50 protein-coding genes and 1 riboswitch (2 of these 51 cut by a window edge) are annotated in these 57,503 nt (G+C 72.1%); of the genes, 32 read left to right on the top strand and 18 right to left on the bottom strand.

Going from position 1 to position 57,503, the window contains the following annotated elements:
- Window positions 1–250, top strand: partial view of a tyrosine--tRNA ligase gene (gene tyrS / locus ACH4S9_RS07875; RefSeq protein WP_398370430.1) — the end only. Its footprint begins 1,169 nt before the window's first position; only the last 250 of its 1,419 coding nucleotides appear in the window; the start codon falls outside the window, past its left edge; its stop codon occupies window positions 248–250.
- 38 nt (window positions 251–288) lie between these two features.
- On the opposite strand, the gene ACH4S9_RS07870 is transcribed toward tyrS, so the two are convergent.
- Entirely contained in the window at window positions 289–573 is a 285-nt protein-coding gene (locus ACH4S9_RS07870; RefSeq protein ID WP_311725033.1) for a GlsB/YeaQ/YmgE family stress response membrane protein, read from the bottom strand.
- A gap of 191 nt (window positions 574–764) precedes the next feature.
- On the opposite strand from ACH4S9_RS07870, the gene ACH4S9_RS07865 reads away from it, so the two are divergent.
- Complete coding sequence (locus ACH4S9_RS07865) at window positions 765–1,154, top strand: DUF3099 domain-containing protein (RefSeq protein WP_311725064.1); 390 nt, start codon at window positions 765–767, stop codon at window positions 1,152–1,154.
- A 193-nt stretch (window positions 1,155–1,347) separates the two neighbouring features.
- Window positions 1,348–1,587 carry a hypothetical protein gene (locus tag ACH4S9_RS07860; RefSeq protein ID WP_361183762.1) on the top strand — a complete coding sequence of 80 codons (240 nt, stop codon included), beginning with the start codon at window positions 1,348–1,350 and terminating at the stop codon, window positions 1,585–1,587.
- On the opposite strand, the gene moaA is transcribed toward ACH4S9_RS07860, so the two are convergent.
- The 3 genes from moaA to ACH4S9_RS07845 all read right to left on the bottom strand — a co-directional run bounded on the left by moaA (window position 1,570) and on the right by ACH4S9_RS07845 (window position 4,671).
- Window positions 1,570–2,559, bottom strand: coding sequence for a GTP 3',8-cyclase MoaA (gene moaA, locus ACH4S9_RS07855; protein ID WP_358848494.1), 990 nt, complete (start codon window positions 2,557–2,559; stop codon window positions 1,570–1,572). The genes ACH4S9_RS07860 and moaA overlap by 18 nt on opposite strands.
- Before the next feature lie 160 nt (window positions 2,560–2,719).
- Entirely contained in the window at window positions 2,720–4,318 is a 1,599-nt protein-coding gene (locus ACH4S9_RS07850) for a cation acetate symporter (protein ID WP_311725030.1), read from the bottom strand.
- A complete protein-coding gene (locus ACH4S9_RS07845) occupies window positions 4,315–4,671 on the bottom strand; it encodes a DUF485 domain-containing protein (RefSeq protein WP_311725029.1) in 357 nt (118 codons plus the stop codon). The genes ACH4S9_RS07850 and ACH4S9_RS07845 overlap by 4 nt, the downstream gene beginning before the upstream one ends.
- 273 nt (window positions 4,672–4,944) lie before the next feature.
- Here ACH4S9_RS07845 and ACH4S9_RS07840 point away from each other — a divergent pair, with 273 nt between their 5' ends.
- The 3 genes from ACH4S9_RS07840 to ACH4S9_RS07830 all read left to right on the top strand — a co-directional run bounded on the left by ACH4S9_RS07840 (window position 4,945) and on the right by ACH4S9_RS07830 (window position 8,709).
- The gene (locus ACH4S9_RS07840; protein WP_398370426.1) at window positions 4,945–6,501 is read left to right on the top strand and encodes a S8 family serine peptidase; all 1,557 of its coding nucleotides are present in this window, start codon (window positions 4,945–4,947) and stop codon (window positions 6,499–6,501) included.
- Between the two features lie 59 nt (window positions 6,502–6,560).
- Window positions 6,561–8,105 (top strand): S8 family peptidase, encoded by a 1,545-nt coding sequence (locus ACH4S9_RS07835; RefSeq protein ID WP_398370424.1) that lies wholly within the window; start codon window positions 6,561–6,563, stop codon window positions 8,103–8,105.
- 67 nt (window positions 8,106–8,172) lie between these two features.
- Window positions 8,173–8,709 carry a hypothetical protein gene (locus ACH4S9_RS07830; RefSeq protein WP_311725026.1) on the top strand — a complete coding sequence of 179 codons (537 nt, stop codon included), beginning with the start codon at window positions 8,173–8,175 and terminating at the stop codon, window positions 8,707–8,709.
- Window positions 8,710–8,718: 9 nt separating this feature from the next.
- Here the strand turns inward: ACH4S9_RS07830 and ACH4S9_RS07825 are convergent, their stop codons facing one another.
- Both ACH4S9_RS07825 and ACH4S9_RS07820 read right to left on the bottom strand, forming a co-directional pair.
- Window positions 8,719–12,051, bottom strand: coding sequence for an alginate lyase family protein (locus ACH4S9_RS07825; protein ID WP_398370422.1), 3,333 nt, complete (start codon window positions 12,049–12,051; stop codon window positions 8,719–8,721).
- On the bottom strand, window positions 12,048–13,577 hold the full coding sequence (locus ACH4S9_RS07820) for a glycosyl hydrolase family 28 protein (protein WP_398370420.1): 1,530 nt from the start codon (window positions 13,575–13,577) through the stop codon (window positions 12,048–12,050). Before ACH4S9_RS07820 ends, ACH4S9_RS07825 begins: the two co-directional genes overlap by 4 nt.
- 351 nt (window positions 13,578–13,928) lie before the next feature.
- Between ACH4S9_RS07820 and ACH4S9_RS07815 the strand changes: the two genes are divergently transcribed.
- From ACH4S9_RS07815 to ACH4S9_RS07775, 9 genes are all read left to right on the top strand, one after another.
- The gene (locus ACH4S9_RS07815; RefSeq protein ID WP_398370418.1) at window positions 13,929–14,942 is read left to right on the top strand and encodes a hydroxyacid dehydrogenase; all 1,014 of its coding nucleotides are present in this window, start codon (window positions 13,929–13,931) and stop codon (window positions 14,940–14,942) included.
- A 108-nt stretch (window positions 14,943–15,050) separates the two neighbouring features.
- Window positions 15,051–16,139: a LacI family DNA-binding transcriptional regulator gene (locus ACH4S9_RS07810; protein ID WP_398370416.1), complete on the top strand. Its 1,089-nt coding sequence runs from the start codon at window positions 15,051–15,053 to the stop codon at window positions 16,137–16,139.
- Between the two features lie 379 nt (window positions 16,140–16,518).
- The gene (locus tag ACH4S9_RS07805; protein WP_398370414.1) at window positions 16,519–17,853 is read left to right on the top strand and encodes an ABC transporter substrate-binding protein; all 1,335 of its coding nucleotides are present in this window, start codon (window positions 16,519–16,521) and stop codon (window positions 17,851–17,853) included.
- 10 nt (window positions 17,854–17,863) lie between these two features.
- Entirely contained in the window at window positions 17,864–18,751 is an 888-nt protein-coding gene (locus ACH4S9_RS07800) for a sugar ABC transporter permease (protein WP_311725020.1), read from the top strand.
- A gap of 5 nt (window positions 18,752–18,756) precedes the next feature.
- Window positions 18,757–19,662, top strand: coding sequence for a carbohydrate ABC transporter permease (locus ACH4S9_RS07795; protein WP_398370553.1), 906 nt, complete (start codon window positions 18,757–18,759; stop codon window positions 19,660–19,662).
- 130 nt (window positions 19,663–19,792) lie between these two features.
- Window positions 19,793–20,785: a DEDDh family exonuclease gene (locus ACH4S9_RS07790; protein WP_398370412.1), complete on the top strand. Its 993-nt coding sequence runs from the start codon at window positions 19,793–19,795 to the stop codon at window positions 20,783–20,785.
- A gap of 64 nt (window positions 20,786–20,849) precedes the next feature.
- Window positions 20,850–21,083, top strand: a complete 234-nt coding sequence (locus ACH4S9_RS07785; protein ID WP_076971072.1) for a hypothetical protein — start codon at window positions 20,850–20,852, stop codon at window positions 21,081–21,083.
- Window positions 21,084–21,165: 82 nt separating this feature from the next.
- Window positions 21,166–21,969 (top strand): SURF1 family protein, encoded by an 804-nt coding sequence (locus ACH4S9_RS07780; protein WP_311725017.1) that lies wholly within the window; start codon window positions 21,166–21,168, stop codon window positions 21,967–21,969.
- 66 nt (window positions 21,970–22,035) lie between these two features.
- A complete protein-coding gene (locus ACH4S9_RS07775; protein WP_311725016.1) occupies window positions 22,036–22,791 on the top strand; it encodes an SDR family oxidoreductase in 756 nt (251 codons plus the stop codon).
- A 24-nt stretch (window positions 22,792–22,815) separates the two neighbouring features.
- On the opposite strand, the gene ACH4S9_RS07770 is transcribed toward ACH4S9_RS07775, so the two are convergent.
- Window positions 22,816–23,286, bottom strand: a complete 471-nt coding sequence (locus ACH4S9_RS07770) for a response regulator (RefSeq protein ID WP_311725015.1) — start codon at window positions 23,284–23,286, stop codon at window positions 22,816–22,818.
- The gene (locus ACH4S9_RS07765) at window positions 23,283–27,518 is read right to left on the bottom strand and encodes a HAMP domain-containing protein (protein WP_398370408.1); all 4,236 of its coding nucleotides are present in this window, start codon (window positions 27,516–27,518) and stop codon (window positions 23,283–23,285) included. Before ACH4S9_RS07765 ends, ACH4S9_RS07770 begins: the two co-directional genes overlap by 4 nt.
- Window positions 27,519–27,611: 93 nt before the next feature.
- On the opposite strand from ACH4S9_RS07765, the gene ACH4S9_RS07760 reads away from it, so the two are divergent.
- On the top strand, window positions 27,612–29,417 hold the full coding sequence (locus ACH4S9_RS07760) for a SpoIIE family protein phosphatase (RefSeq protein WP_398370406.1): 1,806 nt from the start codon (window positions 27,612–27,614) through the stop codon (window positions 29,415–29,417).
- A gap of 33 nt (window positions 29,418–29,450) precedes the next feature.
- Here ACH4S9_RS07760 and ACH4S9_RS07755 read toward each other — a convergent pair whose 3' ends face one another.
- From ACH4S9_RS07755 to ACH4S9_RS07730, 6 genes are all read right to left on the bottom strand, one after another.
- Window positions 29,451–30,230, bottom strand: a complete 780-nt coding sequence (locus tag ACH4S9_RS07755) for an enoyl-CoA hydratase/isomerase family protein (protein WP_361183738.1) — start codon at window positions 30,228–30,230, stop codon at window positions 29,451–29,453.
- Window positions 30,231–30,347: 117 nt separating this feature from the next.
- Window positions 30,348–30,572, bottom strand: a complete 225-nt coding sequence (locus ACH4S9_RS07750) for a helix-turn-helix domain-containing protein (protein WP_179285460.1) — start codon at window positions 30,570–30,572, stop codon at window positions 30,348–30,350.
- Window positions 30,573–30,979: 407 nt separating this feature from the next.
- On the bottom strand, window positions 30,980–32,578 hold the full coding sequence (gene abc-f, locus ACH4S9_RS07745; protein ID WP_311725010.1) for a ribosomal protection-like ABC-F family protein: 1,599 nt from the start codon (window positions 32,576–32,578) through the stop codon (window positions 30,980–30,982).
- A gap of 192 nt (window positions 32,579–32,770) precedes the next feature.
- Complete coding sequence (locus ACH4S9_RS07740; protein ID WP_398370403.1) at window positions 32,771–34,234, bottom strand: hypothetical protein; 1,464 nt, start codon at window positions 34,232–34,234, stop codon at window positions 32,771–32,773.
- A gap of 108 nt (window positions 34,235–34,342) precedes the next feature.
- Window positions 34,343–35,482 carry an alpha/beta hydrolase gene (locus ACH4S9_RS07735; RefSeq protein WP_398370401.1) on the bottom strand — a complete coding sequence of 380 codons (1,140 nt, stop codon included), beginning with the start codon at window positions 35,480–35,482 and terminating at the stop codon, window positions 34,343–34,345.
- A 177-nt stretch (window positions 35,483–35,659) separates the two neighbouring features.
- Complete coding sequence (locus ACH4S9_RS07730; RefSeq protein WP_394816764.1) at window positions 35,660–36,373, bottom strand: class II aldolase/adducin family protein; 714 nt, start codon at window positions 36,371–36,373, stop codon at window positions 35,660–35,662.
- Between the two features lie 339 nt (window positions 36,374–36,712).
- On the opposite strand from ACH4S9_RS07730, the gene ACH4S9_RS07725 reads away from it, so the two are divergent.
- The 10 genes from ACH4S9_RS07725 to cobC all read left to right on the top strand — a co-directional run bounded on the left by ACH4S9_RS07725 (window position 36,713) and on the right by cobC (window position 48,393).
- Window positions 36,713–37,972 carry an anion permease gene (locus ACH4S9_RS07725; protein ID WP_398370399.1) on the top strand — a complete coding sequence of 420 codons (1,260 nt, stop codon included), beginning with the start codon at window positions 36,713–36,715 and terminating at the stop codon, window positions 37,970–37,972.
- A 12-nt stretch (window positions 37,973–37,984) separates the two neighbouring features.
- A complete protein-coding gene (locus ACH4S9_RS07720) occupies window positions 37,985–38,239 on the top strand; it encodes a hypothetical protein (RefSeq protein WP_352135365.1) in 255 nt (84 codons plus the stop codon).
- Window positions 38,240–38,442: 203 nt separating this feature from the next.
- A riboswitch (cobalamin riboswitch) is annotated at window positions 38,443–38,578 on the top strand.
- 143 nt (window positions 38,579–38,721) lie between these two features.
- Entirely contained in the window at window positions 38,722–39,804 is a 1,083-nt protein-coding gene (locus ACH4S9_RS07715; RefSeq protein ID WP_398370397.1) for a cobalamin biosynthesis protein, read from the top strand.
- The gene (locus ACH4S9_RS07710) at window positions 39,801–41,393 is read left to right on the top strand and encodes a cobyric acid synthase (RefSeq protein ID WP_398370395.1); all 1,593 of its coding nucleotides are present in this window, start codon (window positions 39,801–39,803) and stop codon (window positions 41,391–41,393) included. The genes ACH4S9_RS07715 and ACH4S9_RS07710 overlap by 4 nt, the downstream gene beginning before the upstream one ends.
- Before the next feature lie 238 nt (window positions 41,394–41,631).
- Window positions 41,632–43,761, top strand: a complete 2,130-nt coding sequence (locus tag ACH4S9_RS07705; RefSeq protein ID WP_398370393.1) for a putative cobaltochelatase — start codon at window positions 41,632–41,634, stop codon at window positions 43,759–43,761.
- Entirely contained in the window at window positions 43,761–44,366 is a 606-nt protein-coding gene (gene cobO / locus ACH4S9_RS07700) for a cob(I)yrinic acid a,c-diamide adenosyltransferase (RefSeq protein WP_311725000.1), read from the top strand. The genes ACH4S9_RS07705 and cobO overlap by 1 nt, the downstream gene beginning before the upstream one ends.
- A 36-nt stretch (window positions 44,367–44,402) precedes the next feature.
- Window positions 44,403–45,815, top strand: a complete 1,413-nt coding sequence (locus tag ACH4S9_RS07695) for a cobyrinate a,c-diamide synthase (protein WP_398370391.1) — start codon at window positions 44,403–44,405, stop codon at window positions 45,813–45,815.
- Between the two features lie 32 nt (window positions 45,816–45,847).
- Window positions 45,848–46,321, top strand: a complete 474-nt coding sequence (locus tag ACH4S9_RS07690) for a cobalamin biosynthesis protein (RefSeq protein WP_398370389.1) — start codon at window positions 45,848–45,850, stop codon at window positions 46,319–46,321.
- 109 nt (window positions 46,322–46,430) lie between these two features.
- A complete protein-coding gene (locus ACH4S9_RS07685; protein ID WP_398370387.1) occupies window positions 46,431–47,327 on the top strand; it encodes a sirohydrochlorin chelatase in 897 nt (298 codons plus the stop codon).
- On the top strand, window positions 47,317–48,393 hold the full coding sequence (cobC, locus tag ACH4S9_RS07680) for an Rv2231c family pyridoxal phosphate-dependent protein CobC (protein WP_398370385.1): 1,077 nt from the start codon (window positions 47,317–47,319) through the stop codon (window positions 48,391–48,393). Before ACH4S9_RS07685 ends, cobC begins: the two co-directional genes overlap by 11 nt.
- A gap of 92 nt (window positions 48,394–48,485) precedes the next feature.
- Here the strand turns inward: cobC and ACH4S9_RS07675 are convergent, their stop codons facing one another.
- Both ACH4S9_RS07675 and ACH4S9_RS07670 read right to left on the bottom strand, forming a co-directional pair.
- Entirely contained in the window at window positions 48,486–49,403 is a 918-nt protein-coding gene (locus tag ACH4S9_RS07675) for an SCO1860 family LAETG-anchored protein (RefSeq protein ID WP_311725062.1), read from the bottom strand.
- A gap of 268 nt (window positions 49,404–49,671) precedes the next feature.
- Entirely contained in the window at window positions 49,672–50,787 is a 1,116-nt protein-coding gene (locus tag ACH4S9_RS07670) for an amidohydrolase family protein (protein WP_398370383.1), read from the bottom strand.
- Between the two features lie 376 nt (window positions 50,788–51,163).
- Between ACH4S9_RS07670 and ACH4S9_RS07665 the strand changes: the two genes are divergently transcribed.
- The 6 genes from ACH4S9_RS07665 to thpD all read left to right on the top strand — a co-directional run bounded on the left by ACH4S9_RS07665 (window position 51,164) and on the right by thpD (window position 56,110).
- Window positions 51,164–51,748: a SigE family RNA polymerase sigma factor gene (locus ACH4S9_RS07665; RefSeq protein WP_311724995.1), complete on the top strand. Its 585-nt coding sequence runs from the start codon at window positions 51,164–51,166 to the stop codon at window positions 51,746–51,748.
- Window positions 51,745–52,530 (top strand): hypothetical protein, encoded by a 786-nt coding sequence (locus ACH4S9_RS07660; protein WP_358849308.1) that lies wholly within the window; start codon window positions 51,745–51,747, stop codon window positions 52,528–52,530. Before ACH4S9_RS07665 ends, ACH4S9_RS07660 begins: the two co-directional genes overlap by 4 nt.
- Window positions 52,531–52,882: 352 nt before the next feature.
- Window positions 52,883–53,428, top strand: a complete 546-nt coding sequence (ectA, locus tag ACH4S9_RS07655) for a diaminobutyrate acetyltransferase (RefSeq protein ID WP_352131184.1) — start codon at window positions 52,883–52,885, stop codon at window positions 53,426–53,428.
- 67 nt (window positions 53,429–53,495) lie between these two features.
- Window positions 53,496–54,764: a diaminobutyrate--2-oxoglutarate transaminase gene (gene ectB / locus ACH4S9_RS07650; RefSeq protein ID WP_385346545.1), complete on the top strand. Its 1,269-nt coding sequence runs from the start codon at window positions 53,496–53,498 to the stop codon at window positions 54,762–54,764.
- Window positions 54,765–54,812: 48 nt separating this feature from the next.
- A complete protein-coding gene (locus ACH4S9_RS07645) occupies window positions 54,813–55,217 on the top strand; it encodes an ectoine synthase (RefSeq protein WP_311724991.1) in 405 nt (134 codons plus the stop codon).
- Window positions 55,218–55,222: 5 nt separating this feature from the next.
- On the top strand, window positions 55,223–56,110 hold the full coding sequence (gene thpD / locus ACH4S9_RS07640; protein WP_358849311.1) for an ectoine hydroxylase: 888 nt from the start codon (window positions 55,223–55,225) through the stop codon (window positions 56,108–56,110).
- A 169-nt stretch (window positions 56,111–56,279) separates the two neighbouring features.
- Here the strand turns inward: thpD and ACH4S9_RS07635 are convergent, their stop codons facing one another.
- Together ACH4S9_RS07635 and ACH4S9_RS07630 are read right to left on the bottom strand one after the other, a co-directional pair.
- On the bottom strand, window positions 56,280–57,341 hold the full coding sequence (locus ACH4S9_RS07635) for an aminotransferase class V-fold PLP-dependent enzyme (protein ID WP_361183722.1): 1,062 nt from the start codon (window positions 57,339–57,341) through the stop codon (window positions 56,280–56,282).
- 71 nt (window positions 57,342–57,412) lie between these two features.
- Window positions 57,413–57,503, bottom strand: the 3' portion of a protein-coding gene (locus ACH4S9_RS07630) for a DsbA family oxidoreductase (RefSeq protein ID WP_361183720.1). 563 nt of this gene lie beyond the right edge of the window; the window shows 91 of its 654 coding nt (coding positions 564–654); its start codon lies beyond the right edge, outside the window; the stop codon is at window positions 57,413–57,415.

Below are 57,503 nucleotides of genomic sequence, written 5' to 3'. Positions count from 1 at the left end.
CGTGCTGAGCAAGGTGCTCGGGTTCCAGCCGAGCGCCTCGGCGGCCCGGCGGGTCGCCAAGCAGAACGGGCTGCGCCTGGTCGTCGAGACCGAGGGCGGGCAGGAGTCCGCGGTGCTCACCGAGGCGCAGGCGGTGCGGCCGCTGGCCGAGGTGGCGGCGGAGGTCCTGGCGGGCGCCGGGCTCACGGCCGATTCGGGCAGCGTGTACCTCAAGGCGGGGCGGAAGATCGCCCGGCTGCGGGGGCTGTAGCGCGCCACGGGCCTGAGCTGCGGGTCTGAGGTATGGCCTCAGGCCCGTTCCCGCCGTCTCCGGTCGCCGCGGATCGCGGCGTACATCGGCGTGCCCAGCGCGACGATCAGCACCGCTCCGGCGAGCTGGAGGATGTGCCGTACCCAGTCGACGCCCGAGGTGTGCCGGACCCCCAGCCAGCCGGCCACCGCGTTGCCCAGGATGGCGCCCCCGATGCCGTAGATCGTCGTCAGCCAGAGCGGGATGTGCTGTCTGCCGGGCAGGATGGCCCTGGCGAGTACCCCGAGCACCAGGCCTACGATGATCGCCCACAGCCAGTTCATGGTCGCCTCCTCTTGTCAGCTTGCGGGAGATGAAGCTGCGACGCATTTCGTAGTCCGCCATACGCGGTACGGCGTAGCGATATCACCCCTCACGAGGGTGCCCCGCTCGCGTACCCCCTGGGCGCCGGGCGTAACGTTGGGTACGTCCGGAAGCGGGGAGTTCCGGTGTGGCGATCGGGTGGTGGAACGTGATGCGGAAGCACAGCGAAACCGAGGTCTTCCGGATCACCGGGGCCCGGCAGGGGCTGGCCGAGGATGTGCGGGGCCGGCAGCGGCGCTACATCATCTCGATGTCGGTACGGACTCTGTCCGTCGTGCTGGCCGCGGTGCTGTGGAACGTGGAGCGGCATGTGGCCATCGTGGCCCTGGTGCTCGGTGCGGTGCTGCCGTACATCGCCGTGGTGATAGCGAACGCGGGCCGGGAGAACGCCCCGTCGCTCCCCGGGACCTTCATCCCCGTGCCACAGCGCCCGATGCTCATCTCCGGCCAGGAGAACGGGCGTTCCAAGTCGGGCCAGGCGGAAGCCTCGGCGGAAGACGGTGGAGCGCCCTCCGAAGATGGACGCTCCGAACGCGGCTGACCTGGACTGTTTCCGTAAGCTCAGGATTTCCTCAGATCAATTGCGCGGTTCCGGTGCACTGTGCCCCGCCGCTCGTGACATACTTCGTACGCGCTCCGCATCCCCCGTCGGAGCGATGGACCGACGCCGGGCGGCTCCCCCCGTGGCTGCCCGGCGTCGCCATGTCCAGCGCGGCTTCCGTAGAGTTTGCGGTGTGAACACTCCCGAGTCCGCCTCCGAGCCCGACGTCGTCATCTGCTCCGCGAAGGGTTGCCGCGCCCCCGCCGTGTGGGTGCTGGCCTGGAACAACCCGAAGATCCACACGCCGGAGCGCCGCAAGACCTGGCTGGCCTGCGAGGAGCACCGCGGCTATCTGTCCGACTTCCTCGGGGTGCGCGGCTTCCTCAAGGACGTGGTGCCCCTGGAGGAGTGGGCGTCAGCCGCCGATCGCTGACATCGGGCGGTCGGGCTGGAGGAACGAGGGGTCGTCCAGGCCGGATCCGGCCTTCTTGCCCCACATGGCCAGCCGCCAGAGCCGGGCGATCTCCTCATCCGGCGCGCCGGAGCGCAGCGCGCCGCGCAGGTCGGACTCCTCGCGGGCGAACAGGCAGGTGCGCACCTGTCCGTCGGCGGTGAGCCGGGTGCGGTCGCAGGCTCGGCAGAAGGGGCGGGTGACCGAGGCGATGACCCCGACGCGGGCCGGGCCGCCGTCGACCAGCCAGCGCTCGGCGGGGGCGGAGCCGCGCTCCCCGTCGCCTTCGGAGGTGAGTTCGAAGCGCGTGCGCAGACTCGCCAGGATGTCCCCGGCGGTGATCATGCCGTCGCGCTTCCAGCCGTGCTGGGCGTCCAGCGGCATCTGCTCGATGAAGCGCAGCTCGTAGCCGTGTCCGATGGCCCAGGCGAGCAGGTCGGGGGCCTCGTCGTCATTGAGCCCGGGCATCAGCACGGCGTTGACCTTGACCGGGGTGAGCCCGGCGGCGTGGGCGGCCTCCAGGCCGCGCAGGACGTCGGCGTGGCGCTTGCGCCGGGTCATGGTCTGGAAGACCTCGGGGCGCAGGGTGTCCAGCGAGACATTGACCCGGTCCAGGCCGGCGCCGCGCAGGGCGGCCGCGGTGCGCTCCAGGCCGATGCCGTTGGTGGTGAGCGACATCCGGGGGCGCGGGTCGAGGGCGGCGCAGCGCTCGACGATGGAGACCAGCCCGGGGCGCAGCAGCGGCTCGCCGCCGGTGAAGCGGACCTCGGTGACCCCGAGGTCCGCGACGGCTATCCGGATCAGCCGGACGATCTCGTCGTCGGTGAGCAGGTCCGGCTTGGCGAGCCACTGAAGGCCCTCTTCCGGCATGCAATAGGTGCAGCGCAGATTGCACCGGTCGGTGAGCGATACGCGCAGGTCCGTGGCGATACGACCGTACGTGTCGATCAGCATGGCGGCCCCTCCGCGGACTGGACTGGTGCCCGATGTCGCGCCTTCTCTACGCTTCGGTCAGTTATCCCGCAGCGTACGCGACGCCTGTGACATTCAGGGTTTCGTGAATCTCACCGCGCCATCGGGCCGGTCCGCGGCGGGGCCGCAGCCGGGTGGGGTGTCAGTGCGCGCCGTGGCCGGTGAGCGAGCGCACCTCCAGCTCGGCGTACTTGGCCTTGTCCGGCTCCTCCTTGGACAGCAGGGACCCCACCCAGCCGAGCAGGAAGCCCAGCGGGATGGAGATCAGTCCCGGGTTCTCCAGCGGGAACCAGTAGAAGTCGGCGTGCTTGAACATGGAGGTCTCCTTGCCGGAGACGACCGGCGAGAAGAGCACCAGGACGACCGAGGAGACCAGCCCGCCGTAGATGGACCACAGCGCGCCCTGGGTGGTGAACCGCTTCCAGAACAGGCTGTAGAGGATCGTCGGCAGGTTGGCGGACGCGGCGACCGCGAAGGCCAGTGCGACGAGTCCGGCGACGTTGAGGTCGCGGGCGAAGACCCCGAGCACGACGGCGACGATGCCGATGCCGACGGTCGCCCAGCGCGCGGCCCTGACCTCCTCCGCTTGCGTGGCCTGGCCCTTGCGGATGACGTTGGCGTACAGGTCGTGCGCGAAGGAGGACGAGGAGGCGAGGGTGAGCCCGGCGACGACGGCGAGGATCGTCGCGAACGCCACCGCGGAGATCACGGCGAGCAGCACCGGGCCGCCGAGTTCCTCGGCGAGCAGCGGCGCGGCGGTGTTCCCGGCCTTGTTCGATGTCGTGATGTCGTTCCGGTCCAGCAGCGCGGCGGCGCCGAAACCCAGCGCGATGGTCATCAGATAGAACGCGCCGATGATGCCGATCGCCCAGTTCACCGACGTACGGGCGGCCTTGGCCGTGGGGACGGTGTAGAAGCGGATGAGGATGTGCGGCAGGCCCGCGGTGCCCAGCACCAGGGCGATGCCGAGCGAGATGAAGTCGAGCTTGGTGGTGGGGGTGAGCCCGTACTTGAGGCCGGGCTCCAGGAACGCGTGACCGATGCCGCTGTTCTTCGCCGCCTCGCCCAGCAGGTCGGACACGTTGAAGTCGAACTTGAGCAGCACCAGGAAGGTCATCAGCAGGGCGCCCGCGATCAGCATGACGGCCTTGACCATCTGCACCCAGGTGGTGCCCTTCATACCGCCGATGGTCACATAGAGGATCATCACCACGCCGACCAGGACGACGATGAGGACCTTCCCCGCCTCGTTGGTGATGCCCAGCAGCAGGGAGACCAGCACGCCCGCGCCCGCCATCTGGGCCAGCAGATAGAAGATCGACACGACGATGGTGGAGACGCCCGCGGCGGTGCGGACCGGGCGCTGGCGCATCCGGTAGGCGAGCACATCGCCCATCGTGTAGCGGCCGGTGTTGCGCAGCGGCTCGGCGACCAGCAGGAGGGCGACCAGCCAGGCGACGAGGAAGCCGATCGAGTACAGGAATCCGTCGTAGCCGGCCAGCGCGATGGCACCGGCGATGCCGAGGAAGGATGCGGCGGACATGTAGTCGCCGGAGATGGCCAGGCCGTTCTGGAAGCCGCTGAAGGAGCGGCCGCCGGCGTAGAAGTCGTTGGCGTCCTTGGTCTGGCGGCCGGCCCACACGGTGATGCCGAGGGTCGCGAGGACGAAGACCGAGAACAGTGTGATGATCAGCGGCCGGTTGTCGGACGCGCTGTCGACCGCGAGCTGATGGATACTCATGCGCCACCGTCCAGAGTTGACTTGATCGCCGCCGACTGCGGGTCGAGCTTGGCGGCGGCGTGCCGGGAGTACCACCAGGCGATGAGGAAGGTGGTCAGGAACTGAGCGAGGCCGAACACCAGAGCGACGTTGACGTTGCCGGCCACCTTGGTGTCCATGAAGCCGTCCGCGTAGTTGGACAGCAGCACGTACAGCAGGTACCAGCTGACGAACGCGATGGTGAGCGGAAAGGCGAACGAGCGGTGGGTGCGGCGCAGTTCGCCGAACTCCGCACTCGCTTGCACCTCGACGTACGGGGAATCTTCTTGCTGTCGCTGATCGTCAGGGCGATCGCTGGCCGGCGCGGTGTCCACGGTCTCTCCCGGTGACTGGCGTTCTGACGGGACGTAAGTACGGTGGTTCTCGTGATCCAGATCACGCATGGTAGGGGGAGGCCGGGCCGTTCGACAGAGGCTGGTAGTTGAAAGGGAGGAATAAGCCGATGGAGTGTTTGACTCCGGGTACTGTGGCGCGATTTCCTCCGGAATGCCTTGATGAGGCCCTTGATCAACGATAGTTTCGCTCGTCATGTACCCGCCTACGCGCGACTCGCGCCGGGCGGTCTGTACGGATGATGTGGAGACCCCATGGCTCATCGCAGACCGGCACATCCGGGCATCAGACGACGGCGCGCCCTGGCGGCGGTGCCGGCCGGGCTGGCGCTCACCGCGTCCCTCGTCCTGCTCCCCCAGGCGGCCTCGGCCATCCCCCGGGGCGCGCCCACCTCTTCGGCCACGGCCGACGGCCCGTCGCTGTCGTACGTGGTCAACACCGCCACCGACCAGGGCACCGTCGGCAAGGTGGAGAAGGCGATCACCGCCGCTCACGGCTCGGTGGTGGCCACCTATGACCGAATAGGAGTCATCGTCGCCCGTTCGGCTGACCCCGATTTCGCCAAGACGATCCGTCAGGTGCGCGGCGTCCAGTCCGCGGGTGCGTCCCGCACCGCGCCGCTGACCGCCGCCGCCACCACCGAGGTCGGCCAACCCGAGAAGGTGGCGGCGCCCCGTACCTCGGAGACCGCCGCGGCGAAGGCGCGGGCCGCCGGGCAGGAGCCGCTGGAGTCCCTCCAGTGGGACATCCCCGCCATCAAGGCCGACCAGGCCGCCAAGGTCAACCCGGGCAGCCGCAAGGTCACCGTCGCGGTCATCGACACCGGCGTGGACGACACCCACCCCGACCTGGCCCCCAACTTCTCGCGCGCCCAGTCGGCCAGCTGCGTCGGCGGCGTGGCCGACACCAGCCCCGGTGCCTGGCGCCCGTGGGACCCGGCCGAGGACTACCACGGCACGCATGTGGCCGGGGAGATCGCCGCCGCGCGCAACGGCGTGGGCGTGGCCGGGGTCGCGCCCGGGGTGAAGGTCTCCGCCATCAAGGTCAGCGAGCCGACGACGAGCCTGTTCTACGCGGAGAGCGTGGTGTGCGCCTTCGTCTTCGCCGCCGACCACGGCGTCGAGGTGACGAACAACAGCTACTACGTGGACCCGTGGAAGTACAACTGCGTGGCCGACCCGGACCAGAAGGCGATCGTCGACGCCGTCGGCAGGGCCACGGCGTACGCGCAGCGCAAGGGCGTGGTCAACGTCGCCTCGGCGGGCAACTCCAGCCAGGACCTCGCGGCCGGCTCGCTCACGGACACCAGCAGCCCCAACGACACCACCCCCGTCGAGCGCACCGTCGACCCGTCGGCCTGCCCGGACGTGCCCACCCAGCTGCCCGGCGTGGTCACGGTCGCCGCGACCGGCGTGACCTCCCTGAAGTCGTACTACTCCAACTACGGCCTGGGGCAGATCGATGTGGCGGGCCCCGGCGGCGACAAGTACCAGGTGCCCGAGCTGCCCGCCAAGGACGGCCGCATCCTGTCCACCATGCCCGGCGGCGACTACGCCTATCTCCAGGGCACCTCGATGGCCTCGCCGCATGTGGCGGGGGTCGCGGCGCTCCTGAAGAGCACGCACCCCAAGGCGAGCCCGCAGGAGATCCAGTGGCTGCTGAAGGCCCAGGCGGACAACCCGGGCTGCCCCACCGGCCCGTACGACCCGGACGGCGACGGTGACATAGACGCCGCCTGCGCCGGCACCAAGCACATCAACAGCTTCTACGGCTACGGCATCGTCGACGCGCTGGACGCGGTCACCAAGTGAGCGGCCGCAGCGTCACGCCCCACGCCCCAGCCCGCCCAACCATCAGAACCGGAGTACCCATGACGTCACGCTCCTCCGCCCTGCCGCCGCGCACCGCCGCCATACCGGCCGCCCTGGCGCTGACGGCCGCCCTGGCCTTCCTGCCCACGACCGCCACCGCCGCCGGCGGCTCCGGCGACGGCCCGGCCACGGCCTCGGGCGCCACGGCCGACGGCCCGTCGCTGAGCTATGTCGTCAACACCCGGCCCGGCCACGGGAACGCGGCCCGGGTGAAGAAGGCCATCGCCGAGGCCGGCGGCAGCGTGGTCATCTCGTACGACCGGATCGGCGTCATCGTCGTCCACTCCGCCAACCCCGACTTCGCCAAGACCATCCGCACCGTGCGCGGCGTGGCCTCCGCGGGCTCCACCCGCACCGCCCCGCTGTCGGCCCAGTCCACCACCGACATGGGCGCGCCGCAGATGCTGACCGAGAAGCAGCAGAAGGCCGTCGCCGCGCGGGCCGCCGCCGGGCAGGACCCGCTGGAGCCGCTCCAGTGGGACCTGCCCGCCATAAAGGCGGACAAGGCCCACGAGAAGAGCCTGGGCAGCCGGGACGTCACCGTGGGCGTGATCGACACCGGCGTGGACGACACCCACCCCGACCTCGCCCCCAACTTCGACCGCAAGGCGTCGGTCAACTGCGTCGGCGGCAAGCCGAACACCGCCGACGGCGCCTGGCGGCCCTCGGCCTCCGAGAGCCCGCACGGCACCCATGTCGCCGGGGAGATCGCCGCCGCGAAGAACGGCATCGGCGTCACCGGGGTGGCCCCGGGCGTCAAGGTCTCCGGCATCAAGGTGTCCACGACCGACGGCTTCTTCTACACCGAGGCCGTGGTGTGCGGCTTCGTCTGGGCCGCCGAGCACGGCGTGGACGTCACCAACAACAGCTATTACACCGACCCCTGGTACTTCAACTGCACCACCGACCCGGACCAGAAGGCCCTCGTCGACGCCGTCACCCGCGCCACGCGCTACGCGGAGCGCAAGGGCGTGGTCAATGTGGCCGCGGCGGGCAACGAGAGCTACGACCTGGCCGCCGACTCCATCACCGACCCCTCCAGCCCCAACGACACCACCCCGGGCGACCGCGAGATCGACCCGCGCACCTGCCTGGACATCCCCACCCAGCTGCCGGGCGTGGTCACCGTGGCCTCGACCGGGGCCAAGGGGCTCAAGTCCTCCTTCTCCAACTACGGTCTCGGTGTGATCGACATCGCCGCCCCCGGCGGCGACAGCACCGTGTACCAGAAGCCGGCGCCCCCGGCGGAGAGCGGGCTCATCTACAACACCCTCCCGGGCGGCAAGTACGGCTACATGGCGGGCACCTCCATGGCCTCCCCGCATGTGGCCGGTGTGGCGGCGCTCATCAAGAGCACCCACCCGCACGCCTCCGCCGGGCAGGTCAAGGCGCTGCTCAAGGCCCAGGCCGACGACACCGCCTGCCCCGACCCGTACGACATCAACGGTGACGGCAAGGTCGACGCGGTGTGCGAGGGCAGCCCCGCGTACAACGGCTTCTACGGGGCCGGCATCGCGGACGCCCTGGACGCGGTCGCCAAGTAGGAGACTGACACAATGCACGGGCCGTCGGGCGGGTTCCGCCCGGCGGCCCGTACGTATGCCCGATGCCGTGAGAGGACCGTCCGTGGAGCGCGACGACGCCTGGGGGCCGCTCCCCGCCCGTCCCCTGGCCCTGCTGGTGCCCGTGTTCCTGCTCACCGTGCTGGTCCTGCCGGTGTGGTGGGTGCTGCTGGTGGCCGGCTTCCTGGTCCTCCTCGCGGTCGCGGTCGTCGGGGAGGTGCTCGCGCTGATACCCGGGTTCGAGAAGGGCTTCTTCTCACTGATCGACTGGGCCGGGGACCGCGTGGCGGTGTGGCCGCGCTGGTGTGTGACGCTCCCCGAGCTGCTGCACGAGGGCGACGCGGATTTCTACCGGGCGCGCGTCGACAAGAAGCTCGCCGAGTGGACCCGCAAGGAAGCGGACGCCCGTGCCGCCAAGAAGCCCCCGCCGCCCGGCCCGTACGACGTCGAGCTGCGCTGCTTCCGCGGCGTCGGCGCCGAGTACGTCGTCCGGGCGGCCCGCGAGCTGGGCTGGGAGCTGAGCCACGACCGGCACTCGGACCCGGCGAGCGTGGTCAGGCTGCGCCGGCTGCCGGTCGCGGAGTGAGGGGCACCTTCAGCCCGGTGCGCTGACGCTCACCTCCTCGAACCGCGTGGCGCTGTGGGCCAGCGGGCTGCGGGAGCAGACCACGAGACCCACGTAGTAGGGGGCGTCACCGAAGCCGGAGATCTCCCCGGAGGCGAGGGAGGTCCACGTGGCGCCGTCATCGGCCGAGACAGCCGCGGCGAAGGCGGTCCCGGTGCGCGTCAGCCGCAGCAGCAGAGGGAGTCGGACGGTGGTGGTGCCGGAGAACGCGGAGGCGCCCGCCACGGTGGTGCGCAGCATGAGCTGCGCGCTGGTCCCGGCCGTGACGATCGCTCCGGCCGCCTGGTCGAAGGGGGACAGGGACTTGGCCATCAGCAGGCCGACGCGGTCGGCGGTGGCACCGGTACCAGAGATGAGACGGGCGGTGACCTGACAGTCCCCGATGACGGGCTGCCGCACGAACTGCCCGGTCATCCCCTGGTTGTTGACGGTCAGGTCCACACCGGCGCCGCGGACGGTGAAGGTCCCTTCGTGGTACGACGTGCTGCCCGGGGTACGGATCGCCACCACGCCGAAGGTCCCGAAGGCACGGTCGTCGAGGACGACATCGCCGAGATCGCCGTGGGACCACGGGTCGGGTGGGGGCGTGCCGACCGTAAGGGTCAGGGTGCCGGATGCCGTCCCGGAGGCGTTGCCCGCGGTGGTCGTGACCGAGAACTCTCCGGTCTCGGTGGGGATTCCGGAGACGAGTCCGGTGCGCTTGTCGATGCGCAGGCCTTCGGGCAGACCGACCGCGGTGAACCGTATGGGCTCGTGCGAGGCCCGCAGCAGATGGCGAAAGTCGGCGCCCTTGTTGGCGAAAGCGGTGGTTGGGGAGGTGAGTCGGGGAATGGACGGCCTCGGCATCTCGGCGCTCGCCGAGGTCGAACGCGGTCCGCGCCCGCTCGTGCTGGTCTTCGCGACGGCGTAGTGGTACGTCTTCCCGGGCGTCCCGGTCGCGTCCGCGTACCGGACCCGGGTGCCGAAGCCGACCGCTTGGACGCCGGTGGCGAGCGTCCCGTAGGGGCCGCCCGCGCGCGCCGCTCTCAGCACGGTGTAGCGGGCGGCGGGGTCGGAATCCGTCCAGGCGAGCTCGACGGCGTCGGCGCCGGCCCGGGCCCGCAGGTCGGTGGCGGTGCGCGCGGGGCGCGGCACCGACCAGCCCTCGCCGGAGGCGGAGGTCACGGTGACGTTGTCGAAGGCGCCGGTGCCGGTCTCGGCGTAGTCCTCGTCGACGCCCAGGCAGGAGGTGAGCGCGAGCCCCGCGTACGCGGTACCCCCCAGGTCGACCTCGGTGGAGCCGACTTCCGTCCACCGGATGCCATCCGGGGAGATGGCTCCGGTGCAGCGGCTGCCCTTCCGGGTCACCCGCACCCAGTACGGCGCCCGCAGCCGGTAGCCGTCGCCCGCGCCCTCGACGTACGGGGCCTCCAGCGGTGTGGCCGACTCGGGCAGCTCACCGAGGTCGGAGATCGGGAAGGAGGCCTTGGTGGTGATCGACTCCTGCTGGGACGGCGGCACGGGGGTGCTGCCGGTGGCCGAGACGGACGCCCCGGCCTTCGGGCGCACGGTCCACACGCCGCTCCAGGTGTGCAGCGGCAGCCCCTGGATCAGCATCGAGGCGTGCGGGGCGGCCGCGTCGAGGGAGCCGCGCACGGTGACGCCGATCTTGGAGTACTGCGAGCTGAGCGGCCACACGATCCGCGCGGTGACCGTGCCGTCGCCGGACAGCGGGAGGTGCGCCAGGCGGTAGGTGTCCGCGGTGCCGCTCGCCTCCAGGACGAAGCGCTCGCCGTCGAAGGCGGCGGAGCCGGGGATCGCGACGTCCCCCACGTCCCGGGTGGACCAGGGGCCCGGGAGCCCGGCGGTGGCCGACGCCCGGCCCGAGTGGCCGCTCGTGCCCAGCGCGTTGGTGGCGCTGACTGTGTAGTAGTACATCCGTCCGGCATGTACGTCGCTGTCGGTGTACGTCGGCTTGTCGATGCCGGAGGCGATCCGCTCGTACGAGCCCTCGGGGCTGGTGGCGCGCAGGACCGCGTACGAGTCCGCCCAGGCGGAGGGCAGCCAGGTCACGGTGACGGCCTGGTCCTTCCCCACCGCTGTGACGCCGGCCGGCGGTGTGGGCGCGGCCGGCGAGGGGGCCTTGGCCCCCGCGTAGGCGAGGGTGCCCCAGCTCGGCAGGTCGTCGTTGCCGCCCTCGACGACGCGGGCGCCGTCCGTGCCCCGGAAGACCGCGCTCTTCGTGTACGGGGTGTCCAGGCCCCGCACACCGGCGTAGTGGGCGTAGTACATCTCGTAGATCGGCGGCAGCGTGCCGCGGACCTTGTTCGAGACGGTCGTCTTGATGTATTTGCCGGTGCGGTCGAGGTCGGGTGTGAAGGGGACATCGCCGCCCAGGTTGTAGCGGGCTGCGTACTCGGCGTTGGCCAGGATGCGATGGTCGTCGAAGCCCCACAGGTCGACGCCCTGGTTCCAGGCGACCTGCGCGGCGTCACCCATCAGGCCGACGGCGAGCTGTTCATGGGCCTGGTCGCGGCCGCTCTCCTGGCCCTGGCCCTCGTCGGTGACGACGCGGTTCCGGACGCTGCCGTTGCCCGCGCCGGCCGCGGCGAAGCGCAGGGCGTCCTCGAAGAGCGCGGGCTCCTCACAGAAGACGCCGATGGCGAGGATGGTCTGGAGGGAGGTGAGGTCCCAGTTGCCGTTGGCGTACAGCATGTACGGCGACACGGCCGGATACCACACGCGCAGGAAGGACTCCTCACAGCGCGTGATGTCGGCCATGTCCCAGCCGTCGTAGCCGGTGTGCCGCAGCAGCTCTGCCGCGTTGACGAACTTGAAGGCCTGGAGCCCGGCGCCGAGCGGGCCGTCCGCTCCGGTGACGGCGGTGAGCGAGGCCGACCAGGCGCCCAGAATGTCGCGGGCCTTGTCGGCATGGGCGCGCTCGCCGGTCACGCACCACATGAGGGCGTTCTGGTAGGCGGCGGCCGAGTCGGCCACGGCCTGGTTCATGAAGTTGGAGGGGCCACGGCCCCAGGAGGTGATCTGGCCGGTGTTCTGCACGGTGTACGACGCCTGGGAGCGGGCGTTGGCGGCGAGCGCCAGGTATCCGTCGTAGACGGGGGATTCCTTGGCGGCGACCGCCGACTTCATCCGGGCGAGGTCCGCGGCACTGTGCAGCAGCCCGGGGTGGGCGAAGGCCCGGAGGCCGGTGTTGTCCTGGGCCTGCGCCGGGCCGGGCGCGAGCAGTCCGCTCGCGCCCGAGGCCAGCAGCAGGGCCGCGGTGCCGCCGAGGAAGCCGCGGCGGCTCGGTGCGGGGGTCGTCATGACGCTGCGGCCGCCTCTGCCTCGGCGGTGGTGATGAACCTGAGGTTCGTGACGTGCTCGTTGACGTGCATCGGCACGAAGTCGGTGGTGAGGTACCAGCCGGGCTTCTTCATCGAGTCGGCGATGACCGCGCCGCCCAGGACGAGGTTCTCGAAGGTGACGTCCTTGATCGGGTGGTCGGCGTCGTAGCCGAGCACCATGCAGGTCGCGAGCGGTTTGCCGGTGTAGGAGAGGTCCTTGACGTAGACGTTCTCGATGCCGCGGCCGACCGAGGTGTTGTACTTCGTGTTGTACATGACGCGCATGTGGATGAGCTGGCCCCAGCGGAAGTCCTCGACGCGCATGCCGTCGACGCGCACGTTCCTGATCAGGTTGGAGTCGCCCGCGTTGAGCGCGAGGCAGCCCTGGTAGCCCATCTGGGGTTCGCGGTGGTCGCAGATGTCGAGGTTCTTGAAGGTGAGGTTCTCCAGGACCTCGGGGTCATCGGTGTTGCCGTGCGTGCCCACGTTGATGGGGTGGGCGACGTCCGCCCAGAGGGTGGAGTTCTTGACGGTGATGTTCTTGGTGTCGCCGTAGTAGTCCCAGCGGTGGGTGTAGATCGCGATGCAGTCGTCGGAGTTGCGCATGAAGACGCCGTCGATGGTGACATGGGTGCTGGAGAAGATGTCGATGCCGTCGCCCCAGCCCTTGGAGCTGAAGGAGCACATGCCCTCGACGGAGACGTCGGTGGACTCCGCGATCTTGAGGGCGTAGCCGTTGGGGTTGAGCATGGTGACGGCGCCGATGTCGATGTTCTTCGAGCTCTCGACGAGGGTGCCGCCGTCCTTCGTCCCCGCGAGCATGCCCCGGCCGATGAGCTGGGAGTTCCGCACGTCCCGGAAAACGACCGTGGCCTTGAGGACAGCGCCACCGTGGACGTACACGGTCTTGCCGGAGGGGACGTTCAGGAAGCCGTCGGCGGTGTTGTGGATGCCGGGGCCGAAGTAGATGACGTCGGGGTCGTCGGCCTTGGGCCGCTTCTTCTCGATCTCACGGGCGAACAGGTGCAGGGAGTCGAAGATGTCGTCGTTGATCTGGACGACGATGTTGCGCGGTCTGTCCAGGGTGAACCGGAGCGTGTCGGCGAGTACGTCGGGCTTGATGCCGTAGGAATCGGGCCGCACCCGGACCTTTTGCACACCGCCCTTGATGTACGTCACCTCGACCTCGACCTGCCCCGAGAAGTCGAAGTGGGCGAGGCTCGAGTTGTACTGCTTCTTGCTGCCCGTGGCGGGATTGATCTCGGCGAGGGTGGGCCGGTAGACGCCGAGGGTCTGCCAACTGCCGCCGGGAACACGGACCTTTACGGTGAAGCTGCCGGTGTTGACCGGGGCTCCCGCCGGAACGGTGTACGTCACCAACTGGGGCACGCCGGGCGAGGGATCCTCCGCCCGGGCCGCCGTGGCCGTCAGGTTGGTGAGACCGGCGGCGAGCACGGTGGCGCCGGCCGCCTGGAGGGCGGTGCGGCGTGACGGGGACGGGGACATGCGTAACTCCTTGCGCTTACAGAGGGAGATGAGAGATACGGGAGGTCACTCCAGGCAGGTCGCTTGACGCCGGACGTCGACATCCCGGCGACGGATCCGTGCTCCCTCCGGAGTGAGGCGAAGTAACAGGTAGCAAACGGTTCCTACAACCGGTGGCCAGAGTGTCTGCCTGTCCGGAAAGTACGTCAAGAGTCCTCTCACACTTTCGAAAAACCCCGGGAACCACCAGGTCGCTTCCGCCCCGGCTTCTGGGCCCCGGCCACCGGGCCCATCGATTGACCCTCGTTCGGGCCGGATATAGCGTAGAAGACGCTTTCAGAAAATGTTTCCCGCACGCACCTCAGGAGGGTCATGCCCAGCGCCCAGCTGCCGAGGGCCGTGTTCGCCATGGATCCGGTGCACCTCCCCCTGCTCCTCCCCCCGCCTCTCATGGCACGGCTGAAGCAGACAGCCGAGATCGACCCCTCGCTGGTCCTCCAGGACTTCACCCCACCGCGTGCCATCGCGGCGCTGGCCGACGCCGAGGTGCTGATCACCGGCTGGGACTGCCCCCGTCTCGACGCGGACACCCTGACCGCGGCGCCCCGCCTGCGCGCGGTCCTGCACGCCGGGGGCTCCGTCCGCTCGCTCATCGGCGAGGCCCTGTGGGAACGCGGCATCAGCGTCTCCAGCGCGGTCACCGGCAACGCGCTGCCGGTCGCCGAGTACACGCTCGCGATGATCCTGCTGACCGGGAAGGACGCGTTCACGCACCGCGAGCGCTTTCGCGCCACACACGCCCGCCCCTCCCCCGCCGAGACCGCCACCACCGGCAACCTCGGCCGCCGGATCGGGATCATCGGCGCCTCGCGCGTCGGCCGTCGCCTCCTCGACCTGCTGCGGCCGTTCGACTTCGAGGTCCTGCTCTACGACCCCTATGTGAACGCCGCCGAGGCCGCCGCGCTCGGCGTCGGCCTCCTGTCCCTGGAAGATCTGCTGCGCCGCAGCGACATCGTCTCCCTCCACGCCCCCGACATCCCTGAGACCCACCGCATGCTCGACCGGGCCCGGCTCGCCCTGATCCGGGACGGCGGTGTGCTGATCAACACCTCCCGGGGCGCGCTGGTCGACCCCGAAGCGCTCACCGACGAGCTGGCCACGGGCCGGCTGCACGCGGTCCTCGACGTCACGGAACCCGAGCCGCTGTCGGCCGACTCCCCGCTGTACACGCTCCCCAACGTCTTCCTCACCCCGCATATCGCGGGCTCGCTCGGCAACGAGATGGAGCGGCTCGGCCGCATCGTCACGGAGGAGCTGGAGCGCCTGGCCGCGGGCCTTCCGCTGGCACACGAGGTGCGGCACGCGGATCTCGCCCGGGTGGCCTGACGCCCCGCGGCCGACAGGCGGTCCTGCCGTCCACAAGCAGTCCTGCCAGGAGTAACGATGGGATACGGTTTCAGCACCGACCGGTCACTACGGCGAAGGAGCCGCAACGTGAGTCAGCGTAAGGCGCCGGCTGACGCCGGGCGGGCAACCATCCGCGACGTGGCGGAGCGCGCGGGCGTCTCCGTGGCGAGCGTGTCGCGCGTGCTGTCCGGCAACTATCCGGTGTCGGACGACCTGCGCCGCCGGGTGATGAAGGTCGTACAGGACCTGGACTACGTCACCAACGCCCACGCCCGCTCCCTGGCCGGTGGCGGCACACCGACCGTGGCGATCCTCATCAACAACATCACCGGCGCGGCCTTCGCCCACGTGGCTCAGGGTGTCGAGGGGGCCGCCTCGCTGCGCGGCTGGCTCTCGCTGGTCGGCACGACCGGGGACGATCCCGAGCGGGAGCTGGCGCTGGTGAACCTGATGCGCCAGCAGGGCGTGGCCGCGGTCGTCCTGCTCGGCGGTGCCTACGACTTCGACGAGTACCAGCTACGGATGGGTCGGTTCGCGCGCTCCTTGGACGCGGCGGGCTCACACCTCGTGCTGGTCGGCAGACCGCCGCTGGAGGGCGACGTCCCGGCGACGACGGTCGACTACGACAACGGGGGCGGCGCGTACGCCATGGCCAGCCACCTCCTGTCGGTCGGCCACCGGCGGGTCCTGGTGCTGCCGGGCCCTGCCGACCTCACCACGGCCCAGGACCGGTTGAGCGGCGCCCAGCGGGCCTTCGAGGCGTACGGCGTGCCCTTCGATCCGGGCATGGTGCGGCACGGCTCCTACGACTACAGGCACGGGTACGACGCGGTGGAGGCGAGCCTGCGGGAGGGAGTGGACTTCACAGCGGTACTCGCCGGAACCGACGTGGTCGCCGCGGGGGCCATGCAGGCGCTGCGCGCGGCGGGCCTCAGGGTGCCCGAGGACGTGTCGATCGTCGGCTACGACGACATCCCGCTGGCCTCTCAGCTCACCCCCCAGCTGACCACCGTGCACGTGCCGTACGAGGAAATGGGCCGCGTGGCGCTGCGCGCCGTGGCCGACCGGCGCGAGGCCGGACCGGGTCGCCGCCGGGGCAGCGACGGCGACCATCTGGTGCTGGGCACCCATGTCGTCGTACGACACTCCGTGCAACCGCCCGCCCGGCCCGCGTAACGCCGCTCCCAGCACCACGTTACGAAAGCGTTTACCGGCACTGTTCACCCGCCCCACCGAGTCGGTGCCCGGCATTCGCCCGAGGCCGCGACGACCTGGGCAAGACCCGCTATGAGCTGTGGTGACTTCGCACAGTCGAGGGGCGGCCGACCCTCGCTCGAACGTGATCCCACGGACAGCCGGCCGTAACAATTTCCCGCACGCCTCTTGCTATCTGCGGAGCCGTCGGCCTACCGTCCTGGAACCGCTTACTACAGCTTTTGCTTGGCGGGTCCCCGCACCCGCAAGCCGACGGTCTCCGGAACGCCGTTCCTGGCCAACGCCCCGAGCCGCCGTCCTCTCGTTCTGAGACGCCCACTTTCCGAAGGATTACGGTCCGATGAACTTCACCAGCCCCAGGCGAAGGTTCGCCCGCGCCGCCGTCGCCGGTCTCGCACTGACAGGTCTGCTCTCCGCCTGCGGCGGATCCGGGGACGACGCGTCCTCCGGGTCTTCCGGTCCGGTGACCCTCCCCTTCTGGGGCTGGGCCAACGGCCAAGAAGCCGTCGTCAAGGCGTTCAACGCCAGCCACAAGGACGTCAAGCTCGAGTACACGAAGGTCACCGACCAGCTGACCATGCAGAAGCAGCTGACCAACGCGGTCAAGGCCGGCAACGCGCCCTGCCTGGTGCAGAACACCGCCGAGTATGTGACGACCTGGGTCTCCCAGGGCGCGCTCGCCGACATCACCACGTACGTGGAGCCGAGCAAGGACAAGTTCAACGCCGGGTCGTGGGCCGGCGCGCAGGTGCAGGGCAAGATCTACGGCGTCCCCACCAGCTCGGCGCCCGCCTTCACCATCTACCGCACCGACATCTTCGAGAAGTACGGTCTCAAGCCGCCCGCGACCTGGGACGACTTCATCGCCGCGGGCAAGGTGCTGAAGAAGCACGGCATCAAGATCACCAACTACGCCGGTGAGGACCCGAGCACCCTGGAGGTGCTCGCCATGCAGGCGGGAGCGCACTGGTACGCCATCGACGGCAACTCCTGGAAGGTGAACTTCCAGGACGAGGGCACCCTCAAGGCGGCGAAGGTGATCCAGGAGATCATCGACAACGACCTGAATTCCAAGCTGTCCTTCGCGGATTACGCGGCCGTGCAGCGCAACTACGACAAGGGCGGCACGGCGACCCGGCAGATCTCCACCTGGCAGATGGCGGGCATGGTGCAGAACTTCACCAAGTCCAACGGCCAGTGGGCGCTGTCGCCGTGGCCGACGTTCCAGGGCGAGGCGGCCAAAACGCCGGCCGGCACCAACCAGAGCGGCGGCGTGACCCTGGTGACCAAGCAGTGCAAGAACCAGCAGCAGGCCGCCGAAGCCGCGCTGTGGATGTCCACCAACACCGGCGCGGTCAAGACGATGGCGAGCCCGGAGACCGGCAACGGCGTGATGCCCGCACTGGCCGACAGCAACGCGTACATCGCCGAGGCGATCTCCTCCAAGCTGCTCGGCAAGAACTACGAACCGGCCAAGAAGGTCGTCACGGACAGTCTGGCCACGGTCACCACCGACTGGACCTTCGGGCCGAACTGGACCGCGATGTTCACCGAACTGCAGAGCGGCTGGGCGAAGGTCATGAACAAGGAGCAGAAGGTCACCGACCTGCTCGCGCACATGCAGAAGTGGACGGTCGACGACCTGAAGTCCCGCGGCATCAACGTCAAGGGCTGAGGCGCACCCGATGGTCCGTTCCCAGCGCTGGAAGGGCGCCGCCTTCACGGTGCCCTTCCAGCTCGGCTTCGTCTTCCTGTACCTGCTCCCCATCGGGTACGCCGTCTACCAGTCGCTGTTCCTGGAGAAGCAGTCGGGACTCGGGCTCGGCGGCGCCACCAAGGAGTTCGTCGGCCTGGACAACTACCAGCATGGCCTGACCGACTCGGCGTTCATGAACTCCATCCTGCGGGTCGTGCTGTTCGCCTGCGTGCAGATCCCGGTGATGCTGCTCATCAGCCTGGTGCTGGCGCTGCTCCTGGACGCGCTCACCTCGCGGGCGGCCGGCCGGTTCCGGATCCTCCTGCTGGTCCCTTACATGATCCCCGGGGTGGTCGCGGCGATCGTATGGGTCAACCTCTACAGCCCCGCCGTGGGGCCGCTGACGCCGCTCGGCGAGTTCTTCGGGTTCGACTGGAACTTCTTCGCGCCTTCGATGGTCTGGCCGTCCATAGGCAACCTGCTGACCTGGCACGGCATCGGCTACAACATGGTGATCATCTACTCGGCGCTCCAGGGTGTGCCCCGTGAGCTGTTCGAGGCGGCCCGGCTGGACGGTGCCTCGGAGATCCGCATCGCCCGGAGCATCAAGATCCCCCATGTGCGCGGCGCCCTCGTCCTGACCGGTCTGCTCTCGATCATCCAGATGCTCCAGATCTTCAACGAGCCCGCCCTGTTCCGGAACGTCACTCCGCAGACGGTCAGCGACAGCTTCACCCCGATCATGGTCATCTACAACCAGGCGTTCAACTCCGGCAACTACCACTACGCCGCGGCCCTGTCGGTGCTGCTCGCCCTCATCCTCGGCGTGGCCTCCTTCCTCTTCTACCGGCTGACCTCGAGGAAGGCCGACTCATGATGCTGATGGACAACGACACCAAACGGCCCCCCGTCCCTACCGTCCGGCGGCTGACCCGCCCGGACGGCGCCTCCCGCGGGCGGGGTGGTCAGCGCTTCCTGCTGATCGGGTTGATCCTGGCCAGCGTGTACAGCATGTTCCCGGTGTGGTGGCTGATCGTCGCCGCGACCAAGGACCGGGTCGGGCTGTACCAGACGAACGGCCTGTGGTTCTCCGGCATGCACCTGTGGGACAACCTGCACCAGCTGTTCACCTACCACGACGGCATCTTCCTGCGCTGGACGTTCAACTCGTTCCTGTACGCGGGCGTCGGATCCCTCGGGGGCACCCTCGTCGCCCTCGCCGCGGGCTACGGCCTCGCCCGCTTCGAGTTTCCGGGGCGCAACGTGGTGTTCGCGTGCGTAGTGGGCTCGTTCCTGATTCCGCTCGCCCTGCTCACCCTGCCGCTGTACCTGCTGTTCTCGGAGATCGGACTGGTCGACACGCCCTGGGCGATGCTGATCCCCTGCTTGATCAACCCGTTCAGCGTGTACCTGGCCAAGGTGTACACCGAGTCCACGATCCCCTACGAACTCCTGGAAGCGGCCCGCCTCGACGGCGCCGGCGAGCTGCGGATCTTCTTCAGCATCGTGCTGCGGATGATGACGACGGGCGGCGCCACCGTGTTCCTGCTCGCCTTCGTCAACACTTGGAACGCCTTCTTCCTCCCGCTGACCGTGCTGCGCGGTGAGCGGAACTGGACCCTCAACCTGGGCCTGTACAACTGGACCGGCAACCGCCTGGAGTCCGGCGTCGACCTGACCAGCCTGGTGCTGACGGGCGCGCTGCTGTCCATCGTGCCCATGGCGATCATGATGGTGGCGATGCGCCGCTACTGGCGGACCGGCGTCACGATGGGAGCCCTGAAGTGACCGTGCCGCACCACCCCGTGATCCGCGGCCCCTCGGCCACAACCCGAGGCGCCGTCACATCCCCGTAGCCGGCTCCGTTTCGGGCCCGGGCGCGCGTGGGTGTCGGCGGCGGCCCGTATCCTCATTGACCATGCTCGATGACCGCATGGCAGCCGCACCACGGTTCGCACCGCCGCCCTCCCCGTGGCCGGCCGACTATCCGGAGGGATACGCGGTCGTCGACGTCGAGACGACCGGCCTCGCCCGAGACGACCGGATCGTGTCCGCCGCGGTCTACCAGCTGGACGCGCGGGGCGCGGTGCAGGACCACTGGTACACCCTGGTCAACCCGCAGCGCGACCCGGGCCCGGTGTGGATCCACGGCCTGACCGCCGATGTGCTGGCCGGCGCCCCGCTCTTCGCGGACATCGCGGGCGAGCTGGCCGGGCGCCTGGACGGCCGGGTGCTGGTCGCGCACAACGCGGTGTTCGACTGGTCGATGCTCGCCCGGGAGTACGCGCGCGCCAGGAGCGCCGCGCCGGTGCGGCAGCGGCTGTGCACCATCGCGCTCTCCAAGGAGCTGGGCCTGCCGCTGCCCAACCACAAGCTGGAGTCCCTGGCCGCGCACTACGGAGTGGTCCAGCAGCGCGCCCACCACGCCCTGGACGACGCGCGGGTGCTCGCCGAGACCTTCCAGCCGAGTCTGCACGCGGCCGCCGCGGGCGGGTTGCGGCTGCCCCTGCTGGCCTGCCAGCCGCTGGCCGAGTGGTCCGACACCCCCCGGGCGGCGATCGGCTACCAGCGGTCGTACCGCCAGACGGGCTGGCGCCCCAGCCGCAAGCGCCCGGCCTGCCCGTACCCCAACCCGGGGCGCTACGAGCCGGGCGGGCAGCTCGTCCAGGGCATGCGGGTGGCGTTCTCCGGCGACACCTCGATCGACCGCGAGCTGCTGGAGGATCAGGCGACCGAGGCCGGGCTGCACGTGGCCACCAGTGTCTCCCGGCTCACCAGCCTGCTGGTCACCAATGACCCGGAGTCCTTCACCTCCAAGCTCACCAAGGCCCGGTCGTTCTCCACCCCGGTCATCGACGAGGCGGCCTTCACCCAGCTGCTGCGGGATGTGGCCCCCGCACCAAACAGGTGAAGTCGGCCCAACACGCCCGCCCGCCGCTCCCCCACCGCGCCCCGCAGCCCGCACCCTGTGCCCCATGGCACGTTGCGAGGTCTGCGGAAACGACTACCACATGACATTCGAGGTGCACGCGCAGGGCGCGGTGCACGTCTTCGACTGCTTCTCCTGCGCCATCCACCGCATGGCGCCGATCTGCGAGCACTGCCGGTGCCAGATCATCGGCCAGGGCGTGGAGGTGGACGGCCACTTCTACTGCGGTGCCCACTGCTCCCGGGCGGAAGGGAGGGTGGGGATCATCGACCGCGTCTGAAGCGATCGGACATCCGTCCGGGATCGGCCCTCCGGTGCCCCCAGCGGCCGGGGGGCGATCCACGGCGAGTACTGTCGAGGACGTGTACCGCTTCCTGTTGTCCCGGCAGTGGGTGATCCTCACTCTCGTGGGGCTCGTCCTGATCCCGGTCATGATCCGACTGGGCTTCTGGCAGTTCCACCGGCATGAGCACCGGGTCGCACAGAACCAGCTGATCGCCGACAACCTGGACGCGCGGGCCGTCCCCGTGGACCGGCTCACCGGGCCCGGACACACCGTCGCCTACGACGACATGTGGCGCACCGTGACCGCCAAGGGCCGGTACGACTCCCGGCACGAGGTGGTCGTGCGCCAGCGGACCGCCTCCGACGAGCAGTCCATCGGCTACTACGTGCTCACCCCGCTCGTCATGGACGACGGCCGGGCCGTCGTGGTCAACCGCGGCTGGATCGCGGCGGGCAACGACCTCACCCGCTTCCCCAAGGTGCCCGCCGCCCCCTCCGGCGAGGTCACCGTCACCGGCCGCCTCAAGCGCGACGAGACGACCGGGAACAGCGGCATCAAGGACAAGCAGGGGCTGCCCGACCGCCAGGTCATGCTGATCAACAGCGGGCAGCTGGCGAAGTCCCTGTCCCAGCCCGTCCTCGGCGGCTATGTCGAGCTGACCAAGTCCTCCCCGAAGGGCAGCGGCCAGCCCGAGGGGGTCCCGGAGCCGGACCACAGCGGCATCGGCCCGCATATGGCGTATGCGATCCAGTGGTGGCTGTTCTCGGCCGGCGTGCCCATCGGCTGGGTGATCCTGGTCCGCCGCGAACTGCGCGACCGGGCGGCCGCGCGGGCCGCCGAGTCCCGGTCCGAGCCCGAGCCCGAGCCCGCCGTGGTCTGACCGGTCACGGCCGGCCCGGCGCGGGCCGCCCTTACGTCGCCGGGGGCACCACGGCAGACTGGCCCCATGGATCTTGGACTCAAAGACCGGGTGTACATCCTCACCGGAGCCAGCCGCGGGCTGGGCCTCGCGGCCGCCCGTGAGCTGGTCGCCGACGGTGCGAAGGTCGTGATCACCGGTCGCGACGAGAAAGCGACGGCGGAGATCGCCGCCGAGCTGGGCCCGAACGCCCTCGGCGTCGCCGCGGACAACGCCGACCCGGCCACGGCCGAGCGCCTGATCGCCACGGCCCGCGACCGCTTCGGCGGCTTCGACGGCGTCCTCATCAGCGTCGGCGGTCCCCCGGCTGGCCTGACGGCGAACATCACCGACGCCCAGTGGCAGGCGGCCTTCGACTCCGTCTTCCTCGGCGCGGTCCGCATGGCCCGCACCGCCTCCGCCGAACTGCCGTCCGGGGGCGTGATCGGCTTCGTCCTCTCCGGCTCCGTGTACGAGCCGATCCCCGGCCTGACCGTCTCCAACGGGCTGCGGCCGGGCCTGGCGGGCTTCGCGAAGTCCCTCGCCTCGGAGGTCGGCCCGCAGGGCATCCGGGTCGTCGGCCTGCTGCCGGCGCGGATCGACACCGACCGGGTCCGCGAGCTGGACGGGCTGTCCGGCGACGCGGACGCGGCCCGGGCGCACAACAGCGAGCAGATCCCGCTGCGGCGCTACGGCACCCCGGAGGAGTTCGGCCGGGCGGCGGCGTTCCTCCTCTCGCCCGCGGCGTCGTATCTGACCGGCATCATGCTCCCGGTGGACGGCGGCGCCCTGCACGGCTTCTGAGCGACGCGGCGGGGCCGGGGCCGCCTAACCGCCCCGGTCCCCGCGCAGGCTCCGGACCGTGCGCTCCAGTTCGGCGACGCGGTCGGCGAGGCGGCGGTTCTTGCGGTGCAGGTCCAGGAACACATTGACCTTGGTGCGCAGCAGCCAGGGGTCGAAGGGCTTGGTCACGAAGTCGGCGGCGCCGATCGCGTATCCCCGGTAGGCGTAGTCGGAGTCCGCGTCGTCCCCGGTCAGCAGGATGATCGGGACGTCTTTGGTCTGGTCGAGGCGCTTGATGTTGGCGGCCGTCTCGAAGCCGTCCATGCCCGGCATCAGGACGTCGAGCAGGACGGCGGCGAAGTCCTGCCGCAGCATGGCCTTCAGCGCCTCCTCCCCGGAGTGGGCGCGGACCAGCCGCAGATCGAGCGGGCCGAGGACGGCTTCCAGCGCGATCAGGTTCTCTTCCATGTCGTCGACGATCAGAATCGCCGTCTTCTCGGACGCGACGCCGCTCATCTCTCCCCCCGTTCCGGTGGCCCGCTGCCCTCGCCCTCGCCCCCGCCCCCGGCCCCGGCACGGGCCGCGGCGGCAGTGGTCCCGCCGGGCGGGCCGTTCTGCGGATCCAGCAGCTCGCAGACGGCCGACAACAGCCGGTCGACGTCCACGGGCTTGGGGACGTAGTCGTTGGCGCCGCTGTCGATGGCCTTCTCCCGGTCGCCCGGCATGGCCTTGGCGGTGAGGGCGATGATCGGCAGATCGGCGAGCCGGGGGGTGCCGCGGATGGCCCGGATCGTCTCGTAGCCGTCCATCTCCGGCATCATCACGTCCATCAGGACCAGGGAGACATCGGGGCTGCTGTGCAGGACCTCCAGGCCCTCGCGGCCGTTCTCCGCGTATTTCACGGTCATGCCGACCCGGCCCAGCACATGGGTCAGCGCGAAGACGTTGCGGATGTCGTCGTCGACGATGAGGATGCGCCGCCCGTTCAGCACGCGGCGGGGGCGGCCGGCCTGCCACTCGCTGAGCCGGGTGGTCTCCGGCCAGCTCTCGTCGCGGCCGTCGCCGCCGGTCGGGAGCGCGGTGCCGGTCAGGGTGCTGTCGTCGCCGAACACCCCGCTGGGCGCGTGGTCGGCGACGTCCGGCAGCTGCTCGTCCGGCGCGGGGAGCGCGGCCGGGACGGTGGAGCCGGTGGCCCGGGGGTCGGACGGGTCGGGCGCCGGGACGATTCCGGCGTAGTGCGACGGGACGTAGAGGGTGAACCGGGAGCCGACGTCGACCTCGCTCTCGGCGACGATCCGGCCGCCCAGCATGCCGGCGATCTCCCGGCTGATGGACAGGCCGAGTCCGGTGCCGCCGTACTTGCGGCTGGTGGTGCCGTCGGACTGCTGGAACGCCTCGAAGATCACGGACAGCTTCTCGGGCGGGATGCCGATGCCGGTGTCGGTGACGGAGAAGGCCACGACGGCGTCCGCGGTCCGCAGCGTCTCCTCCCTGAACCTCGCCGCGGGCGCCCGCTCGACGCGCAGCTTCACCCCTCCCGAGGAGGTGAACTTCAGGGCGTTGGAGAGCAGGTTGCGCAGGATCTGCTGGACCCGCTGCTCGTCGGAGAACATCTCGCGCGGCACGTCCTCGCCGACCGTGATCTCGAAGGACAGGCCCCGGTCGGTGGCCAGCGGACGGAAGGTGGCGTTGACGTAGTCCAGCAGCTTGACCAGCGGCAGCTTCCTGGGGCGCACGTCCATCCGGCCCGCCTCGATCTTCGACAGATCGAGGATGTCGTTGATCAGCTGGAGCAGGTCGGAGCCGGAGCGGTGGATGGTGGCGGCGAACTGCTCCTCCTGGGCCGACAGCCGTCCGTCGGGGTTGTCGGCCAGCAGCCGGGCCAGGATGAGCAGCGAGTTGAGCGGGGTGCGCAGCTCGTGCGACATGTTGGCCAGGAACTCGGACTTGTACTGCGAGGCGGTGGCCAGCAGCGCGGCCTTCTCCTCCAGCTCCGCGTTGGAGCGCTGGAGCTCGTTGGAGCGCTGGCGCAGCTCGGTGGTGAGCCGCTGGGACTCCGACAGCAGGGACTCGGTGCGGGCGTTGGCGATGATGGTGTTGATCGAGACGCCGATGGTGTTGACGAACTGGTCGATGAAGGCCAGATGGACCTCGCTGAAGCGGCTGAAGGAGGCCAGCTCGATCACTCCGAGCATCTGGTCCTCGTACCGGATCGGCAGGATGACGACGCTGGCGGGGAGCGCGGAGCCGAGCCCGGAGTCGATGCTGATGAAGTTCGGCGGCACATCGGTGATCAGGATGCGCTTCTTCTCGATGGCCGCCTGGGCGATCAGCCCGCGGCCCGCCGACCCGCTCTGCGGCAGCGGTCCCTTCTCCGGGTTGACGCCGTATCCGGCGATGAACTGGAGGCCCTCGCCCGGCTTGGCCCCGGGCTCGGTGAGGAAGAAGGCCCCGAACTGGGCGTTGACCAGCGGGGTGAGCTCGCGCAGGATCAGGTCGGCGACGTCGACCAGATCGCGGTGGCCCTGCATCAGGGAGGCGATGCGGGCGAGGTTGGACTCCAGCCAGTCCTTGGCGCGGGTGGTCTCGCGCAGGTTGGTCACCATGAGGTTGACGTTGTGCTTGAGCTCGGCGACCTCGCCCTGCGCCTCGACCGACACGGAGCCGGTCATGTCGCCCTGGGCGACGGCGGAGGCGACCTCGGCGATGGCCCGCACCTGGGTGGTCAGGTTCAGGGCGAGCTCGTTGACGTTGGTGGTCAGCCGCTTCCAGGTGCCGTAGACCGCCTCGACACGGGCCTGGCCGCCCAGCCGGCCCTCGCTGCCGACCTCGCGGGCGACCCGGGTGACCTCGGAGGAGAACGAGGAGAGGGTGTCGACCATCGTGTTGATGGTGGTCTTCAGCTCCAGGATCTCCCCGCGCGCGTCCACGTCGATCTTCTTGGACAGATCGCCCTGGGCGACGGCGGTGGCGACCTGGGCGATGTTGCGGACCTGCGAGGTCAGGTTGGACGCCATGAAGTTGACGTTGTCGGTGAGGTCCTTCCACACGCCGGAGACGCCCGGCACCTGAGCCCGCCCGCCGAGCTGGCCCTCGGTGCCCACCTCGCGGGCGACCCGGGTGACCTCGTCGGCGAACGCCCGCAACTGCTCGACCATGGTGTTCACGGTGTCCTTCAGCTCCAGGATCTCGCCCCGGGCGTCCACCGTGATCTTCTTCGACAGGTCGCCGTTGGCGACCGCCGTGGTCACCTGGGCGATGTTGCGGACCTGCGAGGTCAGGTTCAGCGCCATGAAGTTGACGTTCTCGGTGAGCTCTTTCCAGACCCCCGAGACGCCGCGGACCTGGGCCTGGCCGCCCAGGTTGCCCTCGGTGCCCACCTCGCGGGCCACCCGGGTCACCTCGTCCGCGAACGCGGAGAGCCGGTCCACCATCGTGTTGATCGTCGACTTCAGCTCCAGGATCTCGCCCTTGGCCTCCACCGTGATCGTCTTGCCCAGGTCTCCCTCGGCCACGGCGGTGGCGACCTGGGCGATGTTGCGGACCTGGGAGGTCAGGTTGTCCGCCATGAAGTTGACGTTCTCGGTGAGGTCCCTCCAGACTCCCGAGACCCCGCGGACCTGGGCCCGGCCGCCCAGCTCCCCCTCGGTGCCCACCTCACGGGCCACCCGCGTGACCTCGTCCGCGAACGCCGACAGCTGATCGACCATCGTGTTCACGGTCAGCTTCAGCCGAAGGATCTCGCCCCGGGCGTCCACGGTGATCTTCTGCGAGAGGTCGCCGTTGGCCACCGCCGTGGTCACCTGGGCGATGTTGCGCACCTGGGAGGTGAGGTTGGACGCCATGAAGTTGACGTTGTCCGTCAGGTCCTTCCACACCCCCGAGACCCCCCGGACCTGGGCCCGGCCGCCCAGCTCCCCCTCGGTGCCCACCTCACGGGCCACCCGGGTCACCTCGTCCGCGAACGCCGACAGCTGATCGACCATCGTGTTCACGGTCAGCTTCAGCTCCAGCAGCTCCCCGGTGGCCTCGACGGTCACCTGCCGGGTGAGGTCGCCGCGGGCGACCGCCGTGGTCACCGCGGCGATGTCCCGCACCTGGGCCGTCAGCCGGGACGCCATGGCGTTGACGGCCTCGGTGACCTCGCGCCAGTCGCCGGACAGCCCCTGGACCTTGGCCCGGACGCCGAGCCGGCCCTCGGTGCCGACCTCGCGGGCGACGCGGGTGAGCTCGCCGGTGAACAGCGACAGCTGGTCCACCGTGCGGTTGACGCCACGCCCGAGCCGACGCAGATCGCCGCGCAGCTGGCGGTTGCCGTCGTGCAGGTCCACGCGCTTGGTCAGATCGCCGGAGGCGACCGCGTCCAGCACCTGGGTGGCGTTGGAGACCGGGCCGACGAGCGCGTCGAGCAGCTGATTCGCCGCGTCCACGCTCGTCGTCCAGGCCCCTTGGCCGGGGCTGGCCGTGATCCGCTCGTCGAGTCTGCCCTGCCGGACCACCTCGCGGCGGACCCGTTCGAGCTCCGACGCCAGATGGGCGTTCCGGGCCACGAGTTGATTGAACGCTCCGGCCATCTCGCCGAGCGTGCCTTCCTCCGAGCCGTTGGCGCGTACGGAGAGGTCCCCGTCGCACAACGCCTGCATCGCGCCCAGCAGGGATCGCAGCCCTGCGGCGCTCACCCGCTCCTCGCCCGGCGCGAAGCCGGGGGGTTCGGGTCGGATGTCCACGGGAGTCGGGTCATTTGCCATGACATCGTCTCTTAAAGATCGATTCGCACACCTGTGCCTGTCATAATATGGCACCTACATGACCTAATTGTCCCAAATTGCCAGGAGCAGCTGGTGGGAGCCTTGCTTCCTCTTTCGCGGGAGTCCGTCTCGCGGACCACGCTGCCCGGAACCGTCGGGGCGCCGGCCGCGGCGCGCGCCTTCGTGCGCACCACGCTCACCGGGCCGGGAGCGGCGGCGGCCCTGGGGCCGCGCCCCCTCCGCGACCGGCTGACCGAGGACGCGGTGCTGCTGGTGAGCGAGCTGGTCACCAACGCCGTGCTGCACGCGGGCACCGAGATCGAGGTCATCTGCCGGCTCCAGGCCGGGCACCCGGGCGTCGTCGTCGAGGTGACGGACCTGCACCCGGCCAGCGCGGTGTACGGCGGCCAGGACACCGGGCGCCGCGGCCGCGGCCTCCAGCTGATGGGCGCGCTCGCCGACTCCTGGGGCGTGACCTACCACCGCACCCGCAAGGCGGTGTGGTTCCGGCTGGACGCGGCGCAGGAGGAGCTGGGGCCCGCCGCCGTCCCGGCCGACACGGTGGGCGGCGAGGTGCGCTTCGCCAAGGCCCTCGCCCCGGCCGCGCCCGCGCGGCAGCGCGACAGCTCCGGCGGATGGGTGGACCGCGGCGGGCCCTCGTTCCTCGCGGAGGCCAGCGAACTGCTCGCCGGACAGCTCGACGAGAACATGGTCGCCGCCCTCGCCGGTCAGCTCCTGGTGCCCCGGCTCGCCGACTGGTGCGCGGTGTGGCTGAGCACCGAGGGCGAGCGGCTGCGGCTCTGCCGCGTCTGGCACAGCGACGAGCGCCGGAACGACTCGCTCCGGCTGTCCCTGGAGAACCATCCGCCGCCGACCGGCCTCGACCCCTCGGGCACCCCCTGGCCCTGGCCCGAGCCCGCGGACAGCCGTGGCGCGGGCGGGGCCGCGCTGGCGTTCCCGCTGCTGGCCCAGGGCCGCAGCCATGGCGTGCTGCTGCTGGGCCGCGCGGGCGTGCCACAGCTGACCGAGGGCGTGGCCCGGCTGTCGGGCGACGTGTCCCGGCGGGTGGCCCAGGCTGTGGCCACCGCCCGCCGGTACACCCGGCAGGCGACCATCAGCCGGGCGCTCCAGCGCCGGCAGCTGCCCACCTCCCTCGCCCATATCCCGGGCGTCGAGACGGCGATCGTCTACGAGCCGCACGGCGAGGGCCAGACCGTCGGCGGCGACTTCTACGATCTGTTCCCGATGGGCGGCCGCCGCTGGTGCTTCCTGCTCGGCGACGTCTGCGGCAGCGACCCGGAGGCGATGTCGGTGACCGGCCTGGCCCGCCATCTGGTCCGGCTGCTGGCCCGCGAGGGCCACGGCGTCGAGTCGGTCCTCGGCCGGCTGAACCAGGCGCTGGTGGAGGAGGGCGCGGAGGCCGTGGCGGTCGGCGGCGAACAGGCCAGGCCGCGCTTTCTGAGCCTGCTGTACGGGGAGCTGGAGCCGGACCCGGCCACCGGGAGCGCACACTGCACACTGGCCAGCGCCGGTCATCCGCTGCCGCTGCGGCTGACCGGCGACGGCTCGGTGGTCGCCGCGGGCAGTTCCCAGATGCTGCTGGGCATCGACGAGAGCGCCGAGTTCCACGCCGACACCTTCGACCTGGAACTCGGCGAGACACTGCTGTGCGTGACCGACGGCGTGACCGAGCGGCGCAGCGGCAACCGGCAGCTGGACGACGACGACGGCCTCGCCGACATCCTGCGGGGGTGCGCGGGGCTGGGCGCCAAGGCGGTGGCGGAACGGGTCCGCCGCGCCGCCCATGACTTCGGCCCCGAGCCGATCGACGACGACCTCGCGGTGCTGGTGCTCGAGGCGGTGCCGGTGCAGCGGCTCGGCCTGGCGGCCCGGCCCTGAGGGGCTCAGCCGGCCCGGACGCCCGGCCGGGGCTTACTCGCCCAGGCCCGCCAGGTCGCGCAGCCGACGGGCCTGGGCGGCCCGCTCGGCGGCGCGCTGGTCCTCGTACGTCCGCTCCCCCGCCCCGCGCAGCAGCGCCTTGGTCTCGATCACGGCGTCACGGTCCGCGGCGAGCAGCGCCGCGGCCAGGTCCCGGACCGCGGCGTCCAGCTCCGCGGCGGGCACGACCAGATTGGCCAGGCCGGTGCGCTCGGCCTCCTCGGCGTGGACGAAGCGCCCGGTCAGACAGATCTCCAGCGCCCGGGCGTAGCCCACGAGGGAGACCAGAGGATGGGTGCCGGTGAGGTCGGGGACCAGCCCGAGGCTGGTCTCGCGCATCGCGAACTGCGCGTCGTCCGCGCAGACGCGCAGATCACAGGCGAGGGCCAGCTGAAAGCCCGCGCCGATGGCATGGCCCTGGACGGCGGCGACGGAGACGAGGTCGGGCCGCCGCCACCAGGTGAACGCCTCCTGATACCCGGCGATGGCCGCGTCCAGCTCCGCGTCGGAGCGGCGGGCCAGCTCAAAGAACGACGGCTCGCCGTCGAACCCCTCGGGCGTGAACGCCTGCCGGTCGAGCCCCGCGGAGAAGGACTTGCCCTCGGCGCGCAGCACCACGACCCGCACGCTGCCCGGCAGCGCCCGCCCGGCCTCGGCCAGCGCCCGCCAGGTCGCGGGCGACTGGGCGTTGCGCTTGCCGGGGTTGGTCAGGGTCACCGTGGCGATCGCTTCGTCAACGGTGAGGTGAACGCCGTCCTTGTCCAGCAGGGTCACGGAAGCCTCCGGTGGGTGCGGTCACATGACTAAGTGACTGCACAGTAACCACCCGGCCGACGGTCCGATCAACCGGGTGGCACCGCTCACATCTACCGGTACGACGCATACGGGCCGTCAGGCCGTTGTTGCGGCCTTCTTGCCCCGCGTCGCTCCACCGCGACCACGCAGGGCCACGCCCGACTCACTGAGCATCCGGTGGACGAATCCGTAGGAACGGCCGGTCTCTTCGGCCAGCGCCCGGATGCTCGCACCGGAGTCGTACTTCTTTTTCAGGTCTGCCGCGAGCTTTTCGCGCGCGGCGCCGGTCACCCGGCTGCCCTTCTTCAGAGTCTCGGCCACCCGTGCCTCCTCATGGGAAGTGCGCTCTGGACTCTCATGATCACCCCTAGGCGGCTTCCTGGCCACCCATTCGGCAAGGTCGATAGCGGAAGGATTCCCTGAATTCATGGGGTGATCGCCGCCGGAATTAGAGATTCCGCAGGCAGTCGCACCCTTCAGCGGTCCACATCGTGGACGAATCACCAGGTCAGGCCGTGGGTGGGCGTAATCGCGACAGCGCGCGCCGGCGCACGGCACGCCTCACGCGCCGGTCGGCGGTGACGCGCCGTGGTACCAGCCGTTCTCACTCAGATGAAGGATCACGCCTAGGCCGAATGATCTATGGCGAATGATCTCCGGTGATCCCCCGTGCCCGCCCGTGACCTCCGGCGAACTCCGGTGAACCCCAGCGACCGCTCGGAAGCCGGTCAGGCGAGCGCGACCAGGTCCGCGTAGTCCTCGCCCCACAGGTCCTCCACGCCGTCGGGCAGCAGGATGATCCGCTCCGGCTGGAGCGCGTCGACCGCGCCCTCGTCATGGGTCACCAGCACCACCGCGCCCGTGAAGGTGCGCAGCGCGCCCAGGATCTCCTCACGGCTGGCCGGGTCGAGGTTGTTGGTGGGCTCGTCGAGCAGCAGGACGTTGGCCGAGGAGACCACCAGCGTGGCCAGCGCCAGCCGGGTCTTCTCGCCGCCGGACAGCACGCCCGCCGGCTTGTCGACGTCGTCACCGGAGAAGAGGAAGGACCCCAGCGTCTTGCGGATGTCCACCAGATCCAGGTCGGGGGCGGCCGAGCGCATGTTCTCCAGGACCGTGCGGTCCGGGTCGAGCGTCTCGTGCTCCTGCGCGTAGTAGCCGAGCTTCAGGCCGTGTCCGGGGGTGACCTGGCCGGTGTCCGGCTTCTCGACCCCGGCCAGCAGCCGCAGCAGGGTCGTCTTGCCCGCGCCGTTGAGCCCCAGGATGACCACCCGCGAGCCCCGGTCCACGGCCAGGCCGACATCGGTGAAGATCTCCAGCGAGCCGTACGACTTGGACAGCCCCTCGGCGGCCAGCGGCGTCTTGCCGCACGGGGCGGGGTCCGGGAAGCGCAGCTTGGCGACCTTGTCGGACTGCCGCACCGCCTCGAGGCCGGAGAGCAGCTTCTCGGCGCGGCGGGCCATGTTCTGCGCGGCCACCGTCTTGGTGGCCTTGGCGCGCATCTTGTCCGCCTGGGAGTTCAGCGCCGCGGCCTTCTTCTCGGCGTTGGCCCGCTCCCGCTTGCGGCGCTTCTCGTCGGCCTCGCGCTGGGCCTGGTAGAGCTTCCAGCCCATGTTGTAGACGTCGATCACCGAGCGGTTGGCGTCCAGGTAGAAGACCTTGTTGACGACCGTCTCGACCAGGTCCACGTCGTGGGAGATGACGATGAAGCCGCCGCGGTAGGTCTTCAGGTAGTCCCGCAGCCAGATGATGGAGTCGGCGTCGAGGTGGTTGGTCGGCTCGTCCAGGAGCAGGACGTCGGAGTCCGAGAAGAGGATGCGGGCCAGCTCGACCCGGCGGCGCTGACCGCCGGAAAGCGTATGCAGCGGCTGGCCGAGCACGCGGTCCGGCAGCCCGAGGCTGGCGGCGATGGTCGCGGCCTCCGCCTCGGCGGCGTAACCGCCCTTGGTGAGGAACTCGGTCTCCAGCCGCTCGTACTTTTTCATCGCGCGCTCGCGGGTGGCGCCCTTGCCGTTCGCCATCCGGTCCTCGTTCTCGCGCATCTTGCGCAGCACCGAGTCCAGCTCGCGGGCGGACAGGATGCGGTCGCGCGCCAGGACGTCGAGGTCGCCGGTGCGCGGGTCCTGGGGCAGATAGCCGACCTCGCCGGAGCGGGTGATGGTGCCGGCGGCCGGGATGCCCTCACCGGCCAGGCACTTGGTGAGGGTGGTCTTGCCCGCGCCGTTACGGCCGACGAGGCCGATGCGGTCGCCCTTGGCGACGCGGAAGGAGGCGGACTCGATGAGGATACGGGCGCCGGCGCGCAACTCGATGCCAGAGGCGGTGATCACGGGAATTACTCCAGGGCAGGGGGACGGCTGGACGGACGGGCGAAAGCGGCCGACGCCGTCTAATGCACGAGGAGAATTGCCATGCGGATTAGTTTAGCGGTGCCCGCAAGCGATTTTTCCCGGCCTGTCCACCACGCGGACCGCCCCGCCCATGTGTCGTCGCCCACACCCCTCGGGCGCCGCCCGGCCTCCTCAGGCGCCGCCCGTGTGCACCTGGAAGGCCGCGCGGCGCACCGCCTTGGCGAGCGCCGGGTCGGGGTGGGCGGCGGCCAGCGCGACCAGGACGTGCACGGTGCGGGGGTGGCCCACGGCCCGTACCTCCTCGAGCAGCGCCGGGACCGTGCCCTGCACGGCGGACTCCAGATGGCGCACCAGCATCGGGCTCTCGCCGTGGTCGGCGACGGCGGCGGCCGTGTCCACCCACAGCCAGGTGGCCTCCTCACGGGTGAGCACGTCCATCGCGTCCTCCGGGTCGGCCCCCTCGTGCTCGGCCAGCCACAGCAGCGCGTACGGGCGCAGCGCGGACTCGTCGACCACGGCCCGCACGGTGGGCTCGGCGGGCGCCCCGACCACGCGCAGCGCCTCGAAGGCCAGCCCGCGCAGCAGCGCGTCGTCGCCGCGCGCGGCCTCGATGAGCTCGGTCACGGCGCTGCCGACGGGGCGGGCGGCGAGCCACGCCCGGTACTCGGCGCGGGCCGGGCCGGGGGTCAGGCCCGCGCAGCCGCGCAGCATGTCGGCGGCGGGCTGCTCGATGTTCCCGGCGGGGCTCTGGGCGGCGACGCAGATCTGCTCCAGCTTGAGCCACACCGCCCAGTTGCCGAGCGCGCTGAGCACGGCCTCGCGCTCGTCGGCCCCGTCCCTCCGGACCGCCTCGTCCGCGGCCTCCCGGGGGCCGTCGAGCACCTCGAGTGCGCCCACGGAGGCGAGTGCGTCCAGGGCCCAGTCGAGCAGCGTCTCCAGGTCGGGGGCGCCCGGCGCCGCGGCGAGCGCGGTGTCCTCGGGTCCTGAGGCGGGCGGGGCGTCGTCCGGGCCGGGGGCGGGCGCGGGGCCGTACGGCACCTCGCACCGCTCGGTGCGCAGCTCGGCGACGCGCTGCCTGAGCATGTCCAGGAGCGTCGCGACCTGCACCGGACCGGCCGACAGCTGAAGCAGGGACAGCAGCTGCGGCAGCGCCTCGACGACCTCGGCGACGGCCGTGGGCTCGGCCGTGAGCGGGGCCGGGCGGGCCAGGGACCAGGCGTCGAGCAGCGCGACCCAGCCGCGCAGCACCGCGCTGTCGTCGCTGTCCCAGGCGCGCAGCCGCCAGCCGGGGCGGGCGATGCCGCCGTGCAGCTCGATCAGGCCGACCAGACGGGCCCGGTCCCAGTCCGCCCGGACCTGTTCGGGTGGGACTCCCAGCGCGGCGGCCGCCTCGGCGACCGCCTCGGCGGAGAGCACGCCCGGGGCGCCGTGCCGGCTCGCGGCCCAGCGGGAGATCAGGACGGCCCCGGCGAGTCCCGTTCGGGCCTGCCGGGCCAGCTCCGTGGGCGGCGGAGTGCCCTCGGGCGGGCGGGGCGCAGGTCGGGAGCCTCGGTTCGGCACGGCCCGGCGGGCCGTGGCCATCGGCCGCTGGCGGACGAGTCGGAGCCGGGAGTCGCGCGGAGTACGGGACGTCACGGGAGCAGTCTCGCCCGTGACGGCCCGAAAGCCCAATCGGCACCCGTACGGCGGTAGCCGCCGCAGGTCGTGGCGGTCCGGCCGAGCCCGCCGAAAAACGGCCGCGCCTCACATCAGCGGCATCAGGAAGCGGCCCAGCATCTCCTCGTACCTCTCGGGGTCCGCGTTCCACATCGCGGCGTGCGGGGCTCGGCGGACCGGGTGAAGGGTGACCAGTTCCGAGTGGCGCCGCGCGAGTTCGCGCGAGGCGGACCAGGGGGCGATGGCGTCGTCGGGGCCGTGCATGACCAGCGTCGGCACCTTCAGCCGGTCCAGGTCGTCGGTCACGGCCGCGCCCGTCCCGGGCTGCCCGTCGTACGGCCCGGCCCGCCCCTCGGCGGCCCTGATCGCGAGCGGCAGCAGCGCGGAGGGGATGCGCCGGGCCGAGGCGAGCGCCCGCAGCGTGGCGTGCCGGTCGAGCACCGGCGAGTCCAGGACGAGCCCGCCGATCCGGTCCCGCAGCGCGGAGTTCACGGCGACGCGCAGGGCCATGGTGGCGCCGATGGACCAGCCGTACAGAATGATCCGCTCCGCGCCGTAGCGCACCGCGTAGCGGATGGCGGCGTCCAGGTCGCGCCACTCGGTGTCGCCGAGGTGTCCGATGCCGTCCTCGGGGCGGGGGGCGCCCGGGTCGCCGCGGTAGGTGATGTCGAGCACGGGGAACCGCCGCCGGTGCAGAAACGGCATGAGCGCCATGGGGTGCTCGCGGGTGGTGCCGAGGCCGTGCACGGTGATCACCCAGGACAGCCGGTCGCCGGGGACGAACCAGGCGGGCAGCGCGCCGAGTTCGCCGGGCACGTCGACGTCGGCGTGGTCGAGCCCGAGCGCGTCTTGCGGATTGCCGATGTACACCTGCGGGGTGAACCGCACCCGGGTGCCGGGGGCCAGGGTGCCGTGGGTCACCCGCTCCAGGCGGCGGACCACGCAGTCCGCGGGGTGCGGGGCGTCCTCGACGACGGGCCCGACGACGGCGTGGCAGCCGGCGCCGGCAAGGCCGTACGTGCCGGGGCGCAGCGAGGCGAGGCTGCGGGTGAGGGTGATCCGGCCGGCGTCGGTGGAGTGCACGGTGAGCGGCGGGTCGTGCGGCAGGGGCCGGTCGGGGCGTGGCTTGAGGGCAGCGTCGCTGGCGTACCGCCCGGCCGCCACCGCGGCCGCGCCGACACTGAGCATCGTGGTGGCGGCCACAACCGCCTTCGTCCGCTGGCGCATCCCTACCCAGTGTGGGCGGAGAGGGCGCCGCGGGCCAGCGGGCGTGCCCGGCCGGGTGATCGGCATGCCTGTCCGGGGGGCCGGGACCTGCGATGTCGTGCGGTGCGCGGTGAGCCTGCCCGCTTCCGGGACGCGGCCGGGCCCGGCGGCCGCGCCCTGGCTGCCCGGACCCGGGACTCAGCGGGTCTGGCCGTAACCGCGGAGCTTGTCCGCGGCGCGGCGCAGTTCGTCGGGCGGCAGGAGGGTCGGGGTGCGGCCGGGGACGGCGGCCGCGGTGAGCCAGACCCGGCACATCCACTCCAGCTGGGCGGTCCGGTCGTACGCCTGGTCCAGCGTGGCGCCATAGACGACGGTGCCGTGGTTGCGCAGCAGACAGCCACTGCGGTCGCGGAGCGCGTCGAGCATCTTCCGGGCCAACTCGTCGGTGCCGTAGAGGGCATAGCCCGCGACGCGCACCGGGCCACCGAGCGCGCCGGTCATGTAGTGGATCGCCGGAACCTCGTCGACCAGGGTGGAGACCGCCGTGGCGTGCACCGCGTGGGTGTGGACGACGGCCGCGGCGTCAGTGTGGCGGTAGACCGCGAGGTGCATGGGCAGCTCGCTGGTGGGGGCCAGCTCGCCGAGCACCTGACGCCCCTCCAGGTCGACGCCGACCGCGTCGCCCGGGCCGAGCCGGTCGTACGGGACGCCGCTCGGGGTCACCAGCACGGTGTCGCCGACCCGGGCCGAGACATTGCCGGAGGTGCCGACGACCAGGCCGTCGGCGACCGTCCTGCGGGCCGTCTCCACCACCCGCTCCCAGGCCTCCGCCAAGTCCCGCTGGTCCCGGGCCTCCCCTGGGTCCGGTCGCTCCCCGGGCCCCGTCGGCCGTGCGGTCTCCGGCTCCGTCACGATGCCTCACCTCCGGGCGCCGATCATGGCAGGCGAGGCATCCTGTACGCATCAGGGAGGGGCCGGGGGATCATCGGCGCCGCCTTCGCGCAGGTGCGTCACCCCTGAGCCCACCTCAGTTCACCTCCCGTTCACCCCATGTCCTTACGGTCGTGGTGCATGCTTCGGCTGTCGCACTGATTGCCCGGGTGTGCACCCCTTCCCCTCCCCTGGGAGGGGATTTCTGACGTGGCTGCCTCGGTGGCCTCACGACGACCAAGATGCACCACGGAATGTAGCCATCCTGCGACGCTCCGTGTCACGAAGTTCGGGGATCGCATTCCCCCACGAAGGAGTTCGATGGAACACATCACGCTTCTCATTGGGATCGTGATCGTCACGGCATTGGTGTTCGACTTCACGAACGGCTTCCACGACACGGCCAACGCCATGGCCACCACCATCTCCACGGGAGCTCTCAGCCCCCGGATCGCGGTCGCGATGTCGGCGGCCCTCAATCTCGTCGGCGCGTTCCTCTCCGTGGAGGTCGCCAAGACGATCTCCGGAGGGATCATCGACGAGGGCGCGGGGATCCAGCCCGAAGTGATCTTCGCGGGTCTGGTCGGCGCGATCGTCTGGAACCTGCTGACCTGGCTGGCCGGGCTGCCCTCCAGCTCCTCGCACGCCCTCTTCGGCGGCCTCATCGGCGCCACCCTGGTCTCCGTCGGCATGGACGGGGTCAACAGCGACAAGATCGTCATGAAGGTCCTGATCCCCGCCGTGGCCGCGCCGGTCGTGGCCGGCGTCGCCGCCCTGGTCGCGACCCGGCTCACCTACCGGCTGGCCCGCGACCGCGACCCCCAGGACACCGCGAAGGGCTACCGCGCCGGGCAGATCGCCTCGGCCGCGCTGGTCTCCCTCGCCCACGGCACCAACGACGCCCAGAAGACCATGGGTGTGATCACCCTGGCGCTGATCACGGGCGGCGTGATCGTCCCCGACTCCGACCCGCCGCTGTGGGTCATCGTCGCCGCGGGGCTGGCCATCGCGCTCGGTACGTACCTGGGCGGCTGGCGCATCATCCGCACCATGGGCAAGGGCATCACCGACATCCAGCCGCCGCAGGGCTTCGCCGCCCAGACCGGCGCCGCGACCGTCATCCTCGCCTCCTCCCACATCGGCTTCGCCCTCTCCACCACCCAGGTCTGCTCCGGCGCCGTGATGGGCGCGGGCGTCGGCCGCAAGGGCGGTGTGGTGCGCTGGTCCACCGCGGGCCGCATGGTCCTCGCCTGGGTGCTCACCCTGCCCGCCGCGGGCCTCGTCGCGGGCGGCGCGGCGCTGCTGGCGGACCAGGGCGACTGGGGCGTCACGACGGTCGCCGTGCTCGCGGTCGCCGCCTGCGCCGCGATCTGGGCGGCCTCGCGCCGCAAGCCCGTCGACCACACCAACGTCAACGACAGCACCGATGCCGGGGCGGCGCCGGCCGAGCCGGTGGGCGTCGTCACCGCCGCCCTCCAGTCCGTGGCCCCGCCGCCCGCCGGGCCGGTGGCCCCCGCCCCCGCCTCCTCCCCCTCCGCCACCCCGGCCGGCGCCTCCGCCGCCACCGGCAGCACCAGCTAAGGAAGTAACGCGATGAGCATCGACTGGGCGGCTCTCGGCCAGGTCTTCGGCGTCAGCCTCGTGGTGACCGTCGGCTTCGTGGGCGTCTTCACCCTCGGCATCCTCGGTGCCTCCCGCAAGCCCCAGCAGGCCGAGGCGGGCCAGGACACCGCCGCGGCCCCGGCGGGCGCCGGCGTCGGCGTCGGCCCCGCGCGCGCCGCCGCGTACGCCTGCTTCGCGCTGTGCGCGGCGACGGTGGCGTACGGCATCAATCTGATCGTGGCCTGACGGCCTGAACCCGCACGGCTCGGCCGTGTTCCCGCAGTAGCCACGGCCGCCGGGCCGGGCCGCGCCGACCAGCGCGGACCCGCCCGGCGGCCGTGGCGTGCGTGGCGCGTGTGGGCCTCGGCACACTCGCGCATCCCGGGGCATTCGCGAGTTGACGGCCATTCGCCGCCCATGGTGGACTTCCGGAGCCAAACGGCGGCAGGAGAGGAAGCCGGTGAGAATCCGGCGCGGTCCCGCCACTGTCACCGGGGAGCGCTCTCCCATCGCACGCACAAGTCACGGTCTCCGTACGGAGGCTGGAAGACCGGGAGAAGCGCGGATCCGGGAGCCAGGAGACTCTCACCGCCGGTCACGTCGAACCAGGGCGCGGACCCTGAGTGAGGACATACCACCATGCCCGGCACCGCCATGCCGCCGACGCCGACCCGCCCGCGGCCCGAACTCCACGCCCCGACGCGCCGAGGCACGACGGCGGACTGACGATGGGTGCCGATCACGCCTCGTACGCGTGCGGCGCCGCCCTCGGCTTCCTCGGCGACCTCGCCACGGGCGATCCGCGCCGCGGCCACCCCGTGGCCGCGTTCGGGCGCGCCGCCCTGGCCGTCGAGCGGCTGCTGTGGCGCGACCACCGCGGATCCGGGGCCCTGTACGCCGCGCTGTGCGCGGGCGGCGCGGCCGCGGGGGCCGCGCTTTCGGTGCGCGCCGTACGGGCTTTGGGCGGCGGCGCCTTGGGGGTCCCCTCCCGCGCCGCGCACACCGTGCTGACCGCCTCCGCCACCTGGGCCGTGCTCGGCGGGACCACGCTGGGCCGGGAGGCGCGGGCCGTCGGCGGCGCGCTGGCCGCCGGGGACCTGGACGCCGCCCGGCGGCGGCTGCCGCACCTGTGCGGCCGCGACCCGCAGGCGCTGGACGAGCGGCAGATCGCGCGCGCGGTCGTCGAGTCGGTCGCCGAGAACACCTCGGACGCCGTCGTGGGCGCGCTGGTGTGGGGGGCCGTCGGCGGGGTGCCGGGCCTGGTCGGCTTCCGGGCCGTCAACACCCTGGACGCGATGGTTGGCCACAAGTCGCCGCGCTACCGGCGGTTCGGCTGGGCCGCGGCCCGGCTGGACGACCTCGCCGGCTGGCCCGGCGCACGGCTCACCGCGACGCTGGCCACGCTGGCCGGGCCCGACCCGCGCGGCGCGCGGCGCGCCTGGCTCCGCGAGGGCCACCGCCATCCGAGCCCCAACGCGGGCCCGGTGGAGGCCGCGTTCGCGGGCGCGCTCGGCGTACGGCTGGGCGGCACTCTCGCGTACGGCGGCCGCGTCGAGCACCGGCCGGTGCTCAACCCCGGCGGGCGGGCGGTGGAGGCCGCCGACATCGAGCGCGCGGTACGGCTGTCGCGGCGCGTCGGCGCCCTGGCGCTCGGCGTGTCCGTCGGGGCCCGGCTGGCGGTGGGGGCGGCGCTGGGGCCGTCCCGTGCCCCACATGGCGCGCTCGCCCGCTGGGCACGGTCCTTGCGGGCGGACGGACCCGGACCGGGCAGGACGGCGCGGCCCGCGGCCGCGGGGAGGGATGGCATATGAGCGGCATACCCAGCAGGGGCGGCGGCGGCCTGCTCGTCGCGGGCACCACTTCGGACGCGGGCAAGAGCGTCGTCACGGCCGGGATCTGCCGATGGCTCAGCCGTAAGGGCGTCAGCGTCGCGCCGTTCAAGGCACAGAACATGTCGCTCAACTCCTTCGTGACCCGCGACGGCGCGGAGATCGGCCGCGCCCAGGCCATGCAGGCCGCGGCCGCGCGCGTCGAGCCGAGCGCGCTGATGAACCCGGTGCTCCTCAAGCCGGGCAGCGACCGCAGCAGCCAGGTGGTGCTGCTGGGCAGGCCGGTGGGCGAGCTGAGCGCGCGCGGGTATTTCGGGGGGTCTGGGGGGGCGTCCCCCGGGGAAAAGCAGCACTCAGGGCGCCAGGAGACGCTGCTGGGCACCGTCACCGAGTGCCTGGCCGAGCTGCGGCGCACACACGACGCGGTGATCTGCGAGGGCGCGGGCAGCCCCGCCGAAATCAACCTGCGCCGCACCGACATCGTCAACCTGGGTCTCGCCCGGGCCGCCCGGCTGCCGGTCGTCGTGGTCGGGGACATCGACCGCGGCGGCGTCTTCGCGTCCTTCTTCGGCACGACCGCGCTGCTCTCCGAGGCCGACCAGCGGCTCGTCGCGGGCTATCTGGTGAACAAGTTCCGCGGCGATGTGACCCTGCTGGAGCCGGGCCTGGAGATGCTGCGCGGCCTGACCGGCCGCCCGACCATGGGCGTGCTGCCGTACGCGCACGGGCTCGGCATCGACGAGGAGGACGGCCTGCGTGTCTCGCTGCGCGGGACGGTGCGCGAGAGCGTCGTCGCGCCGCCGCACGGCGCGGACATCCTGCGGGTCGCGGTCGCCGCGGTGCCGCTCATGTCGAACTTCACGGACGTGGACGCGCTGGCCGCGGAGCCGGGCGTGGTCGTGCGGTTCGTGGACCGGCCGGAGGAGCTGACCGACGCCGACCTGGTGGTGCTGCCCGGCACCCGCGGGACCGTACGGGCCCTGGAGTGGCTGCGCGAGCGCGGGCTGGCGGCGGCGATCGCGCGGCGGGCCGCCGAGGGTCGCCCGGTGCTGGGCATCTGCGGCGGCTTCCAGATGCTCGGCGAGCGCATCGAGGACGAGGTCGAGTCGCGGGCCGGGACGGTCGAGGGGCTGGGGCTGTTGCCCGTACGGGTGCGGTTCGCGGTGCACAAGACCCTGGCGCGGCCGGTCGGCGAGGCGCTCGGCGAGCGGGTGGAGGGCTACGAGATCCACCACGGGGTCGCCGAGTTGCTGGACGGCGCGGACGAGCCCTTCCTGGACGGCTGCCGGGTGGGCTCGGTGTGGGGCACGCACTGGCACGGCTCGCTGGAGAGCGACGGCTTCCGGCGCGCCTTCCTGCAACGGGTCGCGGACGCGGCGGGCCGGGCGTTCGTCCCGGCGCCCGACACCCGCTTCGGGGAGCTGCGCGAGGAACAGCTGGACCGCCTGGGCGACCTGATCGAGGAACACGCGGACACGGACGCGCTGCTGCGGCTCATCGAGAACGGCGTCCCGGAGGGACTGCCGTTCGTCCCACCGGGCGCCCCACCGTTCCCGCAGGAGCCCCGGTGACCCCCACAACGGCCACCAAGCCCCCCAACGGACGCACCGCCCCCGCCGCCGCGGGCCCGGCTGCGCGGGGCACGGCACTCGACCGCCACCGCCGACGCCCCGTCGCGACCGCCCCCCATGGCCCGGGGGCCCGGGGGCTCGCCCCCGGATCGGGAAGGGGCGGGGAGGGGAACAAACCCCGGGCCACCCGCCTCCGCCCACGCCGCCATCGCCCCCTCACCGCAGGAGGAACCCCCGTATGACCGCCGCCCCCTACCCCTTCACCGCGCTCGTCGGGATGGCCGACCTGCGGCTGGCGCTTCTGCTCAACGCCGTGTCACCGGCCGTGGGCGGGGTGCTGGTGCGGGGCGAGAAGGGCACCGCGAAGTCGACGGCGGTGCGGGCGCTGGCCGCCCTGCTGCCCGGCATCGACGTGGTGCCCGGCTGCCGCTTCTCCTGCGACCCCGCCGCGCCCGACCCACGCTGCCCGGACGGCCCGCACGAGCCGGGCAGCGGCACCCTCCGGCCCGCCCGGATGGTCGAGCTGCCGGTCGGCGCCTCCGAGGACCGGCTGGTCGGGGCGCTGGACATCGAGCGGGCTCTCTCAGACGGGGTGAAGGCGTTCGAGCCGGGCCTGCTGGCCGACGCGCATCGCGGCGTGCTCTACGTCGACGAGGTCAACCTGCTGCACGACCACCTGATCGACCTGCTGCTCGACGCGGCGGCCATGGGCGCCTCCTATGTGGAGCGCGAGGGCGTGTCCGTACGGCACGCGGCGCGCTTTCTGCTGGTGGGCACCATGAACCCCGAAGAGGGCGAGCTGCGGCCCCAGTTGCTGGACCGCTTCGGCCTCACGGTAGAGGTCGCGGCGTCGCGGGACACCGACGAGCGGGTCGAGGTGGTGCGGCGACGGCTGGCGTACGACGAGGATCCGGCCGCCTTCGCCGTGCGCTGGGCCGACGAGGAGGGCACGCTGCGGGAGCGCGTCGCGGCGGCGCGCGCCCTGCTGCCGCACGTGCGCCTGGGCGACGGCGCGCTGCGGCAGATCGCGGCGGTGTGCGCGGCGTTCGAGGTGGACGGGATGCGCGCGGACATCGTGACGGCGCGAACGGCGACGGCGCTGGCGGCGTGGGCGGGGCGTACGGAGGTGACCGCCGAGGACGTGCGGCAGGCCGCGCTGCTGTCGCTGCCGCACCGGCGCCGGCGGGCGCCGTTCGACGCGCCGGGACTGGACGAGGACAAGCTCGACGAGGTGCTGCGCGAGTCCGGCGGCGCGGACGACGACCCGGAACCGGACCCGGATCCGGGCGACGGGCCCGAGGGGCAGGAAGGGCCGGACGGACCAGACGAGGGACCGGGCGGGCCGGGCGGGCCGGGCGGCGGACAGCCGCCGCAGGGCGCGCCGGAGCAGGCGCCGCCGCAGACCGGGCCCTCCGTCCCGGAACAGCGCACGGGCTCCGACGGTCCGGAGGCCGCGGGCGAGACGCCCGGTGCCAACGCCGCCGGGCCCGGCGGCGAACGCGCCGCCGTCGGCGCGGCCGAGCCGTTCCGGACGCGGCGGCTCGACGTGCCGGGGCTCGGCGAGGGCGCGGCGGGGCGGCGGTCGCGCGCCCGCACCGCCCACGGCCGCACCACCGGCGCTCGCCGCCCGCGCGGGACGCTGGCCAAGCTGCACCTGTCGGCGACCGTACGGGCGGCCGCTCCGCACCAGCGCGCACGCGGACGCCAGGGCCCGGGTCTCGTCGTGCGCCGTGACGACCTGCGGGAGGCGGTGCGCGAGGGGCGCGAGGGCAACCTGGTGCTGTTCGTGGTGGACGCCTCGGGGTCGATGGCCGCGCGGAAGCGCATGAGCGCCGTCAAGGGCGCCGTGCTGTCGCTGCTGTTGGACGCCTACCAGCGGCGGGACAAAGTCGGCCTGATCACCTTCCGGGGAGCGGAAGCCGCCCTGACGCTGCCGCCCACCTCGTCGGTGGACGCGGGCGCGGCCCGGCTGGAGAGGCTGCCGACCGGCGGGCGCACCCCGCTGGCCGCCGGGCTGCTGAAGGCCCGCGAGGTGCTGCGGATCGAGCGGCTGCGGGACCCGTCGCGCCGTCCGCTGCTGGTCGTGGTGACGGACGGGCGGGCCACGGGCGGACCGGACCCGGTGGCCAGGGCCGGGCGCGCGGCGCGGCTGCTGGCCGACGACGGGGTCGCCTCGGTGGTGGTGGACTGCGAGTCGGGGCCCGTCCGGCTGGGCCTGGCGGGCGCGCTGGCCCGCGAACTGCGCGGCACGCCGGTGACGCTCGACGAACTGCGCGCCGACAGCATGACCGCGCTGGTGCGCGACGTCCGCACCGCACCCGATACACGAACCGCACGAACCGCGCGAAAGACATGGAGGGCCGCCTGATGCCGCAGGGACAACCGACCGTCGTGCCCGACGACGGGCTGACCACCCGGCAGCGCCGCAACCGGCCGCTGGTGCTTGTGCACACGGGCGTCGGCAAGGGGAAGTCGACGGCCGCGTTCGGACTGGCGCTGCGGGCGTGGAACCAAGGATGGCCGGTCGGTGTATTTCAGTTTGTGAAGTCGGCGAAGTGGCGGGTCGGCGAGGAGCGGGCGCTGCGCGTCCTCGGCGAGTCGGGAGAAGGGGGGACGGTCGCATGGCACAAGATGGGCGAGGGCTGGTCGTGGCTCCAGCGCGGTCAGCAGGACGCCATCTCCAGCGAGGAGGCGGCGCGCGAGGGGTGGGAGCAGGTCAAGCGGGATCTCGCGGCGGAGACATACCGGCTGTATGTGCTGGACGAGTTCGCGTACCCCATGCACTGGGGCTGGGTGGACACCGAGGAGGTCGTCTCGGTGCTGCGCGACCGGCCCGGGACCCAGCACGTGGTCATCACGGGGCGTAACGCACCGGAGCGGCTGCTGGACTTCGCGGATCTGGTCACCGACATGTCCAAGGTCAAGCACCCGATGGACGCCGGTCAGAAGGGGCAGCGGGGCATCGAGTGGTGAGGGTTCACATGGGAGGCGGTCAATGGTGAGGGCTCAGTGGTGAGCGTGCCGCGCCTGGTCATCGCCGCGCCCGCCTCCGGCAGCGGCAAGACCACGGTGGCCATGGGCCTGATGGCCGCCTTCGCGGAGCGCGGTCTCGATGTGTCGCCGCACAAGGTCGGCCCGGACTATATCGACCCCGGCTATCACGCCCTGGCCGTCTCGTCCCCGGCCCGCTCCGGGCGTGCGGTGCGCCCGGGCCGGAATCTGGACGCGTATCTGTGCGGGCCGGAGCGGATCGCCCCGCTGTTTCTGCACGGGGCGGCCGGTTGTGACCTGGCGGTCGTCGAGGGCGTGATGGGGCTGTACGACGGGGCGGCCGGGCAGGGCGAGCTGGCGTCGACGGCGCATGTGGCGAAGCTGCTGCGCGCGCCGGTGGTGCTGGTCGTCGACGCCTCGTCGCAGTCCCGCTCGGTGGCGGCGCTGGTGCACGGCTTCGCGTCCTGGGACCCAGAGGTGCGGGTGGCCGGGGTGATCCTCAACAAGGTGGGCTCGGACCGCCACGAGGAGCTGCTGCGCGAGGCGCTGGGCGAGTCGGGGGTGCCGGTGCTCGGCGCGCTGCGGAGGGTGCGCGCGGTGCGCGCCCCAAGCCGCCACCTCGGGCTGGTGCCGGTGGCCGAGCGGCGGGCCGAGGCGGTCGAGTCCGTGGCCGCGCTGGCCGAGCGGGTGCGCGAGGGCTGTGACCTCGAGGGCCTGCTGGCCCTGGCGCGCAGCGCGCCACCGCTGGCGGACCCGCCCTGGGACCCGGAGCGGGAGACCGCTCCCGCGCGCGGCGGCGCGGAGGCGGACGCCGGCGGGGCGCGGCCGGTCGTCGCGCTGGCGGGCGGGGCGGCCTTCACCTTCTCGTACGCGGAGCACGCCGAGCTGCTCACCGCGGCGGGTGCGGAGGTGGTGCCCTTCGACCCGCTGCGGGACGAGCGCCTCCCGCCCGGCACCGCGGGCCTGGTGATCGGCGGCGGCTTCCCGGAGGTGTACGCACCGGAGCTGTCGGCGAACGAGCCGCTGCGCCGGGCGGTGGCGGAGCTCGCGGCGGCCGGAGCGCCCATGGCCGCCGAGTGCGCGGGGCTGCTGTATCTGGCGCGCTCGCTGGACGGCGAGCCGATGTGCGGGGTGCTCCCCGCCGAGGCGCGCATGTCGGAGCGGCTGACGCTGGGGTACCGCGAGGCGGTGGCGATCGGCGACAGCGCGCTCGCCGCCGCGGGGACCCGGGTCCGCGGGCATGAGTTCCACCGCACCGCGGTGGAGCCGGGCGCGGGTCTGGAGCCCGCGTGGGGGCTGGTCCGCCCGGGGCGCCGTGTGGAGGGGTTCGTCCAGGGCGGTGTGCATGCGTCGTATCTGCATGTGCACTGGGCGGCGATGCCGGACGCGGCGGTCCGGTTCCTCGCCGGCTGCGCGCCGCGGAGCGGGTGAGGGGGCGGGAATTGCGGCAGGAAGTGGAGAGCGTGACCCGCTCCCCCGGCCACCGCTGGGCCGATGCGCCCCCAGCGGCACGCCCACGGCTTGTCGTCGGGGTCGGTGCCGGGCGCGGCGTGTCCGTCGGGGAAGTGGCCGGGCTCATCCGGCGGACGCTGGCCGGGGCGGGGCTTTCGGAGGGCGCGGTGGTGGAGTTGGCCACGGTCGAGGCCAAGGCCGCCGAGCCGGGGCTGGTCGCCGCGGCGGCCCGGCTCGGCGTGCCGCTGCGGGGCTACGGGGCCGCGGCGCTGGCCTCCGTCGCGGTGCCGGGCCCGTCGGGGGCCGTGCTGTCCGCCGTGGGGACGCCGAGCGTCGCCGAGGCGGCGGCCCTGCTCGCCGCGGGGCCGGGGGGCGAACTGCTCGTGGCCAAGCGGAAGTCGGAGCCGCACGGCTGTCCCGCGCGCGCCACCTGCGCCGTCGCGCTCCGCCCGGGCGCGGCGGTCAAACACCCGCAGGGCGGGTAGGGATGACCTGCCTTCACACCGCCCGACCGACCTCAGTAACGTCTCGGGTCGGGATCCCAACCCCCGCACCGCACTGTGCCACCCGCACCACCAGCACCAAGGAGACCTCGTGACGACCCCGCCCGCGCTGCTCATCGCTGGCATCGGCACCCGTGACGAGAGGCGCACCGACGCCTTTCGCGACTTCGTACGGGAGTTGGGCGCCCACAATCCCGGCCTGCCCGTCGCGGGCGGACTGACCGGCCAGGGCAGATTTCCGCTGGGCGACGCGGTGGCCGGACTCGCCGAGGAAGGCGTGACCCGGTTCGCCGTCGTGCCGCTGACGTTGATCCCCACCGAGCGCGCGGAGCAGGACCTCACCGCCGCGCTGGACCGCGAGCTGGAGCTGCGCCCCGGCTCGTCGTTCGTCCGCGCCCGCCCGCTCGGCCCGCACCCCCGGCTGCTGACCATGCTGGAGCGCCGCTTGGACGAGGCGCTGGGCGACCGCCCCCGCTCCCCCTCCGACCGGGCGGAGACCACCGTCCTGCTGGTGGGCTCCGGCTCGGTCTTCCCCGAAGCCAACGCCGAGGTGCACCGGGCCGCCCGGCTGCTGTGGGAGGGCCGCGGCTTCGCCGGTGTGGAGACGGCCTTTGTCTCGCTGGCCGCGCCGGATGTGGCCTCGGGCCTGGACCGCTGTGCGCTGCTGGGGGCGCGGCGGGTCGTTCTGCTGCCGTACTTCCTGTTCGCGGGGGTGTCGCTGGACCGGGCCCAGCAGCAGGCGGAGGGATGGTCGCTGGCCCACCCGGACATCGAGCTGCTGACCGCCGATGTGCCGGGTCCCGTGGAGGAGCTGGCGAAGCTGGTCATGGAGCGCTACCGGGAGGTGGCCGGGGAGCAGCTCACGGAGGAAGCCGCAGGGGAGGCCGGAGACGAGGCCAAGGAGCAGGCCGGGGACGCGGCAGGCTGCCCGGCCGGCGTTCCCTCGCAGGAGAGCCGTCGCGCCGGCTCCCCCGTCGATGTCCGCTGAACAGCCCGACGTGCCCGCCGGGTTCGACCCGCGCCATCTGCGTCACCACGGTGACGCGGAGGTGCGGGGCTCCGGCCCCGAGCTGACGGACCTCGCGGTCAATGTCCGGGCCGACACGCCTCCCGGCTGGCTCAAGGCCCGGCTGGCCGCCGCGGTCGACGGCCTCGCCGCCTACCCGGACGGCCGCGCGGCGCGGCGCGCGGTCGCCGAGCGCCATGGTGTGCCGGAGGCGCGGGTGCTGCTGACGGCGGGCGCGGCGGAGGCGTTCGTGCTGCTCGCACGGGCCCTCCCGGTGCGGCGCCCGGTCGTGGTGCACCCGCAGTTCACCGAGCCGGAGGCCGCGCTGCGGGACGCCGGGCACCGGGTGGAGCGGGTGGTGCTGAACGCGCGGGACGGCTTCCGGCTGGACCCGGGCGCGGTGCCGCTCGAGGCGGATCTGGTGGTGGTCGGCAACCCCACCAACCCGACGTCCGTGCTGCACCCGGCCGCCGCGGTGGCCGCCCTGGCCCGCCCGGGGCGGACGCTGGTGGTGGACGAGGCGTTCATGGACGCGGTGCCCGGCGAGCGGGAGTCGCTCGCCGCCCGCACCGATGTGCCCGGTCTTGTCGTGCTGCGCAGCCTCACCAAGACCTGGGGGCTGGCGGGGCTGCGGATCGGCTATCTGCTCGCGGAGCCGGATACGGTCGCGGCGCTGGAGCGGGCGCAGCCGCTGTGGCCGGTGTCCTCACCGGCCCTGGCGGCGGCTGAGGCGTGCAGTGCGCCCGCCGCGCTCGCCGAGGCGGCGCGCGCGGCGGACACCATCGCCGCCGACCGGGCTCATCTGGCCGCCCGGCTGGCCGAGTTCGAGGACATCCGGGTGTGTGCTCCGGCCGCCGGACCCTTCCTGCTGATCCACCTGCCGGAGGCCACCGCGGTCCGCGCCCGCCTGCGCGAGTTCGGTTTCGCGGTGCGGCGCGGTGACACCTTTCCGGGACTGGGCCCGGACTGGCTGCGGCTCGCGGTCCGCGACCCGGCCACGACCGACAGCTTTATCACCGCCCTGGCGAAGGCCCTGGCCGACCGCTGACCGGCCGACCGCTGACGGGCCGACCGCTGACCGGCGCGGGGCGCCGCGCGACGGGTGGCCCGCCGCGCGACGCCCCGGTCGGCCGGTCCGCGTCAGGCTGCGTCGCCCGGCACGGCGGTGCGACGGCGGCGGGCCAGGGCGACGGCGCCGCCGCCCAGGGCCAGCAGGGCCGCGCCGCCACCCACGAGGTACGGCGTGGTGGAGCTGCCCCCGGTCTCGGCCAGGTGTTCCGGCTTCGGTTCCGCGCCGGCCTGGGAGCCGACCTGCGGGGCGCCCGGCGCCTCACAGGTCGCCTCGGCGAGGGTGACCTTCCCCTCGACCTCGGAGACGTTCAGCTTGAGCGGGTTCACCGAAACCGCCAGGCGAAGCGCCGTGGCCGCGGCGGTGCGGGACGTGGTCGAGGTGCGCGACAGGTCGAGCCGCACCGTGCCGACCCCCGGCACGTCGACCGTGGTCGTACCGCTGGAGGCGAGGTTGACCTTCTTGCCGAGCACGACCACGCTGCCCAGCACATTGGACGTGGCGGTGGGCCGCTTTCCGGCCTGACACACCGCCTTCGAGGTGACCTGCTGGACCTCGATCAGCGGCACCGCCGGCAGCCCGGGGAGGTGCACTTTGGCGTGCGCGAGGTTGGCGTACCCCTCGGCACGGGACTTGTCGACGGTGCCACGTGCGGTGGCCACATCCGCGCGCAGGACGTTGAACGGCTTTCCCCCTTCGACGCCGTCCAGTGTCGCGCTGAGCGCGGTCTTGTTGGCGGATGCCGGCGCGCGCACCTCGTTGAGGGCGAGCGCCAGCGGAGCCTTGACCGTCTTGTTGAGCAGCGAAACGCTCAGGTCGGTGCGGAGCACGGTCGCACCGGCTCCGCCCGTCGTGTGCGTGCTCGTCTTGGCAGCGGATCCGCCGGTCTTGCCGTCGCCGTCGGTGGCGTGCGCCGCACCCGCGGGCAGCAGGCCCAGGACGGAGACGGCGGCAGCGGCCGTGGCGGCCGCCAGGCGGCGGGCGGGCATGCCGGAGTAGTTGTTGGTGGAACAGGACACGTGAGTGGACCCCCACAGGAGACATGGAGCCGCCGGCGACTCGCCACGGGGGGACACCACGGGCGCCGACGGCATCGACCCCGCAATATTTGCGGCACGTCGAGCCAACTGGCAGGTTCATGGGGTCAGTTCACCCCAACGGGTGCCACTCGCCGATGCGTTCGATCTCCTGGATCCGTCGGACACATCCGAGTCACACCCGCCGCATCTGCCACACCGGCCACGCGGTCCTGTTCTCTCAGCAGATCACCCGCCCGCGCAGCACCACCCGCCGCGGCGCCGTCAGCACCCGCACATCGGCCCGCGGGTCGGACTCGTACACGACGAGGTCCGCGGATGCGCCCTCGGTGAGCCCGGGGCGCCCGAGCCAGGCCCGCGCGCCCCAGGTGGCCGCCGAGAGCGCGGCGGTCGCCGGGATGCCGGCCTTGACCAGTTCGGCGACCTCCAGGCCGACCAGGCCGTGCGGCAGCGAACCGCCCGCGTCGGTGCCGGTGTAGATGGGCACGCCCGCGTCGTAGGCCGCGCGCACGGTGTCGTAACGTCGATCGTGCAGCCGCCGCATGTGGTCCGCCCAGCGCGGGAACCTCTCCTCCCCGGCCATCGCCAGCTTGGGGAACGTGGCGATGTTGACCAGGGTCGGGACGATCGCCACGCCCCGCTCCGCGAAGAGCGGGATGGTCTCCTCGGTCAGCCCCGTGGCGTGCTCGACGCAGTCGATCCCCGCCTCGACCAGCGGAGCCAGCGTCTCCTCCGCGAAGCAGTGCGCGGTGACCCGGGCGCCCAGCCGGTGTGCCTCGGCGATGGCCGCCTCGGCCGCCGCGCGCGGCCAGCAGGCCGCCAGGTCCCCGCGCTCCCGGTCGATCCAGTCGCCGACCAGCTTGACCCAGCCGTCCCCGCGCCGCGCCTCCCGCGCCACATACGCCACCAGCTCCTCGGGCTCGATCTCATGGGCGTAGTTGCGGATGTAGCGCTTGGTCCGGGCGATGTGGCGGCCTGCTCGGATGATGCGGGGCAGGTCGTCGCGGTCGTCGATCCAGCGGGTGTCGGCGGGCGACCCGGCATCCCGCAGCAGCAGCGCCCCGGCGTCCCGCTCGGTCAGCGCCTGCTTCTCACTGGTCGAGTCGTCGACGGCGCCGTGTGTGTCCAGCCCGACGTGGCAGTGCGCGTCCACGAGCCCGGGCAGCACCCACCCCTCGACGATCCGCACATCCCGGGCGGCGGTCGGCCGGTCGTAGGTGATCTTCCCGTCCACGACCCACAGTTCGTCCCTGATGTCCATGTCCCAGGCGGAGCCCCCGGCGTCCGGCCCGACGACCACCCTGCCCTTGATGTGCAGCACCGCGCTATCCCTCATGCTCGCACTGTACGAGACTTCGCCGACGCTCTGACCGGCCATTTCCCAGGGTCCGGAACGGCGCCACTCGTACAACACGAGGAGCGCTGCTACGCTCACGCAACCCAGGACGAGGGGAAGTGAGGAGGCCCGAGTGAGCGCTCCCACCGATGACCCGGCCGCCGTACACCCCGCACCACCCGCGGCACTGCCGGAGTCACCGGAGAACCCGCCCCCGGCCACCGCTGGTGGGGGTCCCCCCAGCGGTAGCCGGGGGCGCCCCCTGCCGGACTTACCGGCGGCCACCCCGCCGGACCTGGCACCCGATCCGGCACCGAGTCCGGCACCCGCCCCCGCAGTCGCCCCGGCACTCGCTCCGGCAGCCGGTTCGTCATCCGTGCCCGACGCGCCGCCTGACATCCAGGCGGAATTCCGGGACTTCTTCGAACGGCACCACGCCGAACTGGCCCGCCTCGCCCACCTGCTGCTCGGCAGCTCGGACGGCGCGGACGACCTCGCCGCCGACGCGCTGGTCGCCGTGTGGCACCAGTGGGAGCGGGTGCGCGCCGCCGACCACCCCGCCGCGTACGCCCGGGGCGTGGTCGCCAACCTGGCACGCTCCCGGATCCGCAGCCTGGTCCGCGAGCGCCGCCGGGTGGCGCTCTTCTCGTCCCAGCGCGCCGACCATGTCGACGACCCGGACATCTCCGCCGTGGTGGACGTCCAGGCCGCGCTGGTGCGGCTGCCGTTCCGCAAGCGCGCCTGCGTGGTGCTGCGCCACGCCTTCGACCTGTCGGAGCGGGAGACGGCGCGCACGCTCGGCATCTCGGTGGGCACGGTCAAGAGCCAGACCTCGCGCGGTATCGCGGAGCTGGAGCGGCTGCTCGGCTCGGCGCACGGCGGCGGGCAGCAGCCGGTGCCGGGCACACCGGAGACCGTAAGGAAGCTCCACCCTGGCCATGCGGGAGGGAACGGTCGATGATCGACCACCGCGAGCGGCACGACCGGATCGATGTCGCCGCCGAACTGCGCACCGCGGCCGAGTCCCACCGGCCGGACCGGGCCCGGATGCTGGCCCGGGTGACCGCGGGCATGGCGACGGACGGACGGCGCCGCCCCGAGCGCGGGGCCGCCCGTCCGTGGACCCGGGTGGCGGGCCCGGTCGCCGGGCTCGCGGCGGCGGTGGCCGCCGCGGGGATCGTGGTGCTGGCCACGGAGCCGACCCAGCGGCCGCAGACCGTACGGACGTCGAGCGAGCCCGCCGTCCCGCCGGCGGGGCAGGACAACGGGAGCGGACGGGGGACGACGGACGACGGGTCACAGCGGCGCACCCCGACCGCCTCCCCCACCGCGGTCGGTCCAAACCACCTCGCCGACCCGGTGGTGCGTTCTCAAGGCGAGATCAACCCGGGGTCCAACCCGTACTGGGCGCAGAGCGATGTGATCGTGAAGACCGGCAAGCCGCTGACCTCGCTGACCGTCGAGCTGCGGGTGGCGCACACCGGAGGGGTGCTCACCACCGGCTCCTGGAGCACGCTGCCCACCGACGACCTGACCGTCTCGGTGCGCAGCGAGGGCAGCGCGCTGGTGTACCGCTGGACGCTGAAGGACGGGGCCACGGTGCCCGCGGGGCGGCATGTCTTCGCCGGGCAGTACAACCACGCGGAGGGCGACCGGAACATCGCCGGGGACGCCTACTCGGCCTCCGGCAACGGCCCCTCGGGCGCGTTCGCCGTCCGGGGCCGATTCCGCACGGCCAAGTGAGCCAAAGTAAATCCAGGTGAATCCTGATGAATTCTTGGCGACCCGCGGAGATATAAATGGAGCACCTTTTTGAATACAGGTTCCCATCGTCTTCTGCCCGCTTTCCGGACTCCTAAACGCTGAAGTTTCGTAACCCGGAGCCGCTGTAATTCAAGAGCATCACCACGCCGTTACACAGATGTGACGCACTCCACACGGCGACCACTTTACCCCGATAACTCCCCGACAAAGCAGCACTTTTCGACGATCCCCCGTGCGCACGCGCGTCCCCGCGCGATAACACGCCGCCCCTCCTTCGGGTAACCCCTCACCACGATGCAATTTAAGATTGTGCTGGGTAAATTCAATCCGCATGACCGCCGCACAAGCAGACCTTGCACGTGCCCGAAGAGAAATGCCGGAAGGACTGAGGCTCGAGGCCCCACGCGTCGAGGACGGAGCCGCGATCTGGCGCATCGCCCGCGATTCCGGGACCCTGGACCTGAACTCCTCCTACAGCTATCTGCTGTGGTGCCGCGACTTCGCCGCCACCTCGGTCGTGGCCCGCGACGCGCACGGGGAGCCGGTCGGCTTCGTCACCGGTTATATCCGCCCGCGGCGCCCCCGGACCCTGGTGGTCTGGCAGGTCGCCGTGGACCGGGCGTGGCGCGGCCGGGGACTGGCCGCCGCCCTGCTGGACGGGCTGGCCGCGCGCGTCGCCGAGCAGTCCGGCATCCACCGCGTCGAGACCACGATCACCCCGGACAACACCGCCTCCAACCGGCTGTTCACCTCCTTCGCCGAGCGGCACGGAGCGCCCGTGGAGCGCGAGGTGCTGTTCGACGGCGGCCTGTTTCCCGACGGCGGCCATGAGCCCGAAGTGCTGTACCGCATCGGCCCGTTCGCCACCCGGACCTGACGCCCCGCGCCAAGACCCCCGTACGCCAACCTCCACCCCCCTCACACTCATCTCCCAGGAGACTGCTGTGACCATCACCCCGCCCGCGCTGAGCGTCTTCGAGGCCCTGGAGTCGGAGGTACGCAGCTACTGCCGCGGCTGGCCCGCCGTCTTCGACCGCGCCCAGGGCAGCTACATGTACGACGAGGACGGCCACACCTACCTCGACTTCTTCGCCGGCGCGGGAGCGCTCAACTACGGCCACAACAACCCGGTCCTCAAACGCGCGCTGATCGACTACATCGAGCGCGACGGCGTCACCCACGGCCTGGACATGGGCACCACGGCCAAGCGGGCGTTCCTGGAGTCCTTCCAGAACACCGTGCTGCGCCCGCGCGACCTCCCGTACAAGGTCATGTTCCCCGGCCCGACCGGCACCAACGCCGTCGAGGCCGCCCTGAAGCTGGCCCGCAAGGTCAAGGGGCGCGAGGCCATCGTGTCCTTCACCAACGCCTTCCACGGGATGTCGCTCGGCGCGCTCGCCGTCACCGGCAACGCCTTCAAGCGGGCCGGCGCGGGCATCCCGCTGGTCCACGGCACGCCCATGCCGTTCGACAACTACCTGGACGGCCGGGTCCCCGACTTCCTGTGGTTCGAGCGGCTGCTGGAGGACCAGGGCTCCGGCCTCAACCAGCCCGCCGCGGTCATCGTCGAGACGGTGCAGGGCGAGGGCGGCATCAACGTGGCGCGCAACGAGTGGCTGCGCGGCCTGGCCGACCTCTGCAAGCGCCGCGACATGCTGCTGATCGTCGACGACATCCAGATGGGCTGCGGCCGCACCGGTCCCTTCTTCTCCTTCGAGGAAGCGGGCATCACCCCGGACATCGTGACCCTCTCCAAGTCCATCGGCGGCTACGGCCTGCCCATGTCGCTCGCGCTCTTCCGGCCCGAGCTGGACATCTGGGAGCCGGGCGAGCACAACGGCACCTTCCGCGGCAACAACCCGGCCTTCGTCACCGCCGCCGCGGCCCTGGACACCTACTGGGCCGACGGCCAGATGGAGAAGCAGACCCTGGCCCGCGGCGAGCAGGTCCAGCAGGCGCTGCGCGAGATCTGCGAGGAGCACGTCCGGCTGGGCGCCGAGTACCGGGGCCGGGGCCTGGTCTGGGGCCTTGAGTTCACCGACCCCTCGCGCGCCACGGCGGTGTGCGCCCGCGCCTTCGAGCTCGGCCTGCTGGTGGAGACCTCGGGCCCGCAGAGCGAGGTCGTCAAGCTGCTGCCGCCGCTGACCGTCTCCCCCGAGGAGCTGGACGAGGGGCTGCGGACTCTGGCCCGAGCCGTCCGCGAGACCGCCTGACACCACTTCAGGCCACATCAGATCCCCAACAGAAAGGCGCAATCCACCGTGATCGTCCGATCCTTCAAGGACATCGAGGGCACCGAGCGGCATGTGAAGGCCAAGTCGGGCACCTGGGAGAGCAAGCGCATCGTCCTCGCGAGGGAGCGGGTGGGCTTCTCGCTGCACGAGACCACGCTCTACGCCGGCACCGAGACATCGATGTGGTACGCCCATCACATCGAGGCCGTGCTGTGTGTGGAGGGCGAGGCCGAGCTCACCAACGACGAGACCGGCGAGAAGCACTGGATCGCCCCGGGCACCATGTATCTGCTGGACGGGCACGAGAGGCACACCCTGCGTCCGAAGACCGACTTCCGTTGCGTCTGTGTCTTCAACCCGCCGATCACCGGACGGGAGGACCACGACGAGAACGGCGTATATCCCCTGATCACCGAGGCGGAGGAGGCCTGATCCAGATGACCACGGTCGCTGACCTGTACCCGACCCGCGGAAGCTCCGAGACGGTCACCCCACGGGCGGACCCGGTGGTGTGGTCCGGCCCCGGGGACCCCGGGCCGATACGGCCGGCCGAGCTGAGCGGCTTCGAGCGCGACGGCTTTCTCGCGATCGAGCAGCTGATCACCCCGGACGAGGTCGCGGTCTACCACTCCGAACTGGAGCGGCTGATCGCGGATCCCGGGGTGCGGGCCGACGAGCGCTCGATCATCGAGCCGAAGTCGCAGGACGTACGGTCGGTGTTCGAGGTGCACCGGATCAGCGAGGTCTTCGCGAACCTGGTCCGCGACCCGCGCGTCGTGGGCCGGGCCCGCCAGATCCTCGGCTCCGATGTGTATGTCCACCAGAGCCGGATCAACGTCAAGCCGGGGTTCGGCGCCTCGGGTTTCTACTGGCACTCGGACTTCGAGACCTGGCACGCCGAGGACGGGCTGCCGAACATGCGGGCCGTGTCCGTGTCCATCGCGCTGACCGAGAACCACGACACCAACGGCGGCCTGATGATCATGCCGGGGTCGCATCGTACGTTCCTCGGCTGTGCGGGGGCGACACCCAAGGACAACTACAAGAAGTCGCTCCAGATGCAGGACGCGGGGACCCCGTCGGACAAGGCGCTGACCGAGTTCGCCGACGCGCACGGCATCAGGCTGTTCACCGGTAAGGCAGGGTCGGCGACCTGGTTCGACTGCAACTGCATGCACGGGTCGGGTGACAACATCACGCCGTACCCGCGCAGCAATGTCTTCATCGTCTTCAACAGTGTGGAGAACACGGCGGTCGAGCCCTTCGCGGCGCCGGTCCGGCGGCCGGAGTTCATCGGCGCGCGCGATTTCACGCCCGTGCGCTGACCCTGGCCGGGGCCCTTCGGGCGTGTCCTCAATCGCCGGACGGGCTGATTTTCAGCCCGTCCGGCGATTGAGGACCGGGGTCCGGGGCGGAGCCCCCCCACGCGGCGGAGCCGCATATCGATGCTGCGGGAAGGGGCGGGTAGGGGACAAAGCCCGCGGTCGGCGGCGCCTACACCCCCGCCGGGAAGCCGGAGAGCACGTCCAGCAGCCGGTCCACATCCGCCACGCCGTTGTAGACGTGGAACGACGCACGCAGATTCCCCGCCCGCGCCGCAACCGAGACACCCGCCTCCGCAAGGCGAGCCGCAGCGTGGCCGAGCCCCGGCACGGACACGATCGCCGACCCCGGCGCGGCAGCGCATCCGTGCCCCAGCGCGGTCAGCCCCGCCCGGAAGCGGTCGGCGAGCGCGCGGTCGTGGGCGCCGATGGCCGCGGTGCCCAGCTCCTCGACGAGCGAGAGGGAGCGCACGGCGCCCACGTACGACAGCAGGCTGGGGCTCTGGTCGAAGCGGCGGGCCGAGTGCGCGAGTTCCTCGACCGGCCCGTAGCAGCTGTCCCATGGCTTCTCGCCGGCCGCCCAGCCGGCGAAGACCGGAGTGAGCCCGCCGAAGTCCTCGGGCACGGTCAGGAAGGTGACGCCGCGCGGGCACATCAGCCACTTGAAGCCGACGCACACGGTGTAGTCCGCGTCATCCGCGTTCAGCGGCAGCCAGCCGAGGCCCTGGCTGCTGTCCACCAGGAGCCGGGCGCCGTGCGCGCGGGCAGCCGCGCGGATGGCGTCCAGGTCGGCGATCCGGCCGTCCGCCGACTGCACCGCGCTGACGGCGACCAGGGCGGTGCCGGGGCGCACCGCGTCCGCCAGGGCCTCCAGCGGAACGGCGCGCGGCTTGAGGTCGCGGCGCATGGTGAAGGGGTTCACCAGCGAGCTGAAGTCGCCCTCGGCCACCAGGACTTCCGCGCCGGACGGCAGGGAGGCCGCCACCAGCCCCGCGTACACGGCGACCGACGCGCCCGCGGCGACCCGCCCGCCCGCCACCCCGGCCAGCCGGGCGAAGGCGGCGCGCGCCTCGTCCACCGCCTCCCAGGCCAGGTCGGCGCCGGGCCCGCCGCCGGCCGCGGCGTCCATGGCCTCCTTCATGGCGGCGACGGTCCGGGCAGGCGTCAGACCGGTGGAGGCGGTGTTGAGGTATGTCGTCTGCGGCGCGAATTCCGCGCCTCCCAGGGGCTCCATGTCCACCCACTATGAGAGGCGCTCACCCCCGCGTCCATCGCGGATATCTGACATGTACCCGCAAGCGTTCCTTACTTATCGCCGCTGACCTGCGACGCTTCCCAGGCCTGGCGCAGCGCCTGGGTGAAGACATCAGCCGGTTGGCCGCCCGAGACGCCGAAC

The organism is Streptomyces sp. NPDC021225 (genome assembly GCF_044332865.1).
In the GTDB taxonomy this organism is placed as follows: domain Bacteria; phylum Actinomycetota; class Actinomycetes; order Streptomycetales; family Streptomycetaceae; genus Streptomyces.
This window is presented reverse-complemented; position numbering and strand designations above follow the sequence as displayed.

Coding starts and splice junctions, on each gene's coding strand:
- ACH4S9_RS07870 (WP_311725033.1), bottom strand. CDS start 573: ATGAACTGGCTGTGGGCGATCATCGTAGGCCTGGTGCTCGGGGTACTC.
- ACH4S9_RS07865 (WP_311725064.1), top strand. CDS start 765: ATGCGGAAGCACAGCGAAACCGAGGTCTTCCGGATCACCGGGGCCCGG.
- moaA (WP_358848494.1), bottom strand. CDS start 2,559: ATGCTGATCGACACGTACGGTCGTATCGCCACGGACCTGCGCGTATCG.
- ACH4S9_RS07850 (WP_311725030.1), bottom strand. CDS start 4,318: ATGAGTATCCATCAGCTCGCGGTCGACAGCGCGTCCGACAACCGGCCG.
- ACH4S9_RS07840 (WP_398370426.1), top strand. CDS start 4,945: ATGGCTCATCGCAGACCGGCACATCCGGGCATCAGACGACGGCGCGCC.
- ACH4S9_RS07835 (WP_398370424.1), top strand. CDS start 6,561: ATGACGTCACGCTCCTCCGCCCTGCCGCCGCGCACCGCCGCCATACCG.
- ACH4S9_RS07825 (WP_398370422.1), bottom strand. CDS start 12,051: ATGACGACCCCCGCACCGAGCCGCCGCGGCTTCCTCGGCGGCACCGCG.
- ACH4S9_RS07820 (WP_398370420.1), bottom strand. CDS start 13,577: ATGTCCCCGTCCCCGTCACGCCGCACCGCCCTCCAGGCGGCCGGCGCC.
- ACH4S9_RS07815 (WP_398370418.1), top strand. CDS start 13,929: ATGCCCAGCGCCCAGCTGCCGAGGGCCGTGTTCGCCATGGATCCGGTG.
- ACH4S9_RS07805 (WP_398370414.1), top strand. CDS start 16,519: ATGAACTTCACCAGCCCCAGGCGAAGGTTCGCCCGCGCCGCCGTCGCC.
- ACH4S9_RS07800 (WP_311725020.1), top strand. CDS start 17,864: ATGGTCCGTTCCCAGCGCTGGAAGGGCGCCGCCTTCACGGTGCCCTTC.
- ACH4S9_RS07795 (WP_398370553.1), top strand. CDS start 18,757: ATGGACAACGACACCAAACGGCCCCCCGTCCCTACCGTCCGGCGGCTG.
- ACH4S9_RS07790 (WP_398370412.1), top strand. CDS start 19,793: ATGCTCGATGACCGCATGGCAGCCGCACCACGGTTCGCACCGCCGCCC.
- ACH4S9_RS07785 (WP_076971072.1), top strand. CDS start 20,850: ATGGCACGTTGCGAGGTCTGCGGAAACGACTACCACATGACATTCGAG.
- ACH4S9_RS07775 (WP_311725016.1), top strand. CDS start 22,036: ATGGATCTTGGACTCAAAGACCGGGTGTACATCCTCACCGGAGCCAGC.
- ACH4S9_RS07770 (WP_311725015.1), bottom strand. CDS start 23,286: ATGAGCGGCGTCGCGTCCGAGAAGACGGCGATTCTGATCGTCGACGAC.
- ACH4S9_RS07765 (WP_398370408.1), bottom strand. CDS start 27,518: ATGGCAAATGACCCGACTCCCGTGGACATCCGACCCGAACCCCCCGGC.
- ACH4S9_RS07735 (WP_398370401.1), bottom strand. CDS start 35,482: ATGCGCCAGCGGACGAAGGCGGTTGTGGCCGCCACCACGATGCTCAGT.
- ACH4S9_RS07725 (WP_398370399.1), top strand. CDS start 36,713: ATGGAACACATCACGCTTCTCATTGGGATCGTGATCGTCACGGCATTG.
- ACH4S9_RS07720 (WP_352135365.1), top strand. CDS start 37,985: ATGAGCATCGACTGGGCGGCTCTCGGCCAGGTCTTCGGCGTCAGCCTC.
- ACH4S9_RS07715 (WP_398370397.1), top strand. CDS start 38,722: ATGGGTGCCGATCACGCCTCGTACGCGTGCGGCGCCGCCCTCGGCTTC.
- ACH4S9_RS07710 (WP_398370395.1), top strand. CDS start 39,801: ATGAGCGGCATACCCAGCAGGGGCGGCGGCGGCCTGCTCGTCGCGGGC.
- ACH4S9_RS07705 (WP_398370393.1), top strand. CDS start 41,632: ATGACCGCCGCCCCCTACCCCTTCACCGCGCTCGTCGGGATGGCCGAC.
- cobO (WP_311725000.1), top strand. CDS start 43,761: ATGCCGCAGGGACAACCGACCGTCGTGCCCGACGACGGGCTGACCACC.
- cobC (WP_398370385.1), top strand. CDS start 47,317: ATGTCCGCTGAACAGCCCGACGTGCCCGCCGGGTTCGACCCGCGCCAT.
- ACH4S9_RS07675 (WP_311725062.1), bottom strand. CDS start 49,403: ATGCCCGCCCGCCGCCTGGCGGCCGCCACGGCCGCTGCCGCCGTCTCC.
- ACH4S9_RS07670 (WP_398370383.1), bottom strand. CDS start 50,787: ATGAGGGATAGCGCGGTGCTGCACATCAAGGGCAGGGTGGTCGTCGGG.
- ACH4S9_RS07660 (WP_358849308.1), top strand. CDS start 51,745: ATGATCGACCACCGCGAGCGGCACGACCGGATCGATGTCGCCGCCGAA.
- ectA (WP_352131184.1), top strand. CDS start 52,883: ATGACCGCCGCACAAGCAGACCTTGCACGTGCCCGAAGAGAAATGCCG.
- thpD (WP_358849311.1), top strand. CDS start 55,223: ATGACCACGGTCGCTGACCTGTACCCGACCCGCGGAAGCTCCGAGACG.
- ACH4S9_RS07635 (WP_361183722.1), bottom strand. CDS start 57,341: ATGGAGCCCCTGGGAGGCGCGGAATTCGCGCCGCAGACGACATACCTC.